The sequence below is a fragment of the Variovorax sp. GW823-FHT02B07 genome (assembly GCF_058797695.1).
In genome coordinates this window covers 169,202-224,202 of the sequence record NZ_JBXAJX010000006.1, presented here as the reverse complement: position 1 = coordinate 224,202, position 55,001 = coordinate 169,202, and the positions used below count along the sequence as shown (strand labels likewise).

Here is a 55,001-nt window from a genome sequence, read left to right as displayed (position 1 = left end):
CACGAAGCGCCCCGCGCTGCCGCGCACGCCGGCGTTGATGGCCTTGCACGGCGGGCGCCATGCATGCGCGACGTCGTTCACCAGCACCTTCCAGCGGATCTGCGGAAAGCGGTCGACCAGCGCCAGCACGCCCGCCTCCTCGCTGGGCTCGTCGAGTGCGAGCACGACCTCGATGCCGGGCCGCGCCCAATACACCGCATTCATCGGCAGCACGCGCTCGAACTCGGCCAGCTTGCGGTAGAAAGGCAGCACGACGCTGAGCCACGGGCGGTCCGTGCCAGCCTCTCGACCGTCCGCCGCCATGATGTTCACTACATCGCTCCTTCAGCGATGACGCACCGGAGATGCCCATGCAAGGCTGCTACATCAATCTCGAGCGAAGCACCGAGCGCCGCGCCGCGATGGACGCGCAGTTGCAGCGGCTCGGGCTGACGAATGTCTGGCGACACGCAGCCATCGATGCACAGGCACTCGCGCCCGGCGACGCGGCGATCACGCCCGGCGAGCACGCCTGCTTTCTCTCGCACACCGAAGCACTCATCCGCGCGGACCCCGACGAAGCACTGCTGGTGCTCGAAGACGACGCACAGCTCAGCGAGGCCCTGCCGGCCGTGCTGCGCAGCGGCGCGCTCGCGCAGCTCGAAGCCGAGGGCTGCGACATCGCTTTTCTCGAATGCCAGCCCGTGACTTCGACGCAGCACCTGCTCGCGCTCTGGCACAGCCTGCAACGACGCCTGCCGCCGCAAGGAAGTGGCGCGCCGCGTCACGCGCTTTCGGGCATCGACTTTCTCGACGCACGCACGCTCTACAACTGGGGCGCGGTCGCCTACGTCGTCACGCCGAAGGGCCTGCGCGTGCTGCCCGCGCTGCTGCAGGAAGCGCTCGCGCACGGGCCATTGCAACCCTACGACCTGACGCTGGGCGGCTTCCTGCGCGACGGCCGCCTGCAAGGCGTGGTGCTCTCGCCCTTCCTCGCCACGCCGGCATGGGGCAGCCATGCCGACAGCACCCTCGGCAGCCCGACGGAATCGGCCGCGCACGACGTGCTCGGCGGTGCGTTGCGGCGCCTGTTCTTCGCCGGCCCGCTCGACGGCCTCGAGGCCCACGTCGCGCCGTGGCGCCACACCCCGCTCACCGACGACCCGCAGCTGCGGCTGCTCGCGGACCTGATGGCGCAGCTCTTCGTGCTCACGGCCCGCGATCACGCGCCGCGCTGACACCTGCTCAAAAGTCCGAACAGCCGTTGCGCCGCTCGGTGTTCACGCAGCTCAGCAGGTTGGGCCGCGAGCGCACGCGCGACCATTCGCGCGCCAGCACGTCGGCGCCCTGCTGCGCGCGGTCGCCGTCCAGCGGCCCGGTGGCCAGGCAGATCGGCGCCTGGCCGATGTTCCGGTCGTACAGGTACGAGGTCAGCGGCTCGCGCACCACGTCCACCGAAGGCAAGAGCGGCAGGCCGCTCACGCGCAGCTGGCCCGGCACCACGCGCACCGCATAGCCCTCGGCCGAGGTGAAGCTGCCGTTGATCGGGTACAGGCCCGTCGGGCTGCCCGGCAGCGCTGGCGAGAACATCGAGCCGCTGAAGCCCGCCCCGGTGTCGCCCAGGATCAGGCCGGTGATGCTGTAGATGAAGAACGGGTTGGGCGCCCCCACCGTGCGCGACGCGTCGGCGATCACGACCGTGGCCGTCGGCTGCTGCGCGTAGATGAAGTGGTTGTCGCCCGGCGTCACGGTCACGGTGCACAGGCCCAGGTAGGCGCAGTGATAGAAGTTGGGCAGCGGGCCCGAGCCGGCCAGGCCGCCGCGCGTTTCGCCCACCCAGGTGTCGGCCCACACGCGCCACAGCGCACCCGAGATGCCGTGGCCGCCCGGGTTCTGGAAGCGCGCCGCCGCCACGAGGTCGGTGCCGCTGCTGCTGCTGACCGGCGCGCCCAGCGTGAGGTCGCCGCTCAGCGTGCGCACGAACACGGTGTTCGCGGCCATCGAATCGGCCGACGTGACCTGCGGCAGGTTGCCCGCCGCTTCGAAACCCGTGACCGACACCGGCCCGATCGTGACCGCGTTCGCATCCACGTAGGCAAAGCCGCCCGCTGCGCCGCCGCCGACCGTGGCCACGTCGTTGCCCGGGTTGCGCAAGTCGACGCTGCCGTTGCGCGAGCGCGCGAGCAGCGTGCCCGCCGTGATCGTGCCCGCGCCCGACTGGCTCACGTTGCCGCCCGACAGCAGCCCCAGCGTCGCGGCCGAGACCGGCGCGTTGAGCGCGATGCCGCCGCCACCACCTTCGTTCTGCAGGGTGAGCGCGCCCGAGGTCGTGAGCGCGCCGGCCACCGTGATGGCGCCTGCGTGCGTGGTGCTGCCCGCGACGATGGTCGGCGCCGACAGCTGCGCGAACTCCGCGCCCGACACCGAGAAGCCGTTGACCGTCGGGCCGCCCAGCACGATGGGCGTGGCCGTGTCGTCCGACGCGACCATGTTGACATCGACCCCGCCCGGGCGCAGGTCGATGGTGCCGGCCGCGACCACCGGCGCCTCGATGACGATCGAATCGCCGCTGCCGTCGTTGCTGGCGCGCAGCAGCACGTTGCCGCTGCTGCGGATGCCGGGCAGCGCACCCGGCGCGGTCGGCGCACCGCCGGCCTGCAGCACGACGCCACGCCCGCCGTTCTGCGAACGGCCCGTGACCTCGATGTTGCCGCCGCCCGTGGTGACGAGCTGCGCGCCGTTCTCCAGCCGCACGCCGCTGTCTTCGGTCACGCCCGGCGCCGAGGGGTCGTTGTTGAAGTTGTAGCCGCGCACCGCGATGTTGCCGCTGCCGGTGGTGATGGAGCTGCCGCCGTTGATCAGCACGCCGTGCGCCGCCGCGAAGGTCGACGAGGCCTGGCGCCGCGCCACGCCCTGCACCGTGACGTTGCCGCTGGTGGTGCTGATGGTGCTCGGCCCGATCTGGCCGCTGGTGATGACCACGCCGCTGTCCCACGTGGTCGAGGTGCCGCGGATGTCGACGTTGCCGGTGGCGCTGGCGATGCGCGCGCCCTGCAGCAGCACGTCGCCGCCTTCGATGCGCACGTTGCCGCCCGCGCCCGCGTCGCTCTGGCCGACGCGCGTGTCGACCTGCACGTCCTGCGTGAGCACCACGGTGCCGGTGGGCGCGCCGGGCTGGCCGCTGAGCAGCGACACGTTGCCGCCGTCGGTGACGACCTGCCCGCCGTTCAAACGGATGAAGCCGCTGCCGGGCGTGCCCGTGCCCAGCGCGTTCATGGTCACGCTGCCGCCCTGCGTGAGGATGTTGCCTCCGAAGTCGATGAAGCCGCTGTTGCCCGAGGGCGTGCCGTCGGGGTTGACGCCCGCGTTCATCACCACGTTCAGGTCGTCGCCGCCGGTCGCGCGGATGGTGGTGCCGGGCGTGCGCGTCTGGATGCCGCTGGCGGCGTCCAGCTGCAGCGTGAGCGGGCCCTTGGAGCCGGTGTAGTTGATGTCGACGTCGGCGTCGAGCGTGATGACGCCGCCACCGCCCGTGCCGGTGCCCGTCGTGATCTTCACGCTGGTGCCACCGTTCAGCGCGGTGTTGATGTCGCCGTCCTGGATGGTCGAGTTGGCGACCGCGTCGTAGGGGTTGGTCGGCAGCGTGCCCGCGGCCGTGCCGTGGGCGATGGTGAGGTCGAAGGGGTCGATGAACCACTGCCCCGCCGCGCCCACCGGTGCCGACGCGTCGACGCGCGCGCCGCGCAGGTCGAAGCGCCCGGCCGAGGTCTCGATGCGCCCGCCGTCGCCGCCGGCCGCGCCGCCGCGCGCCGAGAGCTGGCCGTGCGCGCGCAGCGACTCGGTCGCCACCACCTTGATGCTGCCGCCGTTGCCCGCGCCCGTGCCCGCGTTGGCTTCCAGGCGCGTGTTGCCGCCGACGGCGATGGCGTTGGTGGCCGCGATGTCGATGCTGCCGCCGCCGGTCGCGCCGCTGGCGTCCAGGCGCGCCACCGCGGGCGAGCCGTCGGAATTCGTGGCGCCGTCGATCAGCACGTTGCGCCCTTGCACCGAGATGCTGCCGCCCTTGCCGCTGTCGCTGGCCACCGAGGCCAGCGTGCCGACGCTGGTGCCCACGCCGGAGAAGGAGGTGACCATGCGCATCGAGATGTCGCTGCCCTGGGCGTCGATGGCGATGGTGCCGCCGCTGGTGCGCAGCGCCGTCGGACGGTCGCCATCGACGGTCACGGCCACGCCGTAGGTGGGCGTGGTGGACGGCGTGATGATGATGTCGGGGCTGCCGAGCGTGGCGCTGAAGCCTTCGCTGCCCGCGTGGCCGATCACGTCGATGCGCCGGCCCGCGCCGGCCGAGACCTCGCCGCGGATGGCCACGCCGTTGCCGCCGCCGGCCGACATGTTCCCCGCCGCGAAGCCCGTGTCGGTGCGCAGGCCGTCGAGGTTGGCGCCCTGGCCTTCGATGCGCACGTCGCGCTCGCCGGCGACGGTGGCGTCGTCGATGACGACCGCCGTGCTGGCGCCCACCGCGGCGCCGCCGATGTTGGAGGTCCAGGTCGGGCCCTGGCCCTTGATGCCGATATCGCCCACCGACTTCAGCACCGCGCCGCTGCCGATGGCGACGCCGCTGCGCCCGTAGCCCGCGAGGCCGTCGAGCTGCAGGCCGCCGGCGCCCGCTTCGAGCGTGCCGCCCGTGATCGACACGCCGTTGCTGCCGCGGAAGATGAAGTCGCTGTTGTTCTGGTCGTCGATCCAGGTGCGGCCCTGGCCGCGCATCGTCACGCGGCCTTCGCCGCCGGTGATGACCTGGCTGCCGGCCAGCGTCACGCCGTCGCGCCACACGAAATCGCCGGTGTCGCCGCCGAGCGGGACGATGCCGCCGATGGCACGGCCGTTCTGCGCGTCGCCCTGGCCGAAGAAGCGCACGTCGCCGCCGTTGGCCGCGATGGTCGCGCCGGTCAGCACGATGGCGCCGGCATAGTCGGTCTCCGCAGAAGGGTTGCCGCTGCTGTTGTTGATGTTCTTCGCGTTGGTGGCGACGCGGCCGGACGCGTCGGCGTTGAAGTCGACGTGCAGCGCGCCTTGCTGCGATGTGATGGCCGAGCCCTCGTTCATCACGATGCTGCCGGCCGAATCGACGCGCAGCCGCGCCGTGCCGCCTTCGCTCTTGACGACCTGCACGCCGGGCGCAAAGGTCACGCCCGCGCCGAGGCCGGTGCGCCCGCTCGCCAGCGTCACGTCGGTGCCGCGGCCCAGCGTGTCGCCGACACTGCCGGCGCTCACGGAGCCGCCGGTGAAGGCCGGCAGTTTGCTGTCATACGCCGGCACGTTGCCGGCCTCGACGATGCCCAGGTCCGACTGCTTCGCGCTCACGCGCCAGCTGCCGTTGGCGCCGCCTTGCGAACCGCCGCCCGCGTCCACGCGCACGGCCTGCACGCGCACCGAGTCGGCCTCGTTCGAGATCGCACCGCCCTTGCCGGCGCCCGCACCGCGCGCGGTCATCTCGCCGTAGGCCTGCAGCCGCGACTCGCGCTCGGGCGCCGGATCGGCCTCGCCGACCAGGGCCTGGCCCTGGGCACTGGCCGTGGTGATCGTGCCGCCCGCGCCGCCCGTGGTGGCGTCGGCGCGCAGCACCGAGGTGGACGACAGCGCCACGTCGTAGCCGTGCACCGACACGCTGCCGCCGCCGGCCTGGCCGCTGGCGTCGATCACCGCGCGCTGGTCGCCACCGCCGGTGCCTTCGATACGCACCTGCCCCGCCGCGATGCGGATGGTGCCGCCGTGCTGCCCCGCACCCATGCCGGTGGCGTCGAGCGTGCCGCCGTTCATCTCGATGCGGTTGTTGCTGCCGGCGCCGAGCACGATCTCTCCGTTGACGTTCTCCAGCGTGCGCGCGCGCACCGTGCCCGACTGGTTCACCACCAGTTCGCCCGCCGTGGTGGAACTGCCGATGAGCATCACGCGCCCGCCATCGGCCTGCAAGGTGGCGCCCGCGGCGTTGACCACCTTGGCGCTGGTGGCCATGGCGTCGGCTGCGACCACGAGGTTGGTGAGCCCGTCGTTGCCCAGGTCGAAGCTGATCCTGCGGCCCGAGGCCAGTGCGACGGTGCCGCGGTTGGCGGCGATGCTGCCGGTGTTGGTCACCTCGGCGCCCATCAGCACCACGGGGCCACCGGTGGCGGTGAGCACGCCGGCGTTGCTCACCACCTTGGCGTTGGCGTCGTCGCGCAGGAAATCGAGCTTGGTGCTGGCAGCAGTGAGGAAGTCGTTGTCGGTGGTGTTCAGTGCCAGCGTGGAGGCCACGAGACCGCCCACGTTGACCGTCGCGCCCTGGCTGAACACCACGCCGCTCGGGTTGATGAGGAACACGCGCCCGTTGGCCGTGAGCTGGCCGGCGATGGTCGAGAGCTCGCCGCCCGTCACGCGGTTGAGCAGGATGCTGGACGCACCCATCGCCTGATTGATGTTGACCGCGTCCTTGGCACCGATGGAGAAGCTGTTCCAGTTGATGATCGCGCGCAGCGACGACTGCGAGATGCCCAGCGCCTGTCCGCCCACACTGGTGGCCGACGTGGTGGTGCCCACGGTCACGCCGCCCTGCGTGGTGTAGCCGTTCGGGCCGAAGCTCGGCAGGATGGTTTGTGCCAGCGCCGGGGCCAGGCCCATGCAGGCAATCGAAAGCGCCAGCGGACGCAGCGGATGCCGGGGTTGGAAGGTGGTGCGGGGCTTCATGGTCAGAACGCCTTCTGCAGCTGCACGTACAGCCGCGGGTTGCGCCCGCCGCCGTCGGTCTGCGCGGGCGGTGTGCCGGCGCGCCAGGCGAGCGTGGCGTTGATCGAGAAGTTGCCCGGGCGCGACCAGCTCAGGCCGATGCCGTAGCCGCGCAGGCTGTGGGTGTTCTCGCCGTCGAAGGGCGAGGGATGGCGCGCGATGCGTCCGCGCGCCGCGTCGTAGAACAGGTAGGGCGTGATCTCGTCGGTGGCGGCCCAGCGGTATTCGAAGGTGCCGATCAGGCCCTGGTCCACCAGCAGTTCGCCCGAGGGGTAGGCGCGCACCGCGCGCGCGCCGCCGAGCGCGAGTTTTTCGGAGGCGTCGAGGTTCTTGCTGGCCCACTGCCCACCGACCGAGAAGTACAGCGAGTGGCGCGGCACGATGGCCTGCAGCCGCGACACCTGGAAGCTCAGCTTGGTGAAGCCGCCTTCGGTGTGGCGTCCGCCGAACTGCTGGTCGGACTGGAAGCTCTGTGCGTCGCGGATCGACAGGTCGCCGTGGTACAGCGTGCCCGAGCTGGCCCAGTAGCCGCCGCCCAGCACCTCGTCGCGCCGCTCCCAGGCCCAGCCGATGCCGAAGCCCTGCACGCGCTTCTTGGCCGTGAAGTCGACGCCGCGCAGTTCGTCGGTGAGGTCCTTCACGTCGGCCGTGAGGCGCAGGAACAGGTTCTGCTGGCGCTGGCGGATCAGCGGGTAGTTGAGCGACACGTCGAGCACGTCGGCGCGGCCGCGCGCGTCGAGGTCGACGAACTTGCCGCCCAGGTCGTAGCTCACGCGCGAGATGCCGATGCCCGCGCGCAGGCCGTTGGTGCCCAGCGGCGCCTCGTAGGCCACGCGGCCGTACTGCAGCGCGTTGCTGTTGGACAGCAGCAGGCGCGCATCGAGGTTGTCGCCGATGCCGAAGGGGCTGAGCCAGCGCGCCGTGCCGCCCACACGGTAGCGCCCCGCCTCCTTGGTGCCGTGGTTGTCGGCCTCGGCCGAGAAGGCCCAGCGCGCGCCGGCCTCGACCTCCACTGACAGGTCGGTGGTGCCCGCCTGCGCGCCTTCCTGCAGGCTGGACGACACCTTGAGGCCGGGCTGGTCCGACAGCAGCAGCATCGCGCGCTCGTAGGCCGGCGCATTCACCGCCTCGCCCGGCTGCAGCGCCGCCAGGAAGCCGCGCACGCGCGCCTCGCTGATCGGCGCCTCGGGCGCGACCAGCACGTCGACCTTGCCGAGCCGGCCTTCGATGATGCTGATCTCGACGATGCCGTCGCGCACGGTCTGCACCGGCACCACCGCCTGCGCGAGGAAGTAGCCGCGCTCCTTGTAGCGCGTGGTGATCGCCTGCGCGAGGCCTTCGAGGTCGCCGAGCGTGACGTCGCGGCCGATGTAGGGCGCGGTGATGGTCTGCAGCTCTTCGTTGCTCAGCGCCTTCACGCCGTTCAGGCGCAGGTCTGTGAGCTTGAAGCTGCCCGCGGCTGCGCGCTGTGGCGGCGCGGGCAGGGTTTGCGGGGCGACGGCGCCGGTGGCTTGCGCGACGGGGCGGTCGCAGCTGCCGCACGGGTCCTTGGTGGGCAACAAGGTGGTGGCCTCCTGCGCATGGGCGCGGGGCATGGCGACCCACAGCGTGGCGCCGACGAGTGCAGCCGCCGCGATGGCGATCGGCGTCGGCCGTGGACGAAGGCGGATCGCAGGGGCCATGGCAGTGCTTCTTTGCAGGAGGGAGCGTGGCGAAGACATGGTCAGCTTCCCACGGTGAGTCGCCAGTTGCCGATCAGGTTGAACGGCGCCCAGAAGAAGGGGTGAGACATCTTGGGGTCCTTCAGCACGGCCAGTTGCCCGGCCTGCATGGCCTTCTGGATGTCGCGGCCCTTGGCGAGCTCGCCGTAGAGCGTGCCCATGAGCACGGCGGTGGCGTCGTCCGACACCGGCCACAGCGAGGCGATGAGGCTGGAGCTGCCGGCCGAGAGGAACGAGCGCGTGAAGCCCAGCACCTCGTCGCCCTGCGCGATGCGTCCCAGGCCCGACTCGCAGGCCGACAGCGTGACCAGCGCCGTGCCGTCCATCGGCAGCGCCAGGATCTCGTGCGCTTCGAGAAAATTCTGCTTGCCGCCTTCGTTGGCCAGCAGGATGCGCGAGTACAGCGGATCGACCTCGTCGGCCTCGGCGTGCGCCGCCACGTGCATCAGCGGCGAGCGCGAGGCCACGTCGCGGAACTGCGTCTTGGTGGCGGCCGCGCCCATGTACACCGTGTTGCGCGGGAAGAGCTGCGCGAGCTGCTTCACCTCAGTCTCGGCGCCGGGCAGGTCGTACTTGTCCTCGATGCGCGGATTGCCGAAGGCCGTGAGCGACGCGTTCACGCGCGGCGTGCGCTGCGCCAGCTGCACCGCGATGCTGATCGACGGCGCCACCGACACCGGGTGCGTCTCGATGAGGTAGCGCCCGTCCAGGCGCAGCGCCTGGAACGGCAGGTAGTGCAGCGGCCCGTGCGGCACCACCACCACGCGCTGGCCCGGCGCCAGGCCCAACGGGCCGAGCAGCGCGGCGCCCAGCTTGTCGGCGTTGGTGATGGCCGCGCGGCGACCGCGCACGATCGAGTTGCGGAAGGTCTCGACGAGCTCGGTGAGCTCCTCGCGCTTCACCGCGATGCGCTTTTCGACGATGCTGTCCGGGCCGACGACCCAGACCATCAGGCGGTCGGGCAGCGCGTGGTACTGCACCACGCGCTCGTCGGCCGCCAGCGTGCGCTGCAGCGCCGCCACGCCGACCGTGCCGGCCGACGATTCACTGAGCTTGGCGCGACCGCGCACCGCGTCGAGCAGCGCGCGCGAGCGGCTGTGCTCGCTGACCTCGAAGGCGCGTTGCGGATCGCCCGCTTCGCTGTACACCGCCACGCCGCGCTCGAACACCGACTGCAGGTCGGAGAACAGGCCCATCTTCACTTCTTCGCTGCGAAAGCGCGCGCGCACCTGGTCGACGTCGGCCAGCGCGCGGCCCGCGGCCTCGGCGGCGGCCTGCTTCTGGCCCAGCGCGAGTTCGCTGCGTGCCACGCCGTCCCAGGCCCAGAGCCGGTAGTAGGCGGTGTCGGTGCCGACCTGGCGCGTGGTGAGCGCTCGGTACTTGTCGCGTGCCTCGGCCGGCTTGTTCTCGGCCAGCAGCAGGCGGGCGCGCGTGCGTTCGAGCTGCGCGGCCAGCGGCGCCTCGCGCGGCTCGGCCATATCGCCGAGCACCTGGCGTGCGCGTGCCGCGTCACCCGATTCGATGAGCGCGTTGACCAGCGAGGCCTGCACCAGCGGTGCGTAGCGCGGCGAGCTGTTGGCCAGTGCCTCGTCGTAGCTGAGCACCGCGCCGGCGAAGTCGCCGCGCCGCGTGCGCACGTCGCCGATCACCTTCTGCACCGGTCCGACCACCAGCTTGGGGTCGCGCGCGGGATGGCGCAGCGCTTCGCGCGCGAACTCCTCGGCCTTCTCGAGCTGGCCCGAGTAGCTGTAGACGATCGCCAGGTCGCGGTTGGCCACGGCGCGCAGGTTCGGGTCGCTGGTGGCGTTGGCCAGGTGCAGCGCCTTGCTCGCGGCGCGCACGCTCTGGCGGAACTCGCCTGCCTCGGCCAATGCGACCGCCTGGCTGCAGTATTGATAGCCCGAGAGCTTGACCGCGTCCTGCCCGTAGAGCACCGCGCCTTCGCTGGTCAGGGCCAGCAGCGTGTCGGTGTCGGCCAGCCGCGCCTGCGCCATGCGGTCGGCCGCGGCTTCGGCATTCGGGCCGCCCGCTGAAGCAGCGGGGGTTGCAGGTGGTGGCGCCGGACGTTGTGCCTGCGCCGAAGGGCCGCCGGGGCCCAGAAGCAGCACACCCACCAGGCCGACCGCACCGGCAAGACCGGCACGGCGACGCGCCGGATGCGCACATCCCCATCTCGAAAACCACGCCATTGAACCCCCTCGACCCATGCACTCGCTGCCGCGAACGCTCGACGCCGCGGGAGTGCGCGCCGTTCAGGCCTCGTGGGAAAGTCTAGGAGCGGGTGTTCACCTCGCCTATTCGCAATACGGTCTAGCGCAAATGGCGTAGAGCCGGTTCACGCTAGGCGGGCACGCTGTCGATGTTGAGTCGGTCCCAATGCCGGTGCTTCGCAATCGCCGCAATGAAGTCGTGCGCGATCTGCGTCGCCGCCGTGGCGTCGCCCAGGTTCGTGACGGGCGTTTCGGCCACCACCACGCCGGCCGGTGCCTCGCCTTCCGGTGTGACGCCCAGCGTGGCCAGCAGTTGCACGCCCTCGCCCACCGCGCAGATCGCCTTGCAGTGCTTGTAGGCCTCGAGCACGAAGTGCACGGCATCGCCTTGCGCCGCGAGCGCGGCGGCGCCCTCGGCACCCGCAGGCACGAGCACGGCGTCGAACAGCACCGAGGCGGTGTTGGTGAAGGTCATGTCGACATCGATCTGGCGTTTCGACGCGCTGGCCACGGTGCCGAGCTTCGGGCCCACCACCTTGCACAGCACGCCCACCTGTTCGAGTGCATCGCGGATCGGCTTGAGCGAGGCCGAGTCGACGCCGTCGGCCACGAGGATCGCGACCTTGCGCGTGCGCACCACGCCGTCGGCGCTGCCGTCGCTCATGCGCAGCGCGGGCGACTCGTCGATGGGCAACTCGATGCGGTGTTCGCGAAAGCCCGAGTACCCCGCCGCCGCTTTCGCGTCGGGCTCGCCGATGCCCAGCGGCTCGGCCACGCGGCGCGCGAGTTTCTCGTCCACGTGCGCGAGGTTGTCGACCATGCGCTGGCGGATGGCGGGTACTTCGAGCTTCGAGAGTTCGAAGCGGAAGGCCGCGACGATGTGCTCCTTCTCGGCCATGCTCTGGCTGTTGAAGAACAGGCGCGCCTGCGTGAAGTGGTCGTCGAACGACGGGCTGCGGCGCCGCACCTTTGGCGACTCGATCTCTTCGGGGAACGACTGGAAGCCGTGGCTGCCGCCGTCCACGCGGAACTCGGTGCCGCTGCCCAGCGTGTTGGGCTCGTAGGCGACCTGGCCGCGCGCGATGGTCTGGCGGTGCATGCCGTCGCGCTGCATGTTGTGGAACGGGCACACGGCCTTGTTGATCGGCAGCTCGTGGAAATTGGCGCCGCCCAGCCGCGAGATCTGCGTGTCGGTGTAGCTGAACAGGCGCCCCTGCAGCAGCGGGTCGTTGCTGAAGTCGATGCCCGGCACGACGTGGCCCGGGTGGAAGGCCACCTGCTCGGTCTCGGCGAAGAAGTTGTCGGGGTTGCGGTTGAGCACCAGCTTGCCGATGCGCTGCACGGGCACCATCTCTTCGGGGATCAGCTTGGTCGGGTCGAGCAGGTCGAAGCCCAGCGATTCGGCACGGTCGGGCGCGATGAGCTGCACGCCCAGCTCCCACTCGGGGAAGTGGCCCTGCTCGATGGCCTCCCAGAGGTCGCGACGGTGGAAGTCGGGGTCCTTGCCGGCGATCTTCTGCGCCTCGTCCCACACGAGGCCGTGCACGCCGAGCTTGGGCTTCCAGTGGAACTTCACGAAGTGGCTCTCGCCGCGCGCGTTGACGAAGCGGAAGGTATGAACGCCAAAGCCTTCCATCATGCGAAGGCTGCGTGGAATGGCGCGGTCGCTCATGGCCCACATCAGCATGTGGGTGCTCTCGGGCATGAGCGAGGCGAAGTCCCAGAAGGTGTCGTGCGCGCTCGCGGCCTGCGGCATCTCGTGGTGCGGCTCGGGCTTCACGGCGTGGATGAGGTCGGGGAACTTCATCGCGTCCTGGATGAAGAACACGGGGATGTTGTTGCCCACAAGGTCGTAGTTGCCCTCGCGCGTGTAGAACTTGACGGCGAAGCCGCGCACGTCGCGCACGGTGTCGGCCGAGCCGCGCGAGCCGGCCACGGTCGAAAAGCGCACGAACACGGGCGTCTTGGCATCGGGGTCCTGCAGGAAATCGGCGCAGGTGTACTGCGACATCGACTGGTAGACCTGGAAGTAACCGTGCGCCGCCGAGCCGCGCGCGTGCACGGCGCGCTCGGGAATGCGCTCGTGGTCGAAGTGCGTGATCTTCTCGCGCAGGATGAAGTCTTCGAGCAGCGTCGGCCCGCGCACGCCCGCCTTGAGCGAGTTGTGGTTGTCGGGAACCTGCAGGCCCTGGTTGGTCGTCAGGTGCGTGGGGTGCTCGGTGGTGAAACCCTCGAGCTGCAGCTGCTTGGCGTTGGCGCCGTCACCGGTCTTGGCGGTGCTGGCGCGGCGGCCTGCGGCGGCCTTGTTCTGGGGGGACATCGGGGTTCTGGGCATCGATGCGGGTCGGCTCAGCCGGCCTCGTTGCTGTTGCCGCTGCCGATGAAGATGTCGAGCACGTTCACCACGGCGATCAGGCCAATGCAGGCGGTCACGGCAGCCACCGCCCAGATCAGGATGTCGTCGCCCCAGGTGCCCATGAGCGAATCGAACAGTGCCGAGATTTCCATGATGTTTTTCCCTCCGAGAGAAGCGGGGCCGCAAGCCGGCAAATCCGCAAAGAGGAAGCTTAGGTGGGGCCCGGTGCGCGGGCCGTAGTGGCCGCCCCTCCCCGTCTGTGGGAGAAGGTGGGCGTCACCGGTAGGAGGGCGCCGACAGGCGCGAGCCTCAGGCGGTCGGGTCGAGCACGCGCTCGCTGGGCCGCGCGAAGTAGAACCACTCGGCGCCCGGCAGCGCCATCGCGTTCGGGAACACGATGAAGCCGTCGTCGGGCGCGCTGACCAGCGTGCCGTCGTGCCGCATGCCCACGGGTTCGCCGCGCTGCACGGGGTCGAAGGTGGCCCAGTCGCGCACGAAGCTGTCGTCTTCGTGCAGGCGGTCGGTCACGCTGGCCAGGCGCAGCAGCTGGGGCGGCTGCGGGGGCGCGGCCGACAGGCCCGGCGGCAGCGCCGCCATGCCCAGCAGCGCGAGCGTGCGGCGGATGGCCGCCCACGCCACCTGCGGCGCCTGCGGGTCCTGGTGCTGGCCGCATTCGAGGGTGACGCCGTAGCCGCCGCAGCTGCGGATGTATTCGTTGGTGCCGCGGCCGAAGTCGATGGCGGCCTCGTCGACCGCGGCGCCGCGCTGCGCGAGGCCGGCGGCGTAGATGTCGAGCCAGCCCTCGACCACGATGGGCGTGCCGATGTGCAGCGCGAGCCGGCCTTCTTCCTGCGCGCGCGCAAAGGGTTCGAGGCTGCCGCTGTTGTCGCGCGGGCCGATCATGGCGAAGGCCTCGCCCTCGCTCTGGAAGGAATGCAGGTCGAGCAGCACGTCGTGGCGCGCGATGACGGGCGCCAGCCGGTTGGTGATGCGGGCTTCGTAGTCGGCCGGCGTCTCGCTCGGACGGAACAGGCGGTTGAGGTTGCGCTGGCCCTCGCGCTGCAGCCGCCGCCGTGCGAGCGGGTTGGCCACGGGCACGAGCGTGAGTTCGCCGCGCAGCAGGCGCAAGTCGCCAGCATCGAGCTCGGCCAGCACGCGCGCGACGCCCTCGGTGCCGCAGGTCTCGTCGCCATGCACCCCGCCAATCACGAGCAGGCGCGGGCCCGGGTTCAGCGACGCGAAGGCATGCAGGCGCAGGCTGTCGGTGGCGGTCGCGGCGTCGTCGAAAAGCGGGGTGGACATGCGGGCGATTATGCGGAGGCGACTGTGGCCACGCAAAAGGCAAGACCCTGTGGCATGGCGGGCGCACAGCGCGAACCTACAGCCGCGCCCTGGCCTGTCCTACCGCCCCGTGGCGGGGCGCCGCGCAAGCTGGCGCCAGACCCGAACTTTGAAGGAGCACACGATGGCCCAGCAGCCGCGCAAGGACAAGAAGGACACCACCCGCGTCGAAAAGGACGGCGAATCGGCACCGCGCCTGCCGCACGAGCGCGACCAGTCGTCGGACAGCCAGGTGATGCAGGACGGCCAGCCGCCCGAGAAGGGCCGGCGCGGCTACGAGGACGTGGAACGCGGCGTGGTCGACACCGACCGCGGGCTCACGCCCGAGCGCACGCCCGACGGCAAGGTCAGGCCTTGACGGTGGCCAGCTGCTGGCGCATGTCGCCGATCACCGCGCCGTAGTCCTTGGCGTTGAAGATCGCGCTGCCCGCCACGAAGGTGTCGGCGCCGGCCGAGGCCACGCGCGCGATGTTGTCGGCCTTGATGCCGCCGTCCACCTCGAGGCGGATGTCGCGCCCGCTCTGCTCGATGCGCTTGCGCGCCTGCTCGATCTTGCGCAGCGCCGAGTCGATGAAGCTCTGGCCGCCGAAGCCGGGGTTGACGCTCATGATGAGGATGAGGTCGATGTCGTCGATCGCCCAGTCCAGCGCCTCGAGGCCGGCGCCGGGGTTGAACACCAGGCCGGGCTTGCAGCCGGCGGCCTTGATGGCCTGGATGCTGCGGTGCACATGGGTCGAGGCGTCGGGGTGGAAGCTGATGTAGTCAGCGCCCGCTTGCGCAAAAGACGCGGCCAGCGCGTCGACCGGCTGGATCATCAGGTGCACGTCGATGGGCACGGGCGTGCCGTCGGCGGTCTTGGCGTAGGGCTTGAGGGCCTGGCAGATCATGGGGCCGAAGGTCAGGTTCGGCACGTAATGGTTGTCCATCACGTCGAAGTGGATCCAGTCGGCGCCGGCCGCGATCACGTCGGTCAGTTCCTGGCCGAGGTGCGCGAAGTCGGCGGAAAGAATGGAAGGCGCAATGCGGAACGGGGTGCTGCTCATAACCCCGGATTCTCGCAGCCGACGGAAGTCCGAGGAAAGGCCTCCGTTACCATGCGCCCCATGTCACACAGCCCCTTCAGCGTACAGGTCGAACCGCGTTACCTGGCCGACCAGTCCTCGCCCAAGGACAACGTCTACACCTTCTCCTACACGATCACCGTCACCAATGTGGGCACGGTGGGCGCGCAATTGATCGCGCGCCACTGGCTCATCAACGACGCCTCGGGCCATGCGCAGGAGGTCAAGGGCCTCGGCGTGATCGGCCAGCAGCCGCTGCTGGCGCCCGGCGAGTCGTTCCGCTACACCAGCGGCTGCCGCCTGCAGGCGGCCAGCGGCACCATGCACGGCAGCTTCTTCGTGGTGACCGAAGAAGGCGAGCGTTTCGACGTGCCGGTTCCCATGTTCGTGCTCGAAGCCGACGTTGGCGGAACCCCGGTCTCCCGGGTGCTTCACTAGGTACTCCCCCAGGCTTCGCGCACGTCGTGTCGCTTCTCCGTCCCCCTCGCCGGGGGCAACACCAGCGGCCCGGCTGAGCCGGTTCCGCGGTGTTCCCCGCACTGATCCGTTACGAATTCATCATGGCTGCTGCATCTCGCGACTTGCAGGGGCTGCTTGCCGGCCTCGACCCCACGGCCGATGTGGCGCAGCGCCACATCTGGCTCATCAACCTCTTCGACTGGCTGCGCGGCGACCGCGCCTCGCCGCAGGCCGCCATCGGCCGCGTGCAGCTGCTGCTCGACGCCGTCGAAGCACGCCCCGAGCTGTGCGACCGGCTGCGCGCCTGGTGGCGCGCGTTCACGCAGTCGGTCGACCTCACGGCGCTGCTGGCCGACTACGGCTTTGCGCCGCGCACCGCCTTCCTGAGCGAGTTCGGCGAACGCATGCGCCGCAAGATCCTGCCGGGCACGCCCGAGACCACCGACGCCTCGGACCTGTTCCGGCTGGTGCTGCCCGGCGTGTTCGACGCCGGCTGGATCGCGCTGCTGGACGACACCCAGCTTGCGCGCATCGGCGCGCTGCTGGCCGACGCCGCGCCCATGCCCGACGGCTCGGCGCGCTGGCGCCACACGGTGATGGACGCCGTCACCTACTGCTGCAGCCAGGTGGTGGCCACGGGCTTTTCGCCCGAGCTGCGGCTGCGCATCAGCCCCGAAGCGGGCGAGGCGCGCCCTTTCCACGCCCTCATGGCCGACCTGGACGCGCTGCGCGAGCAGATGTTCGCCCTGCCGCGCGACGAGGAATCCCTGCAGGCCGCCTTCGTGGCCTTCCGCGACCGGCTCGACGCCTGCCGCTCCAGCGCCTCGTCGGTCTACACGCACCTGGAAGACAACGGCATCTCGGTCGGCCTGGTGTTCCGGCTGCGCCAGCTGCGCGAGCGCGTGCTGCGCATCCGCGAGCTGCTCGACTGCCTGATGTCGCCCGTGCCGGGGCCGAGCATGGCGCGGCTGGTGGGCAAGCTGGTGCTGGCGGGCGGCGAGCGCAACAGCATCCGCGCACTGATCGCCTCCAACTCGTCGATGCTCGCGGCCAAGGTGACCGAGCGCAGCGCCGAGACCGGCGAGCACTACATCACCCGCGACCGCCGCAGCTACCTGCAGATGGTGAAGAAGGCCGCCGGCGGCGGCGCCTTCACGGCGCTGACGGTGCTGGCCAAGTTCGGCATCTACGCGCTGGCCCTGTCGGCCTTCTGGAGCGGGCTGGCCGCGGGCCTCATGTATGCGGCCAGCTTCGTGGCGATCCAGCTGCTGCACCTCACGCTGGCCACCAAGCAGCCGGCCATGACCGCCCCCGCCATGGCGGCGCGGCTGCGCGACATCAAGTCGGACGACGCCGTGGACCAGTTCGTCGACGAGGTGGCCAACCTCGTGCGCTCGCAGGTGGCGGCCGTGCTGGGCAACGTGCTCCTGGTGGTGCCGGCGGTGGGACTGCTGGTGCTGGGCTGGCAGGCCGCGCTGGGCCGGCCGCTGCTGGACGCGGCGCATGCGGCCTCCACGCTGCATTCGCTGTCGCTGCTGGGACCGACCGTGCTTTTCGCGGCAATCACCGGCATCCTGCTGTTTTCGTCCAGCATCATCGCCGGATGGACAGAAAACGCCTTTGTCCTGCATCGCCTGGACTCCGCCATGCGTTACAACCCTCGCATCGGCGCCTTTCTCGGTGCCGCCCGGGCCCGTCGCTGGGCCGCCTTCATGCGCACACACATCTCAGGCTTCGCCTCCAACATCTCGCTGGGACTCATGCTCGGACTGCTGCCCGCGTTCGCGGGCTTCTTCGGGCTCGGGCTGGATGTGCGCCATGTCACGCTGTCGGCCGGCCAGATCGCGGCCGCGGCGGCATCCATCGGACTGCCGGCGCTGCACCAGCCGGCCCTGTGGTGGGCGGTTGCGGCGATCCCGGTGATCGGCGCGCTCAATGTGAGCGTGAGTTTCTATTTCGCTTTCCGGCTGGCGCTGCGCGCGCACAGCGTGAGCCTCGGTGACCGCGCCCGCATCCGCAGCGCGATCTGGGCCCGCTGGCGCAGCCGGCCGGTGAGCTTCTTCCTGCCTACATGAACCTGACCGCACTCCTCGCCGAACTCCAGGGCTTCTGGGCCGAATGGGCGCGCCCCTCGGCCGGCCTGCCCACCGTGCTCTGGGCCCTGCTGGTGGCCGCCGCCGCGGCCTCCGGCCACCTGGTGCAGCGCTACCTGGGAATGCCGAAGGTCATCGGCTATTCGGTGGTGGGCGCGGTGGTGGGCTTTGCCGGTTTCGAGGGCGCGATCTGGCCGCTGCGCGGCATCAGCCTGTTCCTGCTGGAGCTGGGCGCGGCCGTGGTGCTGTTCGAAGCGGGTGGCCGGCTGCCGCTGCGCTGGTTCCGCCACAACCCGATGGTGCTGGTGCAGAGCCTGCTGGAGGCGGGGCTGACCTACTTCGGCGTGTACTGGATATTGATTCTTCTGGGCCTGCCCGAGCCGGTGGCCAACCCCATCGCACTGATGGCGATCGTCGCCTCGCCGGCCGTGCTCAGCCGCGTGATCATGGACACCCGCGCCGCCGGCCCCGTGACCGAACGCGCCATGACGCTGGCGACGCTCAACACCTTCTACGCCCTCACGCTGGGCTACGCGCAGGCCGGCCTGATCGAGCGCGCACCGCAGTCGCTGATGCTCAAGCTCTACCCGGTGGCGGTGGTGCTAGGCATGTCGTTCGTGGTCGGCGCGATCATGGCGCTGGCGCTGCGCTCGGCGCTGCGCGTGATGAGCCCGAACAGCGAGAACACCTCGATCCTGCTGCTGGCGATCATCGCGGCGGGCGCGGCGCTCACGGCCCACATCGGCGGCTCGGCACCGCTGGCGGCGCTGATCGGCGGCGTGCTGCTCAAGACGCTCAACCCCAAGCCATGGGCCTGGCAGCGCCAGCTCGGCACGGCCTCGTCGCTGCTGACCATGCTGATGTTCGTGCTGGTGTCGATGGTGGCGGCGCAGGCCGACTGGACCCTGCCCGTGGCCAGCGTGGTGCTGGCCGTGATCGGCGTGCGCCTGGTCACCAAGATCTCGGGCGTGGCCATTGCCAATCCGGGCAGCGGCGCCAGCTGGAAGCAGGCCTTCTGGGTCGGCTGCGCGATGACGCCGCTGTCGTCCATCGCCCTGCTGATCGCCTCCAATTTCGCCTCGGCCTCACCGCTTCTGGGCACCATGATCACGCAGGTCGCCCTGCCCTCGATTTTGCTGATGGAAGTGATGGGCGCCGTGCTCGCCACCGTGGCGATCCACGCCGTGGGCGAGAGTTCGGTCCCCTGGACGCCACAGGCCTTCAGCACCACGGAAGACACGCAGCGATGAGCAGCAGCAACAGCAACCCCACCTCCGTCCTCCCGATCGACCCGGACAGCGACGACGTCCGCTCTGCGCCGCTGCCCGCCGATCCGGCCAGCCGCGCCGTCAAGCTCGAGCCCTTCAACAAGTCGGAGGCGCTGTCGCTGGGCGTGGAGCTCGAGCTGCAGCTCGTGAACACGCACGACTACGACCTCGCGCCGTACGCCGAGGACATGCTGCGCCTGATGGCGCAGACGCCGCTGCCCGGCAGCGTGGTGCCCGAGATGACCTCGAGCATGATCGAGATCTCGACCGACATCTGCCATTCGGCGCAGGACGTGATCACGCAGCTGTCGCCGATCCGCGAGGCGCTGATCAAGAACGCCGACAAGCTCAACATCGCGGTGGTCGGCGGCGGCACGCATGCCTTCCAGCAGTGGCACGAACGGCGCATCTACGACAAGCCGCGCTTTCGCGAGCTGTCGGAGCTGTACGGCTACCTGAGCAAGCAGTTCACCATCTTCGGCCAGCACGTGCACATCGGCTGCCCCGACGCCGATTCGGCGCTGCTGATGCTGCACCGCATGTCGCGTTACATCCCGCACTTCATCGCGCTGTCGGCCTCGTCGCCGTTCGTGCAGGGGCAAGACACGCAGTTCGACTCGGCGCGGCTCAATTCGGTGTTCGCGTTCCCGCTCTCAGGCCGCGCGCCCTTCACCACGAGCTGGAAGGAATTCGAGGCCTACTTCGAGCGCATGACCCGCACCGGCGTCGTGCGCAGCATGAAGGACTTCTATTGGGACATCCGCCCCAAGCCCGAGTTCGGCACCATCGAGATCCGCGTGTTCGACACGCCGCTCACCATCGAGCGCGCCGCCGCGCTCGCGGGCTACGTGCAGTCGCTGGCCGCATGGTTCCTGCAGGAGCAGCCTTTCGAGCCGAGCGAGGACGACTACCTCGTCTACACCTACAACCGCTTCCAGGCCTGCCGCTTCGGCCTGGACGCGGTGTATGTCGACCCGGCCAGCGGCCAGCACATGCCGCTGCGCGACCACATCCTGATGACCATGACCCAGCTCGAGTGGCACAGCGAGGCGCTCAACGCCACGCAGGCGCTGGGCGAGCTGCGCACCAGCGTCGAGGCCAACCGCAACGACGCGCGCTGGCTGCGCGAGAAGCAGGGCAAGGAACGGCTGCTGGCCGAGGTCGTGCGACAAGCCTCGCTGCGCTTTCGCGGCGCGGCCTGACGTTGTTCAGGCGGCCACGGCCTCCTGGGAGAACTGCCGGCGGTACACCGTCGGCGACACCTTGAACGCCGTGGCGAAGTGCTTGCGCAGCAGCACCGCCGAGCCGAAGCCCGCATCGGCCGCCACGCGCTCCACGGAACGGTCGGTCGTCTCGAGCAGCCGCTGCGCCAGCGCCAGCCGCTGGTTCTGCAGCCACTGGCCGACCGTCGTGCCCGTCGATTCGCGAAAGCGCCGCGTGAAGGTGCGCCGGCTCATGAGCGCGCGGCGCGCGAGTTCGTCGAGTTCATGCGGCACCTGCAGATACCGCCCCAGCCATTCGAGCAGCGGCGTGAGCCGGTCGCGTTCGGCCGCTGCCGGCACGGGCTGCTGGATGTACTGCGCCTGCCCGCCCTGCCGGTGCGGCGCAACGACCATGCGCCGCGCGGCGCGGTTCGCGGTGTCGGCGCCGTAGCGCACGCGCAGCAGATGCAGGCAGCAGTCGATGCCGGCGGCCGTGCCCGCCGACGTGAGCACGTCACCGTCGTCCACGTACAGCACCTCGGGCTGCAGCACGACCTGCGGGTACTGCTTGGCGAAGGCCGCGGCCAGGTGCCAGTGCGTGGTGGCGGGCCGCCCGTCGAGCAGGCCGGCCTCGGCCAGCACGAAGGCGCCCAGGCACAGCCCGACCACGGTGGCGCCGCGCCGGTGCGCCGCCTGCAGCGCACGGATGAGCGCGGGCGGCGCGGGCCGGCCATCGTCGCGCCACGACGGCACCACCACGATCTGCGCGCGGCGGATCGCCTCCAGGCCGTGCGGCACCACGAGCGTGAAGCCCGCGTTGGTGGCGAGCGGCCCGGGCTCGGGCGCGCAGACCTGCACGCGAAAGCGCGGCGCGCCGGTGTCGGTGCGGTCTTCGCCGAACACCATGCAGGGCACGGAGAGGTGGAAGGGGCTGATGCCGTCGAAGGCGACCACGGCAATGGTCTCGGCGATGGTTTTGGCGGCAGATGAGCGCATGGCCCGATCTTATCGATGAATGGCTTTCGGGCCACTGTCGCAAAACCCGCGGTGCGCGAAGAATCGAGCCATTCCAGACACACAACCACCGAAGGAGATATCCATGAGCCAGTCCGCACCGCGCCGCGCCCTCGTCGTCATCGACGTGCAGAACGAATACTTCGAAGGCGGCGGCCTGCCCATCGAATACCCGCCGGTCGAAAGCTCGCTGCCGAAGATCGCGCAGGCCATGGACGCGGCCCGCGCGGCCGGCGTGCCGGTGGTGGTGGTGCAGCATCACGCGCCGAAGGGCGCGCCGGTCTTCCAGGCCGACAAGTTCCACGGCCAGCTGCACCCCGAGATCGCCCAGCGCCCGCGCGACCACCTGATCACCAAGGCCTTCCCGAGTGTCTTCACCGGCACCGACTTCGCCGACTGGCTCGCGCGCCACGAGATCGACACGCTGAGCGTGACCGGCTACATGACGCAGAACTGCGACGCCTCCACCGTGTTCGAAGCCATGCACCGCGGGCTGAACGTGGAGTTCCTGTCGGACGCCACCGGCGCGCTGCCTTATGAAAACGCGGCCGGCCGCGTGAGCGCCGAGGAAATCCACCGCGTCTTCAGCGTCGTGTTCCACAGCAACTTCGCCGCCGTGGCGACGACCGACGCGTGGATTGCTGCGCTGAAGAGCGGCGCGGCGATCGAGAAGGACAACGTGGTCATGTCCAACCGCCGCGCGCGCGGCGTCTGACCTTCTCGCTCAGGCCAGGTTCAACGGCTGCAGCACGGGCTGCCAGCGCTGAACCGCGATCTTCTTGAAGCCGCGGCCGTTGGGGTGCAGCTCGTTGGCCCAGTCGGTCGGGCCCAGCGTGCCGCGGCTGTCCACCACGTGCAGGTGCTGCGGGTCGCCCGCGGCGATGTTCTGCAGCATGCCGTGGAAGCCGTCGATCAGGTGGTCGACGCAGGGCTTGAACAACTCCGGCGCCACGCCCGCGTCGACCAGCGCCGGGCGCAGCCAGCCTTCGCGCCCGAACAGCGCCTTGCCGGTGGGCGGGGCGTAGTCGTAGCTGTGCATGACGATGTGGCAGTCGACGCTCGTTCGGGTGTAGATGAGGCCGATGAGCGCACGGTACTGCTCGTCCATGTCGACAAGGAACTGGTCGAAGCCGCCCTTGCCGTTGCGAAAGCACTGCGCGGCCTGGGTCTCACCCGTGCAATCGGACTTGAGCAACGGGCGCAGGTCGTTGAAGCCCGCGAAGTCGTTGCCGCCGCCACTGATGAACACCGCCGACAGCGTCGGCCCGTACAGGCGCAGCGACTCGCGCACGGCGTTGCGGTACTTGCCTTCGACATAGTCCTGGGCTTCCGCGCCGTTCATGCCCTTGGCCAGGATCACGTGGCCGCGCGCGCCGACCACGTCGCCCAGGAAGTTCAGCAGGCTGCCGCCCGGCAGCGGGTACCAGAACCACGAATCGCCGAAGGCGAGGATGGTCGCGGTGCCGTGCGGGCCCATCTGCATCTTGGTCTCGTCCCAGTAGACAGCCATGGCGAACTCCTCGTGTAGAGGGCGCCATGGTTCTCGCAACCGCCGCGCGGCGCCATCCCCCGTTCGCAGTAGAACCTGCTGCTCAGTCCCGCAGCGACTGCACCAGCAGCACCAGCTCCGCCTGCCGGTGGCAGTCGGTCTTGCGCATCACGTTGCGCAGGTGGCTGCGCGCCGTGTGTTCGGAGCAGTGCTGCGCGGCGGCGAAGTCCTTCACGGTCTTGCCGCTCGCCAGCAGCAGCGCGAGCCGCGCCTCGGTCGGGCTCAGGCCGAGCAGGCTTTCCAGCTGCCGCGGCTCCACGGGCGCCGCCTCGGCCGGATGGGCGAAGACCACGAGCGCGCGGTGGCGCTGGCGCAGCACGGCCAGCGGGTGCGAGGGTTTGAGCGGCAGCACCGTGATGCGGACCACGCTGCCGGCCACGGGCAGGTGCAGCACGCCGGCCCGCGCGCCGCCGGCCGGGGCGCAGGCCTCGCGCACCCGCTGCTCGAAGGCCGACTGCAGCGCGGACGACGCGAGCCGCAATCGCCCCTGTGCGCTGTCGAACAGGCCACCGCGGCCCGCGCACGCCGCCGCGCGCGCGTTCAGGTGGTCGATGCGACAGGCCTCGTCGACCACGGCGATGCCCTGCGGCAGCGCGTCGAGCGCCGACAGCCCGGTGGCTGCGTGCTCGCCCAGCTGCGCCATGCGAGCGCGCAGTTCGCTGGCGCGCACCAGGTGCGGCGACAGGCGCCGACAGAAGGCCTCGCTCTCAGGACCGTAGGGCGCCTCGGCCCGGGGACGGATGAAGCCGAGCACTTCGCGCGTGTCGTCGTCGGCGCGCAGCCCCATGGCGAGTGTGTGGCGCAGGCCGAGCGGTGCCAGCCAGTCGACATAGATCGGGCTGTGCGAGAGCGTGCGCGCGCCGAAGTAGGCATGGTCGGCCACCGGCGTGCCCAGCGGGGCGTTCACCGGCATCTGCATGCGGATGTCGTCGCGCGCCAGGTGCTGCTCGTACTCGCGCACCTTGTCGGGCGGGCTCTCCAGGTTGGCGAGCCCCGCGCCCACCACCGAGCAGTCGGTGCGACGCACCGTGAGCGTGTGAAAGCAGGCGGCGCCGAGCACCTCGCGCATGGCATCGAGCGCGTCGTACCAGTCGCCGGGACAGGTGATCCCGTCGTACAGCAAGGCAACGATCCGGTCGGTGTCGGCCTCGGCGGACACGCCTCCCTGCACGATGGCTGTCATGGCGGCCTCCTCCTGTTTGGACTTTCGGTGTATCCGCTTGCATGACGGTATTACAAAATGCTTCCAGTGTCAGCCCCCCTTTCCCGTGGGCGCCGCGGCGAGCGGCCCCGCGCCAGGTCGTTATGCTCTCGCACCCATGGGTGAATTCGACCTGATCACACGCTATTTCAAACGTCCCGCCACGCGCTCGCCGCTGGGCGTGGGCGACGACTGCGCCTTGCTCGCGCCGGCCGCGGGCATGCAGCTCGCCGTGTCCTCCGACATGCTGGTGGAGGGGCGGCACTTTCTCTCGACCGTGGAGCCGGCCCGACTCGGCCACAAGGCGCTGGCCGTGAACCTCAGCGACCTGGCCGCCTGCGGCGCGAAGCCGCTGGCCTTCACGCTGGCGCTGGCATTGCCCGGCGTGGACGAGCCCTGGCTCGAAGGTTTTTCGCGCGGCCTGTTCGCGCTGGCCGACGCCCACGGCTGCGAGCTGGTGGGCGGCGACACCACGCGCGGCCCGCTCAACATCTGCATCACCGTGTTCGGCGAAGTGGCGGCCGGCGCCGCGCTGCTGCGCTCGGGCGCGCGCGCGGGCGACGACCTGTGGGTGAGCGGCTCGCTCGGCGATGCGCGGCTGGCGCTCGAGGTGTTCCGCGGCACGCTGAGCCTGCCCGCCGACGCCTTCGCACAGGCCCGCGCGCGCATGGAACAGCCCACGCCGCGCGTGGCACTGGGCCAGGCGCTGCGCGGCATCGCCACGTCGGCAGTGGACGTGAGCGACGGCCTCATCGGCGACCTGGGCCACATCCTCGCGGCCAGCGGCGTGGGCGCCACGCTCGATGCCGACGCCACCACCGCGCTGATCGCGGTCGACACGGCCGGCCTGCCCTCCGAGGCGCTGCGCACCTGCGCGCTCTCGGGCGGCGACGACTACGAGCTGGTGTTCACCGCGCCGGCCTCGGCGCGTGCGGCAGTGGAGCAGGCCGGGCAAGCCAGCGCCACGCGCGTGACGCGCATCGGCCGCATCGAGGCGGACGCGGGGCTGCGCATCGTCGATGCGGGCGGCGCGCCGGTGTCACAGCGCTTCGGCTCGTTCGACCACTTCGTCTGATCAAGAGCCGCGCATCACCGCGCGCATCTTGTCCTGCGCGGTGTTGATCGCCGCCGACTGCTTGCCCATTTGCTGCGCCATCTTGTTGAGTTCGTCCCCCACGGCCGGGTCGGTCACGGTGAGCGTGCCGCCGGAAACCCGAAGCTTCGACTTGTTCTTCTCCATGAAATCGGCGATGGCCAACGCACTGTCGATCACGGCGTCGACCGGAGGGAACACCTCCTTGAACGTGGTGGCGGGCGTGGTCACCGTCTTCTCGTAGGCCTTGGCATAGACCTGCTTCAGGTCGTCGGGCTGCTTGAGCTGCGCGCGCGCCGCGTCGGCCTTGGCCAGCTGCTGGTCGAGCGCGCTGCGCAAGCCTCCCAGGCCCTCCTTGGCGGCCTTGAGATCGTCACGGCGTGCCGGCAGATCGACGAACGAGCGCAGCGCGCCCTTGTTCATGACCTGCGTCATCGGCTGGCTCACCGACTTGTTCATGCCTTCGTTGAAATCGGTGATCACCGCGTAGTGCTGCGCGTAGTCGCCGAACGATGCCTTTTCTTCGGCGGTGGGCGTGGGCACGCGCAAGCCGGGCTTGTCGAGCACGCGGGTCTGCAGGTAGGCGATGAAGGCGCTGCGCTGTTCGGCCTCCTTGTTGCCGCAGGCCACGAGCAGCATCGACAACATCAGGCCGAATGCCAGGACCAGCCATGCGGAAGAGAAACGGGACCGTGTGGTTGTGGTCATGGGGCACCTGCTTTCGTGCAAAGAAAAGAGACCGGCCAGCATACGACCGGCCCGCCCCCGCGGCTACTGCAGGCTCTGCTTCAACGCCTCGATGAACGCCCGCGCCGCCGCCGACAGCGAATGGCCGCGCTTGGTGACGATCGAGATGTCGCGCACCACGCGCGGTGCGCTGAGCACTTTCACCACCAGCACCGGGTTCTTCTCGGCGCGCGCAAAGGCCGACGGCATGATCGACGCGCCCATGCCGGCCGCCGTCATCCACAGCGCGGTGGACAGGAAGGACACCTCGTTCACCACGTCGAGCGTCACGCCCGCCTCCGCCGCCGTGCCGTCGATCAGCGGGCGCACGCCGTAGCCGGGGCGCACGGTGATGACCGGGTGGCGCCCCAGGTCCGACCAGCGCACCACGCGTGCCTTGGCCAGCGGGTGGTCGGTGCGGCACACCACGGCGAGGTGGTCGCGCAGGAGGCGCTGCACCTCGACCTCGGGGCCGGGCCGCTCCGGCGTGCCGATGCCGAAGTCGACGTGCTCGCCGAGGATGCGCGACAGGAACTGGTCGGGCGCACAGTCGTTCACCAGCACGCGAACTTTCGGGTGCTGCTCGCCGAAGGCGCGCAGCGCATCGGGCAATAAAAACCCGGCCAGCGTGGGCGTGATGGCCAGCGTCACGCGACCGCGTTCCAGCGTGGCGAGTTCGCGGAAATCGGCCGACAGCGAATCGACGTCGCGCAGCACGCGCTCAACGGTGGAAATCATCTGTTCGGCTGCGGCCGTGGGCTTGAGCGCGCGCGTGGTGCGGTCGAACAGGCGCGTGCCCAGGCCCTCTTCGAGCTGGCGGATCAGCATGCTCACGGCCGACTGCGTGACGAACAGCCGCGTGGCCGCGGCGCCCAGCTTGCGCAGCTGGTAGACCGCGAGGAACGCACGCAGCTGGCGGATCGTAGGACTGAAGTTCGTATTCATCAGAAAATTTGAAAAATCATTCGGAATTTCTTGATTTACGAATGAATGCTGCCATCGTTCAATCTCCGATCAAAGCACCGAATTCAAGGAGAGGCCCGAATGACAGCACCCATCGCCCGCGGCATGCACGCATTTCGTGGGCGACGCAGGCAACTGCTGTGGGCCGTGGCCGGTGTGCTGGTGGCCGGCACCGCCCTGGCGCAAGCGCCGGCAGGCGATTTCCCCACCAAGCCGATCCGCATGGTCGTGACCTTCCCGCCCGGCGGCAGCGCCGATGGCGTGGTGCGCATGCTGGTGCCGCGCCTGAACGAGAAGCTGGGCCAGCAGGTGGTGGTCGACAACCGCCCCGGCGCGGGCGGCAACGTGGGGCTGACGCTGGTGGCCAAGGCGCCGGGCGACGGCTACACGCTGGGCGTGGGCGCGGCGGGCGCGCTGGCGGCCAACGTGAGCCTGTACCCGCAGATGCCTTTCGATCCGCAGAAAGACCTCAAGCCCGTGGGCATGCTGGCGGCCATTCCCTTCGTGCTGGTCGGCCACCCTTCAGTGGCCGCGAAGACGCAGCGCGAACTCATTGCGCTGGCCAAGGCGAAGCCGGGCACGCTGTCGATCGGCCATGGCGGCAACGGCACGGCCATGCACCTGTCGGCGGCGCTGTTCAACCAGATGGCGGGCACGCGGCTGGTCGAGGTGCCCTACCGCGGCTCCGGCCCGGCAGCGCTCGACGTGCTGGGCGGGCAGATTCCGCTGGCGGTGGTCGACCTGCCCTCGTCGCTGCAGCAGATCCGCGCCGGCAAGCTGATCGCCTTTGCCGTGACCAGCCCGCAGCGCCTGCCGATGCTGCCCGAGGTGCCGACGGTGGCCGAGGCCGGCCTGCCGGGCTACGACTCGACCGGCTGGTTCGGCGTGGTCGCGCCGGCCGGCACGCCGGCGCCGGTGGTGGCGCGGCTCAATGCCGAGCTCAACGCCGCGCTCGGCGACGAGCAGGTGAAGACCGCGATGCGCGCGCTCGGCGTGGAGCCGGCGCCGGGCTCGGTCGAATCCTTCGACAGCTACATCCGCGCCGAGACGAAGAAGTGGGCCCAGGTGATCCAGGACGCCCACATCAAGCTCGATTGAACGACAAGCCGATAGAGACATGACGAAGACCGCCGACACCTCGATGCAAGCCGACGTGCTGATCGTCGGCGCCGGCCCCGTGGGCCTCACGCTGGCGATGGACCTGGCCTCGCGCGGCGTCTCGGTGATCCTGTGCGAGACGCGCCGCTTCGCCGAGCCGCCGAACGTGAAGTGCAACCACGTGGCCTCGCGCACCATGGAGCAGTTCCGCCGCCTGGGCGTGGCGCAGCAGCTGCGCGATGCCGGGCTGCCGGCCGACCACCCGAACGACGTCGTGTTTCGCACCACGGTGACGGGCACCGAGCTCACGCGCATTCCCATTCCGTGCCGGCGCGACCGCTACACCGAGACCGAGGGCCCCGACGCGTGGTGGCCCACGCCGGAGCCGCCGCACCGCATCAACCAGATCTACCTCGAGCCGATTCTGCTGAAGCACACGGCCGCGCTGCCGGGCGTGACGCTGCTCAACCGCACGCGCTTCGAGCGCTTCTCACAAGATGCCGAGGGCGTGAGCGCCATCGCCACCGACATGGACAGCGGCGCCACGCGCAGCATCCGCTGCCGCTACATGGTCGGCTGCGACGGCGGCAGCTCGCCGGTGCGCAAGCAGATCGGCGCCAAGCTCGAAGGCACGGCCGTCATCCAGCGCGTGCAGTCGACCTTCATCCGCGCGCCGCAGCTGCGCGACATGATTCCTGGCAAGCCCGCGTGGTCGTACTACGCGATGAACCCGCGCCGCTGCGGCACGATGTTCGCCATCGACGGCCACGAGACCTGGCTGGTGCACAACCACCTGAACGCCGAAGAGCCCGAGTTCGACTCGGTCGACCGCGACACCTCGATCCGAGAGATCCTGGGCGTGGGGCCCGACTTCCACTACGACATCATCAGCAAGGAAGACTGGATCGGCCGGCGCCTCGTGGCCACGCGCTTTCGCGACGGCCGCGTGTTCCTCGCGGGCGACGCCGCGCACCTGTGGGTGCCCTACGCGGGCTACGGCATGAACGCCGGCATCGCCGACGCGCTCAACCTCTCGTGGCTGCTGGGCGCCTGCGTGCAGGGCTGGGCCGACGAGGCCATCCTCGACGCCTACGAGGCCGAGCGGCTGCCGATCACCGAGCAGGTGTCGCAGTTCGCGATGGACCATGCGCAGAAGATGATCCGCGCGCGCCGCGCCGTGCCGCCCGACATCGAGGCGCCCGGCCCCGCGGGCGACGCGCAGCGCGCCGAGATCGGCCGCGAGGCCTATGCACTCAACGTACAGCAGTTCTGCTGCGGCGGGCTCAACTTCGGCTACTTCTACACCGGCTCGCCGATCATCGTGCCCGACGGCGAGCACCGCGCGCCGCCGTACTCGATGGGCGAGTTCACGCCCTCCACCGTGCCCGGCTGCCGCGCACCGCATTTCTGGCTGGCCGACGGGCGCTCGCTGTACGACGCCTTCGGCCCGGGCTACACGCTGCTGCGCTTCGACCGCAGCGTGGACGTGCGTCCGCTGGAGCGCGCGGCCGCCGCATACCGCATGCCGCTCACGGTGCTCGACATCGAGACCGCGAGCCTGCCCAAGGCCTATGCGCACCGCCTCGTGATGTGCCGCGCCGACCAGCACATCGCGTGGCGCGGCGCGCACCTGCCGGCGGATGTGTACGACCTCGTCGCCACCTTGCGCGGCGAAACGCGGCGCGAACGTGGACGCCGCCGCGCGCTGGCCTGGGAAGGCGTGCTCGCTTAACGCTGGCGCCGCGCCACCGCGCGCCACGCCAGCCAGGCGGCGATGGCAGGCGCCAGCGCGAAGACCGTGAACAGCCAGATCGCGGCCGATCGCGCACCGTCGACGCCGCCCGGCACCGTGAGCCCCGCCGCGTTCGCCACCAGCCCGGCGACGGCCGCACCGACGGCCATGCCGTACAGCTGCACGGTCGTGATCGAGGCGGAGGCCAGCCCCTCTTCACCGCGCGGCGCCAGCGCCATCACGCGCGTCAGCAGGTGCGGCCAGCCGATGCCCACGCCGAAGCCGACGGCGGCCAGCGCCACGGCCACGAGCGCGGTCTCGACATTGGCGTCAAGCGCACCCGGTGTCGGCAGCAGCCACGCGAGCGCCAGCAGCCCTGCGGTGCAGACCACCGGCCCGGCGCGCAGCATGCGGTCGGCGCCCGCGCCAGTGCGGCCCGACGAAGTCAGCGAGCCGATGCTCCAGCCGCCCGCCATCGCCGCCGTGAGGTAGCCCGCCATGAGCGGCGAGTGGCCGTGCAGCAGCTGCAAAAAGTAGGGCACGAAGATTTCGGTGGTGGTGCCGATCAGCAGCAGCGCCACGCTTGCGTAGATCGCGCCCAGCGGCGTGCCAAGCGCATAGGCGCCGGTCGGCAGCAGGCGCACCGCTCCGGTGCGGCGGTCGATGCGGGTGGCGGCGAAGCCGATGGCCAGGCCCAGCGCCACGCCCACGGCCTGCCCCGCGAGGCCGGGCCAGAAGCCGCTGGCGGCGATCACCAAGACCGACAGCGCCAGCAGCGCGATCTGCGGCGCCGGCACGCGCGGCATCTGTGCCGGCCGGTCATGCCGGATGCCGGCCGCGGGCCGCAGCTGCACCGCCACCAGCAGGGCCTGCGCCGCCGCCACCGGCAGCAGCGCCCAGAAGGCCCAGCGCCAGTGGCCGGCCTGCGCGAACAGCCCGCCCACGGCCGGCCCGCACAGCGTGGCCACGCCCCACATGCCCGACACCAGCGCCACCGCGCGCGGCCACAGCCGGGGTTCGAACACGCGCTGGATCAGCCCGTAGCTCAGCGCCGCCAGCAGGCCGCCGCCCAGGCCCTGCACCGTGCGGCCCGTGAGCAGCCACGGCATGGCCGGCGCCAGCGCGCAGCCCACCGAGCCGGCCGTGAACACGGCCAGCGCCGTGAGGCAGGCGCCACGCGGCCCGCGCGCGGCCAAGAGCCGCACCGAGAGCGTGGCGCCGAGGATCGAGCCGACCACGAACAGGGTCGTGCTCCAGGCGTACCAGTCGAGCCCGCCGATCTCGCGCACCACCGAGGGCAGCACGGTGGTCACGATGTGGACGTTGACCGCGTGCAGCGCGACGCCGCCGGTCAGCGCCAGCGCGCGCCAGCCGTTGCGCCCGCTGAACAGCTCGCGCCAGGCGGCGGTGGGCGGCGGCGCGCCAACGGCGGCGGCATCGAGGGAAGAGGAGGAGGACGACATGAGAACGAAGGGGAACGCCAAGGGAGCCTGGATACTAGGCGGCGCCCCTCAATTAAACAAGCTATTGCTTTGATAAATAGAAACTTCGGCGCGCAGCCGTCGCACAGGATGCGCGACACTTCGAAACCGATGCACGCCGTTTCTTCTTCTCCTTCTTCCTCGATGGATTCCTCTTCCGCCACCACCGGCGCCCTGCCCCGTCCCCCGATGCGTCGCCCCACCCTGCGTTTCCTGCTCTCGCACCCCGCGCACTTCATCGCGCTGGGCTTCGGCTCGGGGCTGTCGCCCTTCGCGCCGGGCACCGTGGGCACGCTGTGGGCCTGGGCCGCGTTCGTGGTGATGCAGCTGTGGTTCACGCCCGCGACCATCGGCTGGATCATTCTGGCCGGCCTGCCGATCGGCTGGTGGGCCTGCACGGTCGCTGCGCGCAACATGAACGTGTCCGACCCCGGCGCCATCGTGTGGGACGAGGTGGTCGCCTTCTGGCTCGTGCTCTGGCTGGTGACGCCGGCCGGCCTGTGGGCGCAGGTCGTGGCCTTTGCGCTGTTCCGTTATTTCGACGCCGCCAAGCCTGGCCCCGTGGGCTGGGCCGACGCCGCCTTCAAGCCGCACGACCCCGCGCGGGTGCAGTGGTGGCGCGCCGGCTTCGGCATTCTTCTGGACGACCTGGTGGCGGCCTTCTGCACGCTGCTGGTCATTGCGCTGTGGCGCGCATGGTGAACCCGATGCAACCTTCCGCTTCCCCCGCCTTGGCTGAACAGGACGTCCCCGCGCTCGTCGCGACGCTGGCCGAACGACTGCAGGCCCGGGGCTGGATGATGGCCACCGCCGAAAGCTGCACCGGTGGCCTGATCGCCGGCGCCTGCACCGACCTGGCGGGCTCCAGCGTGTGGTTCGAGCGCGGTTTCGTCACCTACTCGAACGCCGCCAAGACCGAGATGCTGGGCGTGGACGCCGCGCTGATCGAAGCCCACGGCGCCGTGAGCGAGCCCGTGGCGCGCGCGATGGCCGAGGGCGCCATTGCCCGCGGCGCACCGGCGCGCGCGGCCGTGGCCGTGACCGGCGTGGCCGGACCCGCAGGCGGCTCGCCCGACAAGCCGGTGGGCACCGTGTGGTTCGGCTGGTCGGTCGACGGGCAGGTGCGCACCGAGCGCCGCCGCTTCGATGGCGACCGCGCCACGGTGCGCGCGGCCACGGTGCACTACGCGCTGCAGACGCTGATCCAGCTGCTGCCACGCTGACGCCGCGCGGGCTGTTCAGGCCTGCATGAAATCGCCGACCGGCCGGCGCGGCGCGGGCGGCACCGGCGCTATCGGAAAGCCCAGGCGGCACATCATCTGCACGGTCGGGCTGCGCGCATGGCGCGACGGCGCGGCGCCGATCAGCATGTCGTGCACCGCGGCGTGGTGCGGCGCCATCTCCGGAAATTCCTCGAGCGGCTGGCTCATGGGCTGCATGCCCAGGCCCAGGTCGGTGGCGCGCAGCTGCTGGCGCACGTAGGCGCGGCCCGCGGCGATCTGCTCGCTGCGGCTGTTGCCGCCGGTGCTGATCCAGACGAAGCCCATCGCCGTGTGGGCCTGGTCCTCGAACATCCGCAGCGTCTGCCGGAAGGAGAGGCTGTCTTCGGCGGCCGGCACCTCGCGGTCGAAGCGCCCCAGCGCGACCGCCATGCGCAGCGCCGGGTCGTTGAGCGAGAAGCCGTCGCGGTGCGCCAGGATTTCCTGCGGCCCGATGCGCAGCAGGCGCAGGTTCTCTCGCGCAGTGTGGGGCGTGACCAGCTCCACGCGCGCCGCCGTCGCGCACAGCTTGCGCAGCGGCAGCACGCGGGCCATGTCGACCGTGCCGGCCGATTGCACGCCCCCACCCGCCCCCGAGGCCACGGCCGCGGTGAGTCCCTGCAGCATGTCGGCCGACACCCTGCGCCCGGTGTCGAAGCGCTGCTTGGGCGTGCGCCGCCGCAGCACCTGCGCGAACAGCGGATCGGGCGTGCCGCCGCGCGACAGCGTGAGACGCGCCACCGGCAGGTCGGGCCACTGCTGCGGCGCATCGCCCACCAGTTCGCCCTGCGGCCACAGCTGCACGCGCGCCTGCACGCCCTGCTGGGCCAGCGCCATCACCAGCAGCTCGATGAACGCGCCGTGGCCGATCATGAGCTGGCGGCCGAAGGGGTCGGTGGCGGGCTGCACGCGGGCGCGGTCGGCGTGCAGCACGATGGCGTCGGGCTCGCGCAGGTCGACCCGCCACGGCTGGCCGTTGTAGGCCGTGGGCGCGGTGACGGCATAGGCGACGGCGCGCTTGCGCACATCGGGCTCGTCGCCCGGGCCGTTCCAGATCTCGAAGGCGGCAGCCGGCACGTCGGCGTGGAGCCACCAGGTGGCCAGGGCCGTGGCGCCCGCCGCCACCGCGAGGCCACCGCCCAGCAGGCGCACGAAATTTCTGCGTTCTCTCATGGGCTCGATCGGTTGAAGCATCGGGCGCGTGACACACGGCCTGCCCGTGGCCGATTGCAGCACCGCGCCGCGCGGCGCCACGCGGCCCCCTGTCGTTTCCGACAGGGGTGGGCCGGCTCAGGGCATGAGCAGGCCCAGCGCCAGGGCCCGCGCGCAGGTGGCGGTGCGGCCCTGCGTGTCGAGCTTGCGGGCGGCGCCCACGAGGTGGAAATACACGGTGCGCTCGCTGATGTGCAGGATCTCGGAGATCTCCCAGGTCGACTTGCCGACCGCCACCCAGTGCAGCACCTCGCGCTGGCGCGCACTCAGCACCGGCACCTTCGCGTCGCCCTGCAGCCGGCGCACGGTCGAATGCAGGCAGGAGGCGAAGTAGTTCATCGGCGCCAGGGTCGCACGCAGTTCGCGCAGGTCGGCGGTGGCGTCAGTGGTGAGGGTCATGAAGGCCCAGTCGATGCCGGGCGTCCACAGCGGCACGGTCAGCCCCGCCTTCAGCCCGTGCTCGCCGGCGCTGCGCAGCAGGCCGCGGGCGCGCTGCCCGATGTCGGCGCGCGTGTGGCTCACCTGCCCGAGCCAGCTCCACGCAGTGGCCGGCATGCCGGCGCGCACATGCTGCACGCGGGCGTCGGCCTGCTCGCCGGCGCTGCTGCGCAGCGACTCGTAGCGGCTACGGGCCCAATCGACGGGCAGCTCGTGGAAGAACACCAGCGCGTCCTGCGCGGGGGCGTCGGCACGGGGCGCGGGTACCGGGCGCTTGAGCACGTAGGCGCCGTGGTTGAAGCCCATCGCCCGCATCGCGCGGCGGTTGACCTGCGCGACCTCCTCGAGCGTGCGGGCGGCCATGACGGCCTCGACGAACTGCCAGTCGTTGATCACCTCGGCCATGGATGCGTCCCCTCGGGTTGTGTGCGGCGGGCGCTGCGCTGTGGTTCTGGTTTTTCTGCGCCACCGCCAGGGCGCCGGCCCTGCAAGGACCGGCATCGGGGCGCATGTTAATGCGGGACACCCGGAATCACCCATGCGCTTCCTTGCGCGCCGCATCCCGGCGATGATCTGGGACCACCCATCCCGAGGCCCCATGACCGCTGCCACCCACGCCCCGACCATCGAGCGCTTCTACAGCGCGTTCTCGCAACTCGACGCCGCCACCATGGCCGCCTGCTACGCGCCCGACGCGGTGTTCGACGACGAGGCCTTTTCGCTGCGCGGCCGGCGCGAGATCGGCGGCATGTGGCGCATGCTCTGCGACGCCACCAAGGCCAAGGGTGCCGACGTGTGGCGCCTGAGCTGGCGCGACGTGCAGGCCGACGCCCGCACGGGCAGCGCGCACTGGGACGCGCACTACCGCTTCAGCGCCACCGGCCGCCTGGTCGACAACAGCATCGACGCGCGCTTCACCTTCACGCCCGACGGCCTGATCGCCACACACCGCGACAGCTTCCCGTTCTGGACCTGGTCGCGGCAGGCGCTGGGCACGCCAGGCCTGCTGCTGGGCTGGACGCCGATGCTGCGCAACAAGGTGCGCGCCACCGCCGCCGCCAACCTTGCCACTTTTCTTGCACGCCAACCCTCATGACCACTTCTTCTTCGACCGCCCTCACCTTCACCAACAACGAAGCGCAGCACCGCTACGAAGCCTCGCTCGACGGCAAGCTCGCGGCCTATGCCGAGTACAACCTGCTGACCGACGCGATCATGTTCACGCACACCGAGGTGCTTCCCGAGCATGAAGGCAAGGGCGTGGGCTCGGGCATTGCGAGGCACGTGCTCGACGAGGCGCGCGCCGCCGGGCGGCATGTGATTCCGGTGTGCCAGTTCATCGCGGGCTACATCCGCAAGCACCGCGAGTACGCCGACCTCGTGCGGCCGGACATTCAACGCGCCTTCAAGATCTGACGGCGTTCGCCTTCGGCGCGGGCAGCCACGCGAAGGCCGCAATGCCGATCACCAGCAGCGCCGCAATGACCGCCAGCACGGCGGTCAGCGGATCGCCGCCGTGCGCCGCGGCCACCGAGGCCGCCACGCCCGTGCCCCACTGCATGAACGCGACGCCCAGGAACATCGCCATGGTGAAGACGGCCATCGCGCGGCCCGTGAGCGCGGCCGGGTAGGCCACGCGCACGTCGGCGTACTGCCAGACGATGAAGCCCGAGAGCACGCCGATGAGCACCATGCCCGCGATGTCCAGCCACGCGGAATGCACCACGGCGATGAGCGCGAACAGGCCGGCGTAGAAGAGGCCGCAGGCCACGATCCAGCGGCGGCGCGCGGCGCCGTCGCGGTCGAAGCGGCCGAACAGCGGCGAGCCGAACAGCGCGATCACCGACACCACGAGCGCGACGTTGCCGCTTTGCACCAGCGAGTAGCCGTGGCGTTCCATCATCAGCGGCCCCAGCCACAGACCGCGCAGCGAGATGAAGGCCGCGTACGTCACCGCGCCCAACACCATGATGCCCAGCGTGTGCGGCATGGCGAACAGCGCGCCGAACTGGCGCACGGCTTCGGGAATCGACTCTTTCTGCTGCGGCACAGCCGATGCGGGTTCGTGCACCCAGCGCCAGATCGCGAGCCAGGCCAAGGCAGACGCCAGCGCGAGCACGAGGAAGCCTGCACGCCACGAGTAGGCCTGCACCAGCCACGCGAGCGGCGTGCCGGTGGCCAGCATGCCCAGGCCGCCGATGGCCAGCACCAGGCCCGACACGGTGGCGAAACGCGCCGCCGGAAAGTGCCGCGCGATGAACACGGTGCACACGAGAAAGGCCGGCGCGCAGCCGACGCCGATCAGCGCCTGCCCGGCCACCAGCACGAGGTAGTTCGGCGACACGGCCGACAGCAGCGCGCCCGCGATCGCGACCGGGAAGGCCACGAGCACGGTGCGGCGCACGCCGTGCAGGTCGATGCCGATGCCCATGAAGAGCTGCATCGCGCCGAACGCGAAGTGGAAGGCGCCCGAGAAGATGCCGAGGGCCTGGGCGGAGAGATGAAAGTCCGACTGCAGCGGGCTCGCCATGATGGCGCCGACGGTGCGGAAGGCCTGGCTGAGCGCAACCCCTGCGCAGAGGGCGAGGACCATGACCCAGGCGGCTCGGGGTGTCAGGGGCTGTGCTGCAGGCGTGGGGCTCATGGGGCGTCAGTGTTCTTGTTGTGATTCAGGGCGCGTGCACAGGCCACCGGGTACTTCCCTCCGCGAATGTCCCCCGGGGCTGCGCCCCTCCTCCTTGATTTCGCTGCGGGAAGCACCCAGTGTCCTGCGCACACCGAGCGCGGTCGTGGTGCGGGCCGATCAACGACCACTGCACGTCACGCTCACGCCGATGGGGTGCCTTGCGCAGCGAAATCAAGGAGGAGGCCGAAGGCCGGGGGACATTCGCGGAGCAAGGTACCCCGTCGGCGGGAGCGCGCCCTGAACGGCAAGCCGTCCGGGACGCCTGGGACTCAACCCAGTCACTCACCGTGGCACTTCTTGTACTTCTTGCCGCTGCCGCAAGGGCAGGGATCGTTGCGACCGGGCGTGGCTTCCTTGCGGATCGTCTCGACCTTCGGCCCCAGGCTCTTCCAGAGCTGGCGCAGGTCGTACACCGCCCAGATCGCGGCGCCGAAGTCGTCCAGGCGCTGCTGGCTCACGCTGGGCGGGCCGTTCTCGTCGTACATCGACAGCGTGGGCTTGGCGGTGTCGTCCTCGGTCAGCGCAACGATGTTGTCGAGCGCGTCGTCGAGCATCTGCGCGGCTTCCTTGTCGCGCGGCGCGGCCCAGTCCTCGGGCCAGTTCTCGACCGCGTACATGAAGCCGAGCGCCCAGACCTGCGCGAACGAGGGAATCTCTTCGGCGGCCATCTCGGCACGCTCTTCCTCGGGCAGCGAGGCGATGGCGCCGCGGGTGTCGAGCACCTCGGGCTGCCAGCTGCGCTCGTCCTCGAGCGATTCGACGGGCGCGTCGAGGCCTTCCTCGATCTCGCGCCAGCGGCGCTTCCAGTTCCAGACGAACTCCATGTGCTGGGCCGGCACGAAGTGGTCGCCCAGCAGCACGGGCCAGTATTCGGTGGGGTCGATGGGGCGGCGCGTGCAGATCAGCGCGGCCATGAAGCCTTCGCAGAACTCCCACTGGGGAATTTCCTCGTCGTGCTCGCGCATGGCGTCGAGCGCGCTGTCGAGGGCGTCGAAATCGTCGGGCCCCAGGGCTTGCGAGGAGGCGGCCAGGGCGGTGTCAGGGGTATCGGGGGTGTCGGGTGTGGTCGTCATGGCAGCAGTCATGGCAGGTTGGGGGCAGCCCTCTATGATGCAGCAGGCTCCAGCCGACATCTGATGACTATGCCCACGATTATTCCGTTTCCCGCACGCTACAGCGCGTTCGTCCTGTGTGTGCTGGGTCTGGTCGCCTGCCTGGCGCTGGTTCTGGCCTCGCCGCACCTGTGGCTCGCGTGGATCGGCGTGGCCGCTTTCGCGGTGCTCACCGGCACCGGCGTGCACGACCTGCGCCAGGCGCGCCACGCCATTTTGCGCAACTACCCGGTCATCGGGCACCTGCGCTTTCTGCTGGAATTCATCCGCCCCGAGATCCGCCAGTACTTCATCGAGAGCGACGCCGAGGCCGCGCCGTTCTCGCGCGCCCAGCGCTCGCTGGTGTACCAGCGCGCCAAGGGCGAGCCCGACAACCGGCCCTTCGGCACGCAGCTGAACGTGTCGGCCGCGGGCTACGAGTGGATCAACCACTCGATGCAGCCCACGAAGCTGGACGGGCACGATTTCCGCATCGTGATCGGCGGCACGCCGCAGCCGGCCGATGCGAACCTGGCGCAGGTCTGCACCCAACCGTACAGCGCCAGCGTGTTCAACATCTCGGCGATGAGCTTCGGCGCGCTGTCGGCCAACGCCATCCTCGCGCTCAACCAGGGCGCCAAGATGGGCGGCTTTGCGCACGACACCGGCGAAGGCTCGATCTCTCAGCACCACCGCGTGCACGGCGGCGACCTGATCTGGGAAATCGGCTCGGGCTACTTCGGCTGCCGCAACGACGACGGCACCTTCAACGCCGAGCGCTTCACCGCCAACGCGCGCGACCCGCAGGTGAAGATGATCGAGATCAAGCTCAGCCAGGGCGCCAAGCCGGGCCACGGCGGCGTGCTGCCGGCGGCCAAGGTCACGCCCGAGATCGCGGCGGCGCGCGGCGTGCCGGTGGGCGTGGACTGCGTCTCGCCCTCGTCGCACAGCGCGTTCTCCACGCCGACCGAGATGATGCATTTCGTCGCGAAGCTGCGCGAGCTGTCGGGCGGCAAGCCGACCGGCTTCAAGTTCTGCCTGGGCCACCCGTGGGAATGGTTCGGCATCGTCAAGGCGATGCAGGCCACCGGCATCACGCCCGACTTCATCGTGGTCGACGGCGCCGAGGGCGGCACGGGCGCGGCGCCGGTCGAGTTCAGCGACCACGTCGGCGCGCCGCTGCAGGAAGGCCTGCTGCTGGTGCACAACACGCTGATCGGCGTCAACCTGCGCCACCGCATCAAGATCGGCTGCGCCGCCAAGGTGATCACCGCCTTCGACGTGGCGCGCATGATGGCGCTGGGCGCCGACTGGTGCAACGCGGCGCGCGGTTTCATGATGGCGCTGGGCTGCATCCAGGCGCAGAGCTGCCACACCGGCCACTGCCCCACCGGCGTGACCACGCAGGACCCGGTGCGCCAGCAGGCGCTGGTGGTGCCGACCAAGGCCGACCGCGTGCGCAACTTCCACCGCAGCACGCTGCATGCACTGCAGGAGCTGGTGCAGGCCGCGGGCCTCGACCATCCGCAGCAGATCACCGCGCACCACATCGTGCGCCGCATCTCCGACACCGAGGTGCGCCTCTTGAGCAACCTGGTGATGCAGGTGCAGCCCGGCGCGCTGCTCGGGCCGCTGGACAACCAGCACACCGTTTTCCGCACCTACTGGCCGCTGGCCAGTGCACAGAGTTTCCAGCCCGTGACGCAGGGCCCGCACGGGCTGCTGGCGCCGGGCTTCGCCATGGCCGCATGAATCCACTGAGACGAGGAGGCGCCGCGACGCGCCTGTACAGCCAACGGGGCGCCGCATCGGCGCCCGCGCCGCTCGACGACGCCCCGGGTTCGGCGCCCGGCGACTACGCCGAGTTCCTGCGCGTCACCCTGCCCAGGCAGGCCAAGAACGTGGCCAGCCACCGCTTCGGCAGCGAACGCGTCTGGCTCAAGAAGGCCGGCCCGCGCCACGGCAAGTGGGGCTACCGCGTGATGGCGCTGGCCGCGCGGCTGGCCGGCCTCGACGTGATCAAGCCCGTGCCCAACCCGGGCGGCGAGGCCGCCATCGCCACCGAGGCCCGGCGCCTGAAGCAACTGGCCGCCGCGGGTCTGCGCGTGCCGATCGTGCTGGCGCAGCAGGCCGACGGGCTGCTGATTTCCGACCTTGGCGAAAGCGGCCGTGCCACCGTGGTGCTGCAGGAGCGCATCGACCAGGCCGCCGCCGCCGGCCCCGCCGCCCTGCTCGCCGTGTGGCGCGAGGGCCTGGCCGCCATCGCCGCCGTGCACCTGTGCGGCCAGCACCTGAGCCAGGCCTTCGACCGCAACCTCGTGCAGTGCCCCGACGGCGTGATCGGCTACATCGATTTCGAGGACGACCCCTCCGACGTCATGACCCTGGCCGAATGCCAGGCCCGCGACTGGCTGAGCTACCTGCACTCCACGGCCATGATGCTCGAGGCCGCCGCGCCGCAGGCCGCGGGGCAGCACTGGCACGCGGCGCTGGCGGAGGTGGACGAGGAAGTGCGCGAGCGCATCGCGAACGCGGCGCGGCGCATGAAGTGGGCGCAGAAACTGCCGGCCAGCCGGCGCTGGGGGCGGGACACGCAGCGCGTGCGGGCCGTCGCGCGCCTGCTGGGGCAGTGGTACGAGCTGAACAAGGCCTGATACGGACCGGCGTGACCTACGCCAGCGCCGACCGCACCGCCACCCCGCGCAGCGCCAGCCGCTTCTTCATCGACAGCACCGCCTTGTCCTTGCTGAACAGCTGCGCCCCGTGCGCCACGGACAGGTCGATGAACACCTGGTCGTCCGGATCGCTGCACACGCAGGGCGCGCGCGCCGGCACCTCGGTCACCAGCTGCACGCGCGCATCGAAATCCGCAAGCACGGCAGGGATCGTCAGTTCGCGCTGCGCCATGCGCCGGGCGATCAGCGGGTAGCCCAGCACGCGTTCCAGTTCGCTGCGCATCGCGGGCGTGGCCAGCCAGCGCAGCGCGCCGCGCGCGAGGTCGTCGACCAGCGGCGCCCAGGCGGGGTCTTCGAAGACCAGCAGGTCGAGGGCGATGTTGGTGTCGATGACGACGAGGTCGGAGGCAGGCAAGGTCATGGGGGGCGTGAAAACGGTCGAGCGCCGATGTTGCACCATGCGGGCGCCACGGCCGCTCGCTAGCGCGCCGCCGGCCGCCCCGTAGGCATCGCCAGCACCTTCGCGTCCGCGACGAGCCGCGCGTAGGCAAAGTCGGTGAAGGCCTTGATCCGCGCCACCTCCTTCAGGTCGGGATGCGTCAACACCCAGACCTGCGTGTCGAGCGCCTCCCTCGGCACCTCGACCTGCACCAGCTCGTCTTCCGCGTCGGCCAGCATGCACAGGAGCATGCCCAGGCCCAGGCCGCGCTTCACGAGCTGCGTCATGCCGACGAGGCTGTCGACGCGCGCCGCAATCCGCGCTGGCGGCACCTGTTCGCGCAGCCACTTGGCCTGCAGGAGGTGCGACAGGCCCTCGTCGGGCGCAACCCAGTCGTGCGCAGCCAGCGGTGTCGCCGTCGGGTGCTTCGCGAGGTAGGCCTTCGACGCATACACCGCCGTCTGCAGGCGCCCCGCCCGGCGCCCGACCAGGTGGTCCGGCGGGGCGTTGGTCGGGCGGATCGCCACGTCGGCCTCGCGCTTGGTCAGGCTCAGGAAGAGGTTGTTCATCACCACCTGCAGCTCGATGCCCGGGTGCAGCGCCCGGAAGTCCGCCAGGATCGGCCCGAGCAGCCCGGCCATGAAGGTGTCGGTGCTGGTGATGCGGATGACGCCGGTCAGCCGCAGGTCGAGCCCCATGAGGTGGCGCTGCGCGGCATCGATCTGCTCGCCCACGCCCTGCAGGCGCTCGCGCAGCGCCTCGCCGGCCAGCGTCATCGCATAGCCGGCGGGCAGGCGGTCGAACAGGCGCACCGCCATGCGCGCCTCGAGCGCGCCCAGGCGCCGCAGCACGGTGGAGTGGTTCACGCCCAGCTGGCGCGCGGCGCCGGAGAGCGAGCCGGCCTGGCCGACGGCCAGGAACACGCGAAAGTCGTCCCAGTCTGTGTCCTGCATTTATGCATACCCCGGATGCGATTTTTTCGAATGGCTTTGCAAACGCGCCGATCCTACAGTCGTCCGCAGGGGGCCGCGATTCGCCCGCCCCGCATCCACACCACACGGAGGTCGAACCACCATGGACGCGTTTTTCATTCCCGCCTCGCTCGTCGCCGGGGGCCTGCTCGCGGTGCAGGCCGGCGCCAACGCCCAGCTCTCCAAGGCCACGGGCAGCCCTTTCACCGCCACGACCTTGCAGCTGTCGGTCGGCACGCTGGCCCTGCTGGCGGTGGCGCTCGCCACCGGCACGCTGACGGCGCTGGCCGGCCTGCCGGGCGTGCCGTGGTGGCACGTGATCGGCGGCACGGCGAGCGCCTTCTACGTGGTCTCGACCATCCTGCTGTTTCCGCGCCTGGGTGCGGTGGTGGCGGTCGGCCTGTTCATCGCGGGGCAGATGCTGGCCTCGTTCGCGCTCGACACCTTCGGCCTGCTCGGCGTGGCCCCGAAGGCGCTGACGCCGGCCATGGCCGGCGGCACGCTGGCGGTGCTGCTCGGGGCCGGGGCCATCGTCGCCGGGCAGGCCGGCAGCCTGCGCCAGGCGCTGGCGGGCAAGGCCGGCTGGATCGTGCTCGCGCTGCTGGCCGGCGCGGTGCTGCCGGTGCAGGGCGTGGTCAACGGGCTGCTGCGGCAGGACCTGGGCGCGCCCTTCGCGGTGGGGGCGGTGAGCTTCTTCGTGGCGACGCTGGCAATGGCCCTGGCGCTGCTGCTCGTCACGCTGTTCCGGCGTGCGCCCGCCCCTGCGGCGGTCGCACCGCAGGGCTCGGCGCTGCGCGGCATGCCGTGGTGGGGCTGGCTCGGCGGTTTTGCGGGCGCGGCCTATGTGACGACGGTGTTCACGGCGATCCCGGCCATCGGCGCCGCGGCCGCGGTCGGGCTGACGGTGGCGGGGCAGCAGGTGGCGTCGGTGTTCGTCGACCGCTACGGCTGGTTCCGGCTGCCGCAGCGCCCGGTGTCGGGCCTGCGCATGGCGGGCGTGGCCGTGCTGCTGCTCGGCGTGGCCATCATCAAGCTGCTGTGAAAGGATCAAGCACCATGGCCTGGTTCCTTCTGCTTGCCGCCGGACTGGTGGAGATCGTGATGGCCCTCGCGCTGAAGGCCGCGGCGGGCTGGGAGCGCCCCGGCGCCGGCGCGCTGGGCCTGGGCGCCGCGCTGGCGAGCATCGTGCTGCTCACCGCCGCGATGAAGACGCTGCCGGTCGGGACGGCCTACGCGATCTGGACCGGCATCGGCGCCATCGGCGTCACGCTGATCGGCATCTTCTTTTTCCAGGAAAGCGCGGCGCCGCTGCGGCTGGTGTGCATCGCGCTGATCTTCCTGGGGATCGCGGGTCTGAAGCTGCAGAGCTGATTCAGGTGCCGGCGTCTTGCGGCGCGGCCCGGTTCGAGCCCCGCACCATGTCGAAACGGAACAGCCGGCATTCGATGGGGCCGTTCCACATCGGCACGCGGCGCGACTCCTTCAGGCGCATCTGCTTGGGCAGCTTCAGGTCGGGCGTGAGCACCCAGGCGGTCCAGCCCGCGTAGTTCTTCTTCCAGTGGGTGGCGAGCTGCGGAAAGAAGTCGCCGCCATCGCCGCCTTCACCGTCGCCCGGGGTCTGGGCCGCCTCGCGGGCGCCGAAGCGCGCCACGCCGCCGACCTCGATGCGCTCGCCGTACGGCGGGTTGAGCATGATCACGCCGCCCTCGGCCGGCGGCATGCGCTGCAAGGCATCGCCGCCGCGGAACTCGATGGCGCCCGCCACGCCCGCGCGTTCGGCGTTGCGCTCGGCAAAGTCGACCATGCGGTGCGACACGTCGGAGCCGAAGACGGCGATGGCGCTCGCATGCTGCGCGTTGGCGGCTTCATTCTTGATGGCGGCCCAGACATGGGCCTGGAACGGCAGCAGCTTCTCGAAGCCGAAGCGCCGCAGCGAGCCCGCCGCGATGCCGCTGGCGATCTGCGCGGCCTCGATGGCGATGGTGCCGCTGCCGCAGCAGGGGTCGTACAGCGGGGCCTTGGCGACCTCGCCGGTCTCGGGGTTCCACCAGCCGCTGGCGGCCAGCATGGCGGCGGCCAGGGTTTCCTTCAGCGGGGCGTCGCCCTTGTCCTGGCGCCAGCCGCGCTTGAACAGCGGCTCGCCCGAGGTGTCGATGTACAGCGTGCAGCTGTCGGTGGTCAGGTGCGCAAAGATGCGGCAGTCGGGCCACTGGGTCTCGATGCTTGGGCGCACGCCGTTGGCCTTGGCGCGGAAGCGGTCGGCCACGGCGTCCTTGATGCGCAGGGTGGCGAAGTTCAGGCTCTGCAGCGGGCTGTGCTGGGCCGTGGTCTCGATCTTGAAGGTCTGCTTGGGCGTGAACCAGATCTCCCAGGCCACGCCGTTGGCGATGGCGTACAGGTCGTTCTCGTTGCGGTACGGCCCATGGGCCAACTCGACCAGCACGCGCTGCGCGAGCCGGCTGTGCAGGTTGAGCTTGAGGCCGTCGCGCCAGTCGGCGCGCACGCGCACGCCGCCGCGCAGGGTGAGCAGGTCCTGCCCGGCACGGCCGGTCAGGGCATGCACCTCCTGGGCAAGGAATTCCTCGACGCCGGCGGCGCAAGGCAGGAAAAATGAGAGATCGTTCACGGAAAGTCGGCCATCGGGAAGCCCGCTAAGGGCCCCCATTGTCGCCGGGGCTGGGGCCTTCTCTATATAGTCGATTTGCCCATGACGCCCACCCCCGCCTCCGCGGCCCCCCCGGCAGACGCCCGCGACGGCGACCACCGCTTCGCGATCCAGTGCGAAGTGCTGCGGTTGTCGATCCGCCCGCTCGGGCCGGTGCTGCTGGTGCAGTACCTGCTCAACTGCGGCGTGGCGGCGCTGTTCGCCTGGCAGTTCTCGCCGGTGCGCGCGCTGGTGTGGCTGGCGCTGGTCACCGGCGTCACGGTGATGCGCGGCTTCTTTCCTCAGCGCCTGCCCGAGCCCTTCACCCCCGCCACCCTGCGCGCCGCGCAGCGCCAGCACACGCTGCGCACGGCCATCTGGGAGCTGGCGCACGGCCTGGCGGGCGTGCTGCTGTTCAACCCCGAGCGGCCCGACCTGCAACTGCTGCTGGGCCTGATCCTCATGGGCATGACGCTCTCGTCGGCGTTCTCGGTGTCGTTCTACACGCCGGCCACGCAGCTGGCGATCACGCTGCTGCTGGCGCCGGTGATCGTCACGGGCCTGTGGCTCGGGGCGCCGGTGATGATGGCGGTCGCGGTGATCGGCATCGGCCTGACCGCGATGATGTGGAAGCTGGTGGCCGACCATTCGCGCCAGCTCGAGGAGAACATCGGCCTGCGCCTGAACGAGCGCACGCTGCGCGAGCAGGCGCTGGCCGGCCTGCGCGCCTCCGAGCAGGCCCAGGCCGAGCGGCTGCGCTTCTTCTCGGCGGCCAACCACGACCTGCGCCAGCCGGTGATGGCCATCGGGCTGCAGGCCGAGGTGCTGCGCCAGCAGCTGCAGCACGGCACCGACAGCGCGGCCGTGCAGCACACGGTGGCCTCGCTCTCGCGCGCGCAGCAGGCGCTCGAGGGCCTGACCAACCAGCTGCTCGAGATCGGCCGCATCGAGGCCGCGGTCGATCCGCTGCGCCCGGCGGCGGTGGCACTGGCGCCGCTGCTGAACGAGCTGGCGCGCCAGGCCGGCGAAGGCCGCGTCGCGGTGCGCTGCCCGGCCGAGGCGGTGGCCTGGACCGACGCGGTGGCGCTGCGCCGCGTGCTCTCCAACCTGCTGGACAACGCCCTCAAGTTCACGCCGCGCGGGCGCGTGCTGCTGGCCGTGCGGGCGCGCCGCCGGCCCGGCACCGACACCGGGCGCGCGTGGCGCGTCGAGGTGCGCGACAGCGGCATCGGCATCGCGGCCGAGTCGCAGACGCGCGTGTTCGACGACTTCGAGCAGGTCGGCAACGTGGAGCGCAACCTGCAGCACGGCCACGGCCTGGGGCTGGCGATCGTGCGGCGGCTGGCGGGGCAGCTGGGCATCGAGGTCGCGCTGCGCTCGGCGCCGGGCAAGGGCTCGGTCTTCAGCTTCGAGCTGCCGGCGGCCCGCCCCGGTGCGGCGGCGGTGCCGGCGCCTGCGCCCTCCGTGGCGCTGGACGAGCCCGACGCCGACGCCGTGCTGCGCCCCGGCCTCGCCGTGCTGGTGGTCGAGGACAACATCGTGGTGGCCGACAGCCTCTCGGCGCTGCTGCGGCACTGGCACGTGGCGCCGCGCATCTACGCCAGCGCCGCCGAGGCGCTCGCGCTGGCCGACCTGGACGCGCTCGACGCGGCGCTGTGCGACATCCGCCTGCCCGGCGCGTTCAACGGCATCGCGCTGGCCGAGCGGCTGGCGCAGCGCAAGCCCGCGCTGACGATCGCGCTGATCTCGGCCGACATCACCGAAGCCACGCAGCAGCTGGCCGCCACGCGCGGCTGGCACGCGCTGCGCAAGCCGGTGCAGCCGGACGCGCTGCGGCGCGTGCTGCTGCGGGCCCAGCAGCAGCAGCAACCGCCGTCGTCGACGTAGCGCTCGGCGCGGGCCGGCCCCGCTGCGGTGTCATCGCTTCCGAGCTATGCTCCGCGCACAGGCCGCCGCCGCCCCTGCCCCGATGCCCGTCGAACCACTTCCCGCCCCTGCCGTTGGCGCCGCCGCCCTGCGCGAGCCCCGCTACGGGCGGGTCGCGATGGCCCTGCACTGGCTGCTCGCGGCGATGATCGTCGGCTCGCTCGGCGTCGGGCTCTACATGACGGGCCTGCCCTTCTCGCCGCAGCGCCTGAAGCTCTACAGCTGGCACAAGTGGGCCGGCATCACCATCCTCCTGCTGTCGGCGCTGCGGCTGCTGTGGCGCCTCACGCACCGCCCGCCGCCGCTGTCGGCGCGTGTGCGGGCAGCCATGCCGGCCTGGCAGCGGGCGGCCCACCGCATCAGCCATGCGCTGATGTACCTGCTGTTCTTCGCGGTCCCGCTGTTCGGCTGGGCCTACAGCTCGGGCATGGGCGTGCCGGTCGTGTGGTTCGGCCTGCTGCCGCTGCCCGACCTGGTGACGGTCGACAAGGACTTCGCCGAAGCCGTGCTCAAGCCGCTGCACCAGCGCAGCGCCTTCCTGCTGGCCGGCGTCACGCTGCTGCACGTGGCGGCGGCGCTCAAGCACCACTGGATCGACCACGACGGTCTGTTGCAACGCATGTGGCCCGCGCCACACAAGGAATCCGCCGGATGACGACCCGTCTTTTGTGGGGCACCGCCGCCCTCTTGGGCCTCGCGCTGCACGCCGCGTCCGAGCCCATGCCGGCCACCACCGCGAGACTGGTGCCCGAGAAGAGCCAGATCGCCTTCGTCAGCAAGCAGATGGGCGTGCCGGTGGAAGGCAGCTTCAAGCGCTTCGACGCGCAGGTCGCCTTCGACCCGAAGAAGCCCGAGGGCGGTTCGGTCGTGCTGCAGATCGACACCGCCAGCGCCGGTTTCGGCGTGCCCATGAGCGATGCCGAACTGCCCAAGCCGACCTGGTTCGACACCGCGCATTTCCCGCAGGCCAGCTTCCGCTCGAGCGCCATCAAGGCGCTGGGCGAGGGCCGCTTCGAGATGGCCGGCAAGCTCACCATCAAGGGCGTCAGCAAGTACGTGACAGTGCCCGTGAGCATCGTGTCGTCGGGCGGCGCGTATTCGGTCGCCACGGGCACCCTCACGATCCAGCGGCTCGACTACAAGGTGGGCGACGGCGAATGGACCGACACCTCGGTGGTCGGCAACGAGGTGCAGGTGCGCTTCAAGCTGACGCTCGCGGGCCTCGGGCCGCTGTGACGACGATTTCATTTCCCATGCATCCTTCTTCCCTTGCCATGAACAAGCTCTTCTTCGCCGCGGTCCTGTGCGCGGGCGCGGCCCTGCCCCTGGCCGCAACGGCCCAGGAATACACCGCGCCGCCGCTGGCCGCCAAGCCCGCGGGCGGGCCGGTCAAAAATGCGAGCTACGTGATCGACCCGACCCACACCTTCGTCATGTACGAGATGGGCCACTACGGCACCACCACCAACCGCGGCCGCTTCAGCACCAAGGACGGCTCGGTGAAGATCGACGGCACCGGCGCCAGCGGCAAGGTCGACATCACGATGGACATCAGCTCCATCAACACCGGCGTCGACCTGCTCAACCGCCACGTGCAGAGCAAGGACTTCTTCAACGTGGCCGAATTCCCCACCGGCCGCTTCGTGGCCGAGCGCATCGACTTCAGCGGCGACAAGGTGACCGACGTGCCCGGCACGCTCACGCTCATGGGCCAGACCAAGCCGGTGACGCTGAAGGCCGTGCGCTTCAACTGCTACCTGAACCCGCTCATCAACCGCCAGGTCTGCGGCGGCGACTTCGAGGCCACCGTGCAGCGCAGCGACTGGGGCATCACCTGGGGCCTGAACTTCGGCTTCGAGAACAAGGTGAAGCTGCTGGTGCAGGTCGAAGCCGTGAACGTGCAATGAACCCATCCCCCACCGGAGCCCACTCATGACCGACGCCCACCTCCTGTCCCTGCTCGGCATTGCCGGCGTCATGGCCGTGGGCGCGATGAGCCCCGGCCCGAGCTTCGTGATGGTGGCGCGCACGGCCGTGGCCTCGCGCAGCGACGGGCTCGCGGCGGCGCTGGGCATGGGCGCCGGCGGGCTGGCGTTCTCCATCGCGGCGCTGGCCGGGCTGCAGGCAGCGTTCCTCGCGGTGCCGGCGCTGTACCTCGCGATCAAGGCCTTCGGCGGCGCCTACCTGATCTACCTGGGCTTTCGCATCTGGCGCGGCGCGCGGCAGCCGCTCGCGATCACGCCCGACACGGACGCCTCGCCCCGCAGCCAGGGCCGCAGCGGACGCACCTTCCTGCTCGGCCTGGCCACGCAGATCAGCAACCCGAAGACGGCGGTGGTGTATGCGAGCATCTTCGCGGCCTTCCTGCCGCGCGAGGTGCCGCTGGTGCTGGCGCTCACGGTGCCGGCCGTGATCTTCTGCATCGAGACGGGCTGGTACGCGATCGTCGCGCTGGCGCTGTCCTCGGCCGCGCCGCGCGCGGCCTACCTGCGCTACAAGACCTGGATCGACCGTGCCGCCGGCGGCGTGATGGGCCTGCTGGGCCTGCGGCTGGTGTGGTCGGCCGTGCGCGGCACCTGATCGATCAGGTTCGACCGGCGATGCCGGCTCCGGGCAATGCGCCCGGGGGAAGCCGCGTCTTTCTTCACGCGGTCTGGATTTCTTGAGGGGATGTGCGCGGCAGCCGGGTTGTTTTCAATCGGCAACGGCTATGGTCCCGCTTCCAGGTCCAGCTTCGTCATCAAGCCCATCGCATGCCATTCGTCCACCAACTCCTGATCGCCGCCGCTCTCACGGTTGTTGCAACACAGTCCTCTTCCGCGACGCTACAGGACGAAGATCTGAACAGGGCCCTGCAGGGCGTGTGGTGCAACTCCGATGACGGTGGAAAAACGTGCCATGGGTATGACGAATACGTCGACGGCACAAGCTCCTTTTGTGGGGCTTTTCCTGAAAGCAAGGAGCCCTACACCGCGGCAATGCGCTACAAGATTCAGGGCAATCGCATCTGCGCCGTGATCACGGCGAGCAGCAACCCGATCATTGGGCCCGGCTTTTCATTCTGCGATGAGATTCTTGAGATCGACGAACACTCCGTGCGCTCTTACATGGCCTGGTTCGATACGGTCGAGACGAGATTTCGTGTCCCGAAGTCTCAAATGACCTGCGCGACTCCCGAAAAGCCACCGCTCCCGCGTTGAGGCTCGCCGCCGGCGACCATCTGCGGCAGCGCCATGCTTGCAAAGCCTTTCGCGAAGCATCGCTGCGCTACAGCAAGCTCTCGGGCGTGAGCGGCGACAGCAGTTCGAGCATGGTGCGGTCCCAGAAGCCCGAGTCGGGCTCTTCGTGCAGCACGGTGGTCTTGCCGCCTTCCTCGCTGACCCATTCGATGCGCCGCGAGCCGACTGCGCCCGCATCGGCGCCTTCGGCAAAACGCAGCCGGTAGGCGCCCTGCTGCTTGAGCACGTCGAGCAGCTTCAGGGTCTGCTGCGCCATCTCGGGGCTGCGGATGAACAGGCCGATCTCGGTGTTGTGAATCTCGGAGCGCGGATCGAAATTCATCGAGCCGACGAACAGGATGCGCTGGTCGATCACCGCCGACTTGGCGTGCAGCCGGCCCACCGACGTGCCGAACAGGCCGAGGCGCACGCTGCGCCGCGTGCGCGCGGAACTCAGCTCGTGCAGCTCGGCGCCCAGCGCCAGCATGTCGGCGCGGTAGCGGCGGTAGGCGGTGTGCACGAGCGGTTCGTCGGTGGCGGCGAGCGAGTTGGTGACCACGCTGATCTTCACGTTGCGCCCGCGGATCTCGCGCATCACCTCCAGCCCCGACGCGCCCGGGATCAGGTAGGGCGAGACCAGCGTCACCTCGCTGCGCGCGCGGCGCATCTGCTCGACCACGTTGTAGCGCACGCTGTCCACGTCGAGCAGCGGCACGCCGCCGTACGACGCGGTCTTGCCGATCACGCGGTCGGGGGAATCGGCGTAGGCCTCGGCGGTGGTCCAGATCAGGCCGAGCTTGCCGGCGTCGAGGTCGTCGGCCACCGGGCTGTAGCCGAGCAGGTCGTTGGGCGCGGGCCTGGGCGGCGGCGGCGTGGTGTCGGGGCCGGTGGCGGCGTCGAAGCGGCGCTGCAGTTCTTCGCGCGGCAGGTCGGTGTGCACGACCGCGCCGATCGGGCGCACGTGCGGGCTGTTCCAGTACTGGTCGAACAGCACGCCCAGGCGCGGGATCAGCGCGCCCGTGACGAAGGTGTCGAGGTCGATGAAGTTCGGGCCGGTGGTGCGGCGGAAGTACTGGTTGCCGATGTTGCGCCCGCCCGCCACCGCCATCGCGCCGTCGGCGATGAAGAGCTTGTTGTGCATGCGGCGGTTGACGCGGCTGAAGTCGAACAGCGACGCGGTGAAGCGCTTGAGCAGGCTGCCGCGCCCGGCCGGGAACGGGTTGAACAGGCGCAGCTCCACGTTCGGCGTGGCGGCCAGGCCGAGCAGCAGCTCGTCTTCGCCGGAGGTGTAGAGGTCGTCCATCAACAAGCGCACCCGCACGCCGCGCTGGGCCGCATCGCGCAGGGTGCGCAGCAGGTAGCGGCCGGTCTCGTCGTTCTCGATCTGGTAGTACTGCACGTCGAGCGTGCGCTGCGCGCGGCGCGCCAGCTGCAGCCGCGTGTCGAAGGCGAAGTCGCCGCCGGGCATGAGGCGAAAGCCGCTGAGGTCGGGGTCGGGCTGCGAGGCCAGCGCGATCTTGCCGAGCGCGGTGTCGGCCGAGACGGCGATGGCCTTGGTGGGCGGGCGCGGTGCCTCGTCGGGCAAGGTGGCGCAGCCGGCGAACAGTGATGCCGCCACGAGGGCGAAGACCCAATGCCCCCAGCGTGACAGCAGGCGACGGGTCATCGTGGGCTTTCTACAGGGCCTTGCGCAGGTTGGCGGGCGCGATGCGCAGCGCCTCGCGGTACTTGGCGACGGTGCGGCGCGCGCACTCGATGCCCTGCTCTTTCAGCATCTCGGAGATCTGGCTGTCGGACAGCGGCTTCTTGATGCTCTCGGAACTCACGAACTGCTTGATCAGCGCGCGCACCGCGGTGCTCGACGCGTTGCCGCCGGTCTCGGTGCCCAGCGCCGAGCCGAAGAAGTACTTGAGCTCGACGGTGCCGAACGGCGTGGCCATGTACTTGGCGGTGGTCACGCGCGAGATGGTCGACTCGTGCAGGCCCAACTCGTCGGCGATCTCGCGCAGCACCAGCGGGCGCATGGCCAGCTCGCCGTGCACGAAGTAGCTCTTCTGGCGCTCGACGATGGCGTTGCTCACGCGCAGGATGGTGTCGAAGCGCTGCTGGATGTTCTTGATGAACCAGCGCGCCTCCTGCAGCCGCTGCGACAGCGCCTGGCTGCCCTCGCCCTTGTGCGACTTGAGCGCGCCGGCGTAGATGTCGTGCACGCGCAGGCGCGGCATGACTTCGGGGTTGAGCATGACGCGGAACTTCACGTTCGTGCCGCGCCCGGTCTTGGTGACGATCACGTCGGGGATGACGATGTTGCGCTCGACGTCGACGAAGCGGCGGCCCGGCTTGGGTTCGAGGCGCGCAATGACCTGCAGCGCCGAGCGCACCAGGTCTTCGTTGGTGCGCGTGAGCGTGGCCAGGCGCTTGAAGTCGCGCCGCGCGAGCAGCTCCATGGGCTGTTTGCAGATCGCGATGGCGGTCTTGCGGATGAGCGCTTCGGCCTCGGTCTCGTCTTCGCTGGCGAGCGCCTTCAGCTGGATGCTCAGGCATTCGCCGAGATCGCGCGCGCCGACGCCCACCGGCTCCAGGCTCTGCAGCAGGCCCAGCGCCACCTGGAAGTGGTGCACAAGGTCGTCGAACTGGTCGTTGTCGTCGCCCGCCAGGCCCGAGGCCAGCGCGGGCAGCGAGTCTTCGAGGTAGCCGTCGTCGTTGAGCGATTCGATCAGGAAGCGCAGCGCGGCGCAGTCGTTCTCATTGAGCCGCAGGCTCAGCGCCTGGCGGTGCAGGAAGGACTGCAGCGACTCCTGGCTGCGCGCGAGTTCGGTGGCGTCGGCACGCTCGTCGTCGCCCAGGTTGTTCTGGCGCGCGGGTGCGTCGCTGCCCCACTCGCTGTCGTCGGGCGCCATGTCGACGGTGCCGTCGCCTTCCCAGTCGGGCTCGCGCTCGGCGATCTCGGCGGCGGGGCCGTCGGTGTCGGGGGTCGAGGTGGTGGTGTCGCTGGAGGTGGAGGACGTGCTGGCGGCGGACGGCGTGAACTCGGCCTCACCCTCGCCCGCGTCGTCGCGCGGCACCGGCGCGTCGGCCGTGTCCAGCCCGAACTCCTCGCGCGCCGCTTCTTCCGCGGTGCGTTCGAGGAACGGGTTCTCGTCCAGCATCTGCTCGACCTCCTGGCTCAGTTCGAGCGTGGAGAGCTGGAGCAGGCGAATGGACTGCTGCAGCTGTGGCGTCAGCGCCAGATGCTGCGAGACGCGAAGGGACAGCCCTTGCTTCATGGAGACCCGACCCTCCCTTACATGCGGAAGTGCTCGCCCAGGTACACCCTGCGTACCTCGGCGTTGTCGACGATCTCCGAGGGTGTGCCTTGTGCCAGCACGTGCCCGTCGCTGATGATGAACGCGTGATCGCAGATGCCCAGCGTTTCACGCACGTTGTGGTCAGTGATGAGCACGCCGATGCCGCGCTCTTTCAGGAAACTGATGATCCGCTGGATCTCGATCACGGCGATCGGGTCGATGCCGGCGAAGGGCTCATCCAGCAGGATGAAGCGCGGCTGGGTGGCCAGCGCGCGTGCAATTTCAACGCGGCGGCGCTCGCCGCCCGACAGCGCGAGCGCGGGCGAGTCGCGCAGGTGGTCCACGCGCAGGTCGGCCAGCAGATCGGCCAGGCGCTCTTCGGTGTGCTGCTTGGTCAGCGGCATCATGCGGCCGTTGGCGTCGGGCTCGCGCTGCAGCTCGAGCACGGCGCGCACGTTTTCCTCGACCGTGAGCTTGCGGAAGATCGAGGCTTCCTGCGGCAGGTAGCTCAGGCCCATGCGCGCGCGGCGGTGAATGGGCATGTGGGCGATGGGCTCGCCGTCGATGGTGATCTCGCCGGCGTCGGCGCGCACCAGCCCGACGATCATGTAGAACGAGGTGGTCTTGCCCGCGCCGTTGGGGCCGAGCAGTCCGACGACCTCGCCCTTTTGCACGTCGAGCGAGACGTCTTTGACGACCGTGCGGCTGCCGTAGCTCTTCTTGAGGCCGCGCGCCACGAGGCGGCTGCCCGGAATGCCGTCGGCGGTCTGGGTTCCTGCGGTTTCGATCACTTGCGCCCTTCCCCTTCGGTGCCGCCCAGCGTGGTGCTCGGGCGCAGCCCGGCGCCGGGCGCGGGGGTGGGTGCCGGGGCCACAGGCTTCTTGCCGCCGGCTGCCGGTGCGGAACCGCCCGCCGCCGGGGCCGCGGCGGCCTTCGGCGTGAGGATGGCCTTCACGCGACCGCCACCGCCCGCCGAGACGCCGGCGTTCGGCGGCACGAGGGAGCCGTTGACGGTGTAGGTGTCGTTGCTCTGGTCGTAGACGATCAGCGCGCCGCTGCTCTCGTCGTTGGCCGTGGCGCCGATCAGCCGGCGCATGACGGCACGGCGGATGAACTTGACGTTGTCGGCGCGGCTGTCGTACTCGATGACTTCCGACTCGCCCTCGATCCACTCGTCGCCGGCGTTGCGCTTCTGCTTGTAATAGGCCAGCTTGCCGGGCGCCGCCGTGACCACGCCGTACTGGTAGCCCTCGGCGTCCTGGCGCACGTCCAGCCGCGCGCCGCGGATGATGATCGTGCCCTTCGTGACCAGCACGTTGCCGGTGAACACGCTGGTCTGTTTCAGGTCGTCGTAGCGCATCGAGTCGGACTCGATGTTCATCGGCTTGGTGCGGTCGGCGGTCTCGGCCAGGGCGCTCGAGGCGGCACCGGCCAGCAACAGCGCACCGAAAGCCAGGCGGCCGAGGCGACGAAGGGTGGGGAATGTGGGGATGGAGGGCAATGTCATAAAGGCACGAAACTTGCTCTGAAACATTGTATGCGTGGGATGGCAATTGCCCACCGCCGCCAATGAAAAAGCCCGCCAAAGCGGGCCTTGCATTCGACCAAGAAAGCAGGTCGTCGGGTCGGTCAGCCCTTCTTGGCTTCGCCGATGAGGAAGGTCGCGACCTGCAGCACCTTGGACATGCTGCCGGCGGTTTCGCCGTCGACATACCAGCGGCCCGCCACGGCCAGGGCCGGCACGCCGGCGACCTTGTAGGCCTCGGTCTGCTGCGCCGCGCGGCGGGCCTTGCTGGCCACGCCGAAGGACGCAAAGGTTTCCTTGAACTTGGCGCCGTCGAGGCCG

The 55,001-nt window shown here is 70.5% G+C and carries 50 protein-coding genes (2 of these 50 running past the window's edge); 24 read left to right on the top strand and 26 right to left on the bottom strand.

Annotated elements, in window-relative coordinates:
- Window positions 1-303 carry the 5' portion of a galactosyltransferase-related protein gene (locus tag AC1RGU_RS26095; RefSeq protein WP_492699086.1) on the bottom strand. It extends 1,440 nt beyond the left edge of the window, so 303 of the gene's 1,743 nt are visible here — the first part of the coding sequence; the start codon lies at window positions 301-303; the stop codon falls past the left edge of the window.
- 47 nt (window positions 304-350) lie between these two features.
- On the opposite strand from AC1RGU_RS26095, the gene AC1RGU_RS26090 reads away from it, so the two are divergent.
- Window positions 351-1,217, top strand: a complete 867-nt coding sequence (locus AC1RGU_RS26090; protein WP_492699073.1) for a glycosyltransferase family 25 protein — start codon at window positions 351-353, stop codon at window positions 1,215-1,217.
- 7 nt (window positions 1,218-1,224) lie between these two features.
- Here AC1RGU_RS26090 and AC1RGU_RS26085 read toward each other — a convergent pair whose 3' ends face one another.
- The 6 genes from AC1RGU_RS26085 to AC1RGU_RS26060 all read right to left on the bottom strand — a co-directional run bounded on the left by AC1RGU_RS26085 (window position 1,225) and on the right by AC1RGU_RS26060 (window position 14,330).
- Window positions 1,225-6,702, bottom strand: a complete 5,478-nt coding sequence (locus tag AC1RGU_RS26085) for a two-partner secretion domain-containing protein (RefSeq protein WP_492699072.1) — start codon at window positions 6,700-6,702, stop codon at window positions 1,225-1,227.
- A gap of 2 nt (window positions 6,703-6,704) precedes the next feature.
- Window positions 6,705-8,423, bottom strand: coding sequence for a ShlB/FhaC/HecB family hemolysin secretion/activation protein (locus AC1RGU_RS26080; RefSeq protein WP_492699070.1), 1,719 nt, complete (start codon window positions 8,421-8,423; stop codon window positions 6,705-6,707).
- Between the two features lie 41 nt (window positions 8,424-8,464).
- Window positions 8,465-10,576 (bottom strand): CHAT domain-containing protein, encoded by a 2,112-nt coding sequence (locus AC1RGU_RS26075; protein WP_240531282.1) that lies wholly within the window; start codon window positions 10,574-10,576, stop codon window positions 8,465-8,467.
- 226 nt (window positions 10,577-10,802) lie between these two features.
- Window positions 10,803-12,992, bottom strand: coding sequence for a catalase (locus tag AC1RGU_RS26070; RefSeq protein ID WP_062481005.1), 2,190 nt, complete (start codon window positions 12,990-12,992; stop codon window positions 10,803-10,805).
- Between the two features lie 29 nt (window positions 12,993-13,021).
- Window positions 13,022-13,180, bottom strand: a complete 159-nt coding sequence (locus tag AC1RGU_RS26065; RefSeq protein ID WP_167394958.1) for a hypothetical protein — start codon at window positions 13,178-13,180, stop codon at window positions 13,022-13,024.
- 157 nt (window positions 13,181-13,337) lie between these two features.
- A complete protein-coding gene (locus AC1RGU_RS26060) occupies window positions 13,338-14,330 on the bottom strand; it encodes a succinylglutamate desuccinylase/aspartoacylase family protein (RefSeq protein WP_492699067.1) in 993 nt (330 codons plus the stop codon).
- Between the two features lie 163 nt (window positions 14,331-14,493).
- On the opposite strand from AC1RGU_RS26060, the gene AC1RGU_RS26055 reads away from it, so the two are divergent.
- Entirely contained in the window at window positions 14,494-14,727 is a 234-nt protein-coding gene (locus AC1RGU_RS26055) for a hypothetical protein (RefSeq protein WP_095743382.1), read from the top strand.
- Here AC1RGU_RS26055 and rpe read toward each other — a convergent pair.
- Window positions 14,717-15,412 carry a ribulose-phosphate 3-epimerase gene (rpe, locus tag AC1RGU_RS26050; RefSeq protein WP_062480999.1) on the bottom strand — a complete coding sequence of 232 codons (696 nt, stop codon included), beginning with the start codon at window positions 15,410-15,412 and terminating at the stop codon, window positions 14,717-14,719. The genes AC1RGU_RS26055 and rpe overlap by 11 nt on opposite strands.
- Window positions 15,413-15,472: 60 nt before the next feature.
- On the opposite strand from rpe, the gene apaG reads away from it, so the two are divergent.
- The 4 genes from apaG to AC1RGU_RS26030 all read left to right on the top strand — a co-directional run bounded on the left by apaG (window position 15,473) and on the right by AC1RGU_RS26030 (window position 20,452).
- Complete coding sequence (gene apaG, locus AC1RGU_RS26045; protein WP_095949675.1) at window positions 15,473-15,868, top strand: Co2+/Mg2+ efflux protein ApaG; 396 nt, start codon at window positions 15,473-15,475, stop codon at window positions 15,866-15,868.
- A gap of 122 nt (window positions 15,869-15,990) precedes the next feature.
- Window positions 15,991-17,964, top strand: coding sequence for a site-specific recombinase (locus tag AC1RGU_RS26040; protein WP_062481011.1), 1,974 nt, complete (start codon window positions 15,991-15,993; stop codon window positions 17,962-17,964).
- Complete coding sequence (locus AC1RGU_RS26035) at window positions 17,961-19,232, top strand: cation:proton antiporter (protein ID WP_062480997.1); 1,272 nt, start codon at window positions 17,961-17,963, stop codon at window positions 19,230-19,232. The genes AC1RGU_RS26040 and AC1RGU_RS26035 overlap by 4 nt, the downstream gene beginning before the upstream one ends.
- Window positions 19,229-20,452: a YbdK family carboxylate-amine ligase gene (locus AC1RGU_RS26030; RefSeq protein ID WP_095743380.1), complete on the top strand. Its 1,224-nt coding sequence runs from the start codon at window positions 19,229-19,231 to the stop codon at window positions 20,450-20,452. The genes AC1RGU_RS26035 and AC1RGU_RS26030 overlap by 4 nt, the downstream gene beginning before the upstream one ends.
- Before the next feature lie 6 nt (window positions 20,453-20,458).
- On the opposite strand, the gene AC1RGU_RS26025 is transcribed toward AC1RGU_RS26030, so the two are convergent.
- Window positions 20,459-21,448: a GlxA family transcriptional regulator gene (locus AC1RGU_RS26025; protein WP_492699064.1), complete on the bottom strand. Its 990-nt coding sequence runs from the start codon at window positions 21,446-21,448 to the stop codon at window positions 20,459-20,461.
- 103 nt (window positions 21,449-21,551) lie between these two features.
- On the opposite strand from AC1RGU_RS26025, the gene AC1RGU_RS26020 reads away from it, so the two are divergent.
- Complete coding sequence (locus tag AC1RGU_RS26020) at window positions 21,552-22,181, top strand: isochorismatase family protein (protein WP_492699062.1); 630 nt, start codon at window positions 21,552-21,554, stop codon at window positions 22,179-22,181.
- Between the two features lie 9 nt (window positions 22,182-22,190).
- Here the strand turns inward: AC1RGU_RS26020 and AC1RGU_RS26015 are convergent, their stop codons facing one another.
- Window positions 22,191-22,976 (bottom strand): SGNH/GDSL hydrolase family protein, encoded by a 786-nt coding sequence (locus tag AC1RGU_RS26015; protein ID WP_062483039.1) that lies wholly within the window; start codon window positions 22,974-22,976, stop codon window positions 22,191-22,193.
- 82 nt (window positions 22,977-23,058) lie between these two features.
- Window positions 23,059-24,198 carry a helix-turn-helix transcriptional regulator gene (locus AC1RGU_RS26010; protein ID WP_492699060.1) on the bottom strand — a complete coding sequence of 380 codons (1,140 nt, stop codon included), beginning with the start codon at window positions 24,196-24,198 and terminating at the stop codon, window positions 23,059-23,061.
- A gap of 136 nt (window positions 24,199-24,334) precedes the next feature.
- Between AC1RGU_RS26010 and thiL the strand changes: the two genes are divergently transcribed.
- Window positions 24,335-25,291 (top strand): thiamine-phosphate kinase, encoded by a 957-nt coding sequence (thiL, locus tag AC1RGU_RS26005; protein ID WP_492699058.1) that lies wholly within the window; start codon window positions 24,335-24,337, stop codon window positions 25,289-25,291.
- Here the strand turns inward: thiL and AC1RGU_RS26000 are convergent, their stop codons facing one another.
- Together AC1RGU_RS26000 and AC1RGU_RS25995 are read right to left on the bottom strand one after the other, a co-directional pair.
- The gene (locus tag AC1RGU_RS26000; protein ID WP_492699057.1) at window positions 25,292-26,017 is read right to left on the bottom strand and encodes a DUF3053 domain-containing protein; all 726 of its coding nucleotides are present in this window, start codon (window positions 26,015-26,017) and stop codon (window positions 25,292-25,294) included.
- Between the two features lie 63 nt (window positions 26,018-26,080).
- Window positions 26,081-26,980: a LysR family transcriptional regulator gene (locus tag AC1RGU_RS25995; RefSeq protein WP_062482610.1), complete on the bottom strand. Its 900-nt coding sequence runs from the start codon at window positions 26,978-26,980 to the stop codon at window positions 26,081-26,083.
- 99 nt (window positions 26,981-27,079) lie between these two features.
- Between AC1RGU_RS25995 and AC1RGU_RS25990 the strand changes: the two genes are divergently transcribed.
- The gene (locus AC1RGU_RS25990) at window positions 27,080-28,096 is read left to right on the top strand and encodes a Bug family tripartite tricarboxylate transporter substrate binding protein (protein ID WP_159278732.1); all 1,017 of its coding nucleotides are present in this window, start codon (window positions 27,080-27,082) and stop codon (window positions 28,094-28,096) included.
- 19 nt (window positions 28,097-28,115) lie between these two features.
- Entirely contained in the window at window positions 28,116-29,828 is a 1,713-nt protein-coding gene (locus tag AC1RGU_RS25985; protein WP_492699055.1) for an FAD-dependent oxidoreductase, read from the top strand.
- On the opposite strand, the gene AC1RGU_RS25980 is transcribed toward AC1RGU_RS25985, so the two are convergent.
- Complete coding sequence (locus AC1RGU_RS25980; protein ID WP_492699053.1) at window positions 29,825-31,291, bottom strand: MFS transporter; 1,467 nt, start codon at window positions 31,289-31,291, stop codon at window positions 29,825-29,827. The genes AC1RGU_RS25985 and AC1RGU_RS25980 overlap by 4 nt on opposite strands.
- A gap of 162 nt (window positions 31,292-31,453) precedes the next feature.
- Here AC1RGU_RS25980 and AC1RGU_RS25975 point away from each other — a divergent pair, with 162 nt between their 5' ends.
- Both AC1RGU_RS25975 and AC1RGU_RS25970 read left to right on the top strand, forming a co-directional pair.
- Window positions 31,454-32,011, top strand: coding sequence for a phosphatidylglycerophosphatase A family protein (locus tag AC1RGU_RS25975; protein ID WP_235926901.1), 558 nt, complete (start codon window positions 31,454-31,456; stop codon window positions 32,009-32,011).
- A complete protein-coding gene (locus AC1RGU_RS25970) occupies window positions 32,005-32,532 on the top strand; it encodes a CinA family protein (RefSeq protein WP_492687381.1) in 528 nt (175 codons plus the stop codon). The genes AC1RGU_RS25975 and AC1RGU_RS25970 overlap by 7 nt, the downstream gene beginning before the upstream one ends.
- A 15-nt stretch (window positions 32,533-32,547) precedes the next feature.
- Here AC1RGU_RS25970 and AC1RGU_RS25965 read toward each other — a convergent pair whose 3' ends face one another.
- Both AC1RGU_RS25965 and AC1RGU_RS25960 read right to left on the bottom strand, forming a co-directional pair.
- A complete protein-coding gene (locus AC1RGU_RS25965; RefSeq protein WP_492699051.1) occupies window positions 32,548-33,741 on the bottom strand; it encodes an Acg family FMN-binding oxidoreductase in 1,194 nt (397 codons plus the stop codon).
- A 117-nt stretch (window positions 33,742-33,858) separates the two neighbouring features.
- The gene (locus tag AC1RGU_RS25960; RefSeq protein WP_492699049.1) at window positions 33,859-34,623 is read right to left on the bottom strand and encodes a helix-turn-helix transcriptional regulator; all 765 of its coding nucleotides are present in this window, start codon (window positions 34,621-34,623) and stop codon (window positions 33,859-33,861) included.
- A 193-nt stretch (window positions 34,624-34,816) separates the two neighbouring features.
- On the opposite strand from AC1RGU_RS25960, the gene AC1RGU_RS25955 reads away from it, so the two are divergent.
- Together AC1RGU_RS25955 and AC1RGU_RS25950 are read left to right on the top strand one after the other, a co-directional pair.
- Window positions 34,817-35,314: a nuclear transport factor 2 family protein gene (locus tag AC1RGU_RS25955; protein ID WP_369631040.1), complete on the top strand. Its 498-nt coding sequence runs from the start codon at window positions 34,817-34,819 to the stop codon at window positions 35,312-35,314.
- A complete protein-coding gene (locus tag AC1RGU_RS25950) occupies window positions 35,311-35,634 on the top strand; it encodes a GNAT family N-acetyltransferase (protein WP_095949686.1) in 324 nt (107 codons plus the stop codon). The genes AC1RGU_RS25955 and AC1RGU_RS25950 overlap by 4 nt, the downstream gene beginning before the upstream one ends.
- Here AC1RGU_RS25950 and AC1RGU_RS25945 read toward each other — a convergent pair.
- Complete coding sequence (locus AC1RGU_RS25945) at window positions 35,624-36,811, bottom strand: MFS transporter (protein WP_492699047.1); 1,188 nt, start codon at window positions 36,809-36,811, stop codon at window positions 35,624-35,626. The two genes, AC1RGU_RS25950 and AC1RGU_RS25945, sit on opposite strands and share 11 nt — an antisense overlap.
- A 371-nt stretch (window positions 36,812-37,182) precedes the next feature.
- Window positions 37,183-37,977 carry a UPF0149 family protein gene (locus AC1RGU_RS25940; protein WP_062480299.1) on the bottom strand — a complete coding sequence of 265 codons (795 nt, stop codon included), beginning with the start codon at window positions 37,975-37,977 and terminating at the stop codon, window positions 37,183-37,185.
- 69 nt (window positions 37,978-38,046) lie between these two features.
- On the opposite strand from AC1RGU_RS25940, the gene AC1RGU_RS25935 reads away from it, so the two are divergent.
- Both AC1RGU_RS25935 and AC1RGU_RS25930 read left to right on the top strand, forming a co-directional pair.
- Window positions 38,047-39,747, top strand: a complete 1,701-nt coding sequence (locus AC1RGU_RS25935; protein WP_492699045.1) for an FMN-binding glutamate synthase family protein — start codon at window positions 38,047-38,049, stop codon at window positions 39,745-39,747.
- Window positions 39,744-40,649 carry a BUD32 family EKC/KEOPS complex subunit gene (locus AC1RGU_RS25930; RefSeq protein WP_492699042.1) on the top strand — a complete coding sequence of 302 codons (906 nt, stop codon included), beginning with the start codon at window positions 39,744-39,746 and terminating at the stop codon, window positions 40,647-40,649. The genes AC1RGU_RS25935 and AC1RGU_RS25930 overlap by 4 nt, the downstream gene beginning before the upstream one ends.
- 16 nt (window positions 40,650-40,665) lie before the next feature.
- On the opposite strand, the gene AC1RGU_RS25925 is transcribed toward AC1RGU_RS25930, so the two are convergent.
- Both AC1RGU_RS25925 and AC1RGU_RS25920 read right to left on the bottom strand, forming a co-directional pair.
- Window positions 40,666-41,091 carry a PIN domain-containing protein gene (locus tag AC1RGU_RS25925; RefSeq protein WP_492699040.1) on the bottom strand — a complete coding sequence of 142 codons (426 nt, stop codon included), beginning with the start codon at window positions 41,089-41,091 and terminating at the stop codon, window positions 40,666-40,668.
- A 59-nt stretch (window positions 41,092-41,150) separates the two neighbouring features.
- Window positions 41,151-42,062 carry a LysR family transcriptional regulator gene (locus AC1RGU_RS25920; RefSeq protein ID WP_492699038.1) on the bottom strand — a complete coding sequence of 304 codons (912 nt, stop codon included), beginning with the start codon at window positions 42,060-42,062 and terminating at the stop codon, window positions 41,151-41,153.
- Between the two features lie 121 nt (window positions 42,063-42,183).
- Between AC1RGU_RS25920 and AC1RGU_RS25915 the strand changes: the two genes are divergently transcribed.
- A complete protein-coding gene (locus AC1RGU_RS25915) occupies window positions 42,184-43,122 on the top strand; it encodes a DMT family transporter (protein WP_492699036.1) in 939 nt (312 codons plus the stop codon).
- 14 nt (window positions 43,123-43,136) lie between these two features.
- Window positions 43,137-43,451, top strand: a complete 315-nt coding sequence (locus AC1RGU_RS25910; protein ID WP_062480310.1) for a DMT family transporter — start codon at window positions 43,137-43,139, stop codon at window positions 43,449-43,451.
- Window position 43,452: 1 nt separating this feature from the next.
- Here AC1RGU_RS25910 and AC1RGU_RS25905 read toward each other — a convergent pair whose 3' ends face one another.
- Window positions 43,453-44,706, bottom strand: coding sequence for a THUMP domain-containing class I SAM-dependent RNA methyltransferase (locus tag AC1RGU_RS25905; RefSeq protein WP_159273637.1), 1,254 nt, complete (start codon window positions 44,704-44,706; stop codon window positions 43,453-43,455).
- An 81-nt stretch (window positions 44,707-44,787) separates the two neighbouring features.
- On the opposite strand from AC1RGU_RS25905, the gene AC1RGU_RS25900 reads away from it, so the two are divergent.
- The 6 genes from AC1RGU_RS25900 (at window position 44,788) to AC1RGU_RS25875 (ending at window position 49,850) form a co-directional block, all read left to right on the top strand.
- Window positions 44,788-46,611 carry a sensor histidine kinase gene (locus AC1RGU_RS25900; protein ID WP_492699033.1) on the top strand — a complete coding sequence of 608 codons (1,824 nt, stop codon included), beginning with the start codon at window positions 44,788-44,790 and terminating at the stop codon, window positions 46,609-46,611.
- A gap of 82 nt (window positions 46,612-46,693) precedes the next feature.
- Window positions 46,694-47,305 (top strand): cytochrome b, encoded by a 612-nt coding sequence (locus AC1RGU_RS25895; RefSeq protein ID WP_492699031.1) that lies wholly within the window; start codon window positions 46,694-46,696, stop codon window positions 47,303-47,305.
- On the top strand, window positions 47,302-47,886 hold the full coding sequence (locus AC1RGU_RS25890; RefSeq protein WP_492699029.1) for a YceI family protein: 585 nt from the start codon (window positions 47,302-47,304) through the stop codon (window positions 47,884-47,886). The genes AC1RGU_RS25895 and AC1RGU_RS25890 overlap by 4 nt, the downstream gene beginning before the upstream one ends.
- Window positions 47,887-47,924: 38 nt before the next feature.
- Entirely contained in the window at window positions 47,925-48,557 is a 633-nt protein-coding gene (locus tag AC1RGU_RS25885; RefSeq protein ID WP_492699084.1) for a YceI family protein, read from the top strand.
- Between the two features lie 25 nt (window positions 48,558-48,582).
- Window positions 48,583-49,230, top strand: a complete 648-nt coding sequence (locus AC1RGU_RS25880; RefSeq protein ID WP_492699027.1) for a LysE family translocator — start codon at window positions 48,583-48,585, stop codon at window positions 49,228-49,230.
- A 173-nt stretch (window positions 49,231-49,403) separates the two neighbouring features.
- Window positions 49,404-49,850: a hypothetical protein gene (locus AC1RGU_RS25875; protein ID WP_062480322.1), complete on the top strand. Its 447-nt coding sequence runs from the start codon at window positions 49,404-49,406 to the stop codon at window positions 49,848-49,850.
- A 67-nt stretch (window positions 49,851-49,917) separates the two neighbouring features.
- On the opposite strand, the gene AC1RGU_RS25870 is transcribed toward AC1RGU_RS25875, so the two are convergent.
- The 5 genes from AC1RGU_RS25870 to AC1RGU_RS25850 form a co-directional block, all read right to left on the bottom strand.
- Complete coding sequence (locus AC1RGU_RS25870) at window positions 49,918-51,534, bottom strand: phospholipase D family protein (protein WP_492699025.1); 1,617 nt, start codon at window positions 51,532-51,534, stop codon at window positions 49,918-49,920.
- Window positions 51,535-51,544: 10 nt separating this feature from the next.
- Window positions 51,545-53,134, bottom strand: a complete 1,590-nt coding sequence (gene rpoN, locus AC1RGU_RS25865; RefSeq protein ID WP_354347981.1) for an RNA polymerase factor sigma-54 — start codon at window positions 53,132-53,134, stop codon at window positions 51,545-51,547.
- Between the two features lie 17 nt (window positions 53,135-53,151).
- Window positions 53,152-53,946, bottom strand: a complete 795-nt coding sequence (gene lptB / locus AC1RGU_RS25860; RefSeq protein WP_070063734.1) for an LPS export ABC transporter ATP-binding protein — start codon at window positions 53,944-53,946, stop codon at window positions 53,152-53,154.
- Window positions 53,943-54,662: a lipopolysaccharide transport periplasmic protein LptA gene (gene lptA, locus AC1RGU_RS25855; RefSeq protein ID WP_492699023.1), complete on the bottom strand. Its 720-nt coding sequence runs from the start codon at window positions 54,660-54,662 to the stop codon at window positions 53,943-53,945. Before lptA ends, lptB begins: the two co-directional genes overlap by 4 nt.
- A 122-nt stretch (window positions 54,663-54,784) precedes the next feature.
- Window positions 54,785-55,001 carry the final stretch of a thiol:disulfide interchange protein DsbA/DsbL gene (locus tag AC1RGU_RS25850; protein WP_095743352.1) on the bottom strand. Its footprint extends 428 nt past the window's final position, so the window shows 217 of its 645 coding nt (coding positions 429-645); the start codon falls outside the window, past its right edge; the stop codon is at window positions 54,785-54,787.

Excerpts from the sequence above, each read along its gene's own strand:
- AC1RGU_RS26090 (WP_492699073.1), top strand. The coding sequence starts at position 351 with ATGCAAGGCTGCTACATCAATCTCGAGCGAAGCACCGAGCGCCGCGCC.
- AC1RGU_RS26085 (WP_492699072.1), bottom strand. The coding sequence starts at position 6,702 with ATGAAGCCCCGCACCACCTTCCAACCCCGGCATCCGCTGCGTCCGCTG.
- AC1RGU_RS26080 (WP_492699070.1), bottom strand. The coding sequence starts at position 8,423 with ATGGCCCCTGCGATCCGCCTTCGTCCACGGCCGACGCCGATCGCCATC.
- AC1RGU_RS26070 (WP_062481005.1), bottom strand. The coding sequence starts at position 12,992 with ATGTCCCCCCAGAACAAGGCCGCCGCAGGCCGCCGCGCCAGCACCGCC.
- AC1RGU_RS26065 (WP_167394958.1), bottom strand. The coding sequence starts at position 13,180 with ATGGAAATCTCGGCACTGTTCGATTCGCTCATGGGCACCTGGGGCGAC.
- AC1RGU_RS26060 (WP_492699067.1), bottom strand. The coding sequence starts at position 14,330 with ATGTCCACCCCGCTTTTCGACGACGCCGCGACCGCCACCGACAGCCTG.
- AC1RGU_RS26055 (WP_095743382.1), top strand. The coding sequence starts at position 14,494 with ATGGCCCAGCAGCCGCGCAAGGACAAGAAGGACACCACCCGCGTCGAA.
- rpe (WP_062480999.1), bottom strand. The coding sequence starts at position 15,412 with ATGAGCAGCACCCCGTTCCGCATTGCGCCTTCCATTCTTTCCGCCGAC.
- apaG (WP_095949675.1), top strand. The coding sequence starts at position 15,473 with ATGTCACACAGCCCCTTCAGCGTACAGGTCGAACCGCGTTACCTGGCC.
- AC1RGU_RS26040 (WP_062481011.1), top strand. The coding sequence starts at position 15,991 with ATGGCTGCTGCATCTCGCGACTTGCAGGGGCTGCTTGCCGGCCTCGAC.
- AC1RGU_RS26035 (WP_062480997.1), top strand. The coding sequence starts at position 17,961 with ATGAACCTGACCGCACTCCTCGCCGAACTCCAGGGCTTCTGGGCCGAA.
- AC1RGU_RS26030 (WP_095743380.1), top strand. The coding sequence starts at position 19,229 with ATGAGCAGCAGCAACAGCAACCCCACCTCCGTCCTCCCGATCGACCCG.
- AC1RGU_RS26025 (WP_492699064.1), bottom strand. The coding sequence starts at position 21,448 with ATGCGCTCATCTGCCGCCAAAACCATCGCCGAGACCATTGCCGTGGTC.
- AC1RGU_RS26020 (WP_492699062.1), top strand. The coding sequence starts at position 21,552 with ATGAGCCAGTCCGCACCGCGCCGCGCCCTCGTCGTCATCGACGTGCAG.
- AC1RGU_RS26015 (WP_062483039.1), bottom strand. The coding sequence starts at position 22,976 with ATGGCTGTCTACTGGGACGAGACCAAGATGCAGATGGGCCCGCACGGC.
- AC1RGU_RS26010 (WP_492699060.1), bottom strand. The coding sequence starts at position 24,198 with ATGACAGCCATCGTGCAGGGAGGCGTGTCCGCCGAGGCCGACACCGAC.
- thiL (WP_492699058.1), top strand. The coding sequence starts at position 24,335 with ATGGGTGAATTCGACCTGATCACACGCTATTTCAAACGTCCCGCCACG.
- AC1RGU_RS26000 (WP_492699057.1), bottom strand. The coding sequence starts at position 26,017 with ATGACCACAACCACACGGTCCCGTTTCTCTTCCGCATGGCTGGTCCTG.
- AC1RGU_RS25995 (WP_062482610.1), bottom strand. The coding sequence starts at position 26,980 with ATGAATACGAACTTCAGTCCTACGATCCGCCAGCTGCGTGCGTTCCTC.
- AC1RGU_RS25990 (WP_159278732.1), top strand. The coding sequence starts at position 27,080 with ATGACAGCACCCATCGCCCGCGGCATGCACGCATTTCGTGGGCGACGC.
- AC1RGU_RS25985 (WP_492699055.1), top strand. The coding sequence starts at position 28,116 with ATGACGAAGACCGCCGACACCTCGATGCAAGCCGACGTGCTGATCGTC.
- AC1RGU_RS25980 (WP_492699053.1), bottom strand. The coding sequence starts at position 31,291 with ATGTCGTCCTCCTCCTCTTCCCTCGATGCCGCCGCCGTTGGCGCGCCG.
- AC1RGU_RS25975 (WP_235926901.1), top strand. The coding sequence starts at position 31,454 with ATGGATTCCTCTTCCGCCACCACCGGCGCCCTGCCCCGTCCCCCGATG.
- AC1RGU_RS25970 (WP_492687381.1), top strand. The coding sequence starts at position 32,005 with ATGGTGAACCCGATGCAACCTTCCGCTTCCCCCGCCTTGGCTGAACAG.
- AC1RGU_RS25965 (WP_492699051.1), bottom strand. The coding sequence starts at position 33,741 with ATGAGAGAACGCAGAAATTTCGTGCGCCTGCTGGGCGGTGGCCTCGCG.
- AC1RGU_RS25960 (WP_492699049.1), bottom strand. The coding sequence starts at position 34,623 with ATGGCCGAGGTGATCAACGACTGGCAGTTCGTCGAGGCCGTCATGGCC.
- AC1RGU_RS25955 (WP_369631040.1), top strand. The coding sequence starts at position 34,817 with ATGACCGCTGCCACCCACGCCCCGACCATCGAGCGCTTCTACAGCGCG.
- AC1RGU_RS25950 (WP_095949686.1), top strand. The coding sequence starts at position 35,311 with ATGACCACTTCTTCTTCGACCGCCCTCACCTTCACCAACAACGAAGCG.
- AC1RGU_RS25945 (WP_492699047.1), bottom strand. The coding sequence starts at position 36,811 with ATGGTCCTCGCCCTCTGCGCAGGGGTTGCGCTCAGCCAGGCCTTCCGC.
- AC1RGU_RS25940 (WP_062480299.1), bottom strand. The coding sequence starts at position 37,977 with ATGACGACCACACCCGACACCCCCGATACCCCTGACACCGCCCTGGCC.
- AC1RGU_RS25935 (WP_492699045.1), top strand. The coding sequence starts at position 38,047 with ATGCCCACGATTATTCCGTTTCCCGCACGCTACAGCGCGTTCGTCCTG.
- AC1RGU_RS25930 (WP_492699042.1), top strand. The coding sequence starts at position 39,744 with ATGAATCCACTGAGACGAGGAGGCGCCGCGACGCGCCTGTACAGCCAA.
- AC1RGU_RS25925 (WP_492699040.1), bottom strand. The coding sequence starts at position 41,091 with ATGACCTTGCCTGCCTCCGACCTCGTCGTCATCGACACCAACATCGCC.
- AC1RGU_RS25920 (WP_492699038.1), bottom strand. The coding sequence starts at position 42,062 with ATGCAGGACACAGACTGGGACGACTTTCGCGTGTTCCTGGCCGTCGGC.
- AC1RGU_RS25915 (WP_492699036.1), top strand. The coding sequence starts at position 42,184 with ATGGACGCGTTTTTCATTCCCGCCTCGCTCGTCGCCGGGGGCCTGCTC.
- AC1RGU_RS25910 (WP_062480310.1), top strand. The coding sequence starts at position 43,137 with ATGGCCTGGTTCCTTCTGCTTGCCGCCGGACTGGTGGAGATCGTGATG.
- AC1RGU_RS25900 (WP_492699033.1), top strand. The coding sequence starts at position 44,788 with ATGACGCCCACCCCCGCCTCCGCGGCCCCCCCGGCAGACGCCCGCGAC.
- AC1RGU_RS25895 (WP_492699031.1), top strand. The coding sequence starts at position 46,694 with ATGCCCGTCGAACCACTTCCCGCCCCTGCCGTTGGCGCCGCCGCCCTG.
- AC1RGU_RS25890 (WP_492699029.1), top strand. The coding sequence starts at position 47,302 with ATGACGACCCGTCTTTTGTGGGGCACCGCCGCCCTCTTGGGCCTCGCG.
- AC1RGU_RS25885 (WP_492699084.1), top strand. The coding sequence starts at position 47,925 with ATGAACAAGCTCTTCTTCGCCGCGGTCCTGTGCGCGGGCGCGGCCCTG.
- AC1RGU_RS25880 (WP_492699027.1), top strand. The coding sequence starts at position 48,583 with ATGACCGACGCCCACCTCCTGTCCCTGCTCGGCATTGCCGGCGTCATG.
- AC1RGU_RS25875 (WP_062480322.1), top strand. The coding sequence starts at position 49,404 with ATGCCATTCGTCCACCAACTCCTGATCGCCGCCGCTCTCACGGTTGTT.
- AC1RGU_RS25870 (WP_492699025.1), bottom strand. The coding sequence starts at position 51,534 with ATGACCCGTCGCCTGCTGTCACGCTGGGGGCATTGGGTCTTCGCCCTC.
- rpoN (WP_354347981.1), bottom strand. The coding sequence starts at position 53,134 with ATGAAGCAAGGGCTGTCCCTTCGCGTCTCGCAGCATCTGGCGCTGACG.
- lptA (WP_492699023.1), bottom strand. The coding sequence starts at position 54,662 with ATGACATTGCCCTCCATCCCCACATTCCCCACCCTTCGTCGCCTCGGC.